The organism is Pseudomonas sp. 10-1B (assembly GCF_000935045.1).
GTDB lineage: Bacteria > Pseudomonadota > Gammaproteobacteria > Pseudomonadales > Pseudomonadaceae > Aquipseudomonas.
Map to the genome: position 1 here is coordinate 1 of NZ_JYKS01000010.1, position 57,671 is coordinate 57,671.

Sequence of the window (57,671 nt, forward strand, 5' to 3'; positions counted from 1 at the left end):
GGAATAATTGGCCCGAAACAAACGTAGGAGCGAGCGCCAGCTCGCGATGCGCCGCGCGGGCGGCGCTCGGTCTCACAGGCGCTGCATATCTTGTGGCCACCCCTGTCAGCCCTGATGCGATCCCTGTGGGAGCGGGTTTACACCGCGAAGAGGCCGGTACAGGCATAAATGAAATCCGCTAGTCTTGCTTATCCATCGAGGGAGCCAGTGCATGTTCGAATCCGCCGAAATCGGCCACAGCATCGACAAGGAGGCTTACGACGCCGAGGTACCCGCTTTGCGCGAGGCCCTGCTCGAAGCCCAGTACGAACTCAAGCAGCAGGCGCGTTTCCCGGTGATCGTGCTGATCAACGGCATCGAAGGCGCCGGCAAGGGCGAGACGGTCAAGCTGCTCAACGAGTGGATGGACCCGCGCATGATCGATGTGCTTACCTTCGACCAGCAGACCGACGAAGAGCTGGCCCGGCCCCCGGCCTGGCGCTACTGGCGGGCCTTGCCACCGAAAGGGCGGATGGGCGTGTTCTTCGGCAACTGGTACAGCCAGATGCTGCAGGGGCGGGTACACGGGCTGTTCAAGGATGCCGTGCTCGACCAGGCGATCACCGGCGCCGAGCGCCTGGAGCAGATGCTGTGCGATGAAGGCGCGCTGATCATCAAGTTCTGGTTCCATCTGTCCAAGAAGCAGATGAAGGCCCGCCTCAAGGCGCTCAAGGACGACCCGCTGCACAGCTGGCGCATCAGCCCGCTGGACTGGCAGCAATCGCAAACCTATGACCGCTTCGTGCGCTTCGGCGAGCGTGTGCTGCGCCGTACCAGCCGCGACTATGCGCCGTGGCACATCGTCGAAGGCGTCGACCCGAACTACCGCAGCCTGGCGGTAGGGCGCATCCTGCTGGAAAGCCTGCAGGCGGCACTGGCCCACAACCCCAAAGGCAAGCACCAAGGCAACGTCGCCCCGCTGGGCCGCGCCATCGACCAGCGCAGCCTGCTCGGCGCCCTGGACATGACCCTGCGCCTGGACAAGCAGGACTACCAGGAGCAACTGGTCACCGAGCAGGCCCGCCTGGCCGGGCTGTTGCGTGACAAGCGCATGCGCCGGCATGCGCTGGTGGCGGTGTTCGAAGGCAACGACGCCGCTGGCAAGGGCGGTGCCATCCGCCGCGTGGCGGCGGCGCTGGACCCGCGCCAGTACCGCATCGTGCCGATTGCCGCGCCCACCGAAGACGAGCGCGCGCAGCCATACCTGTGGCGCTTCTGGCGGCACATTCCGGCACGTGGCAAGTTCACCATCTTCGACCGCTCCTGGTATGGCCGGGTGCTGGTGGAGCGGGTGGAAGGCTTCTGCAGCCCGGCCGACTGGATGCGCGCCTACAGCGAGATCAACGATTTCGAAGAGCAACTGGTGAATGCCGGTGTGGTGGTGGTCAAGTTCTGGCTGGCGATCGACCAGCAGACCCAGCTGGAGCGCTTCGAAGAGCGCGAGCAGATCCCGTTCAAGCGCTACAAGATCACCGAGGATGACTGGCGCAACCGCGACAAGTGGGACGACTATGCCCAGGCGGTGGGCGACATGGTCGACCGCACCAGCAGCGAGATCGCGCCGTGGACACTGGTGGAGGCCAATGACAAGCGCTGGGCGCGGGTGAAGGTGCTGCGTACCCTCAACCAGGCGCTTGAGGCGGCGTTTGCCAAGGACAAGAAATAGCCGAGGTTGAGGTTGCCTGTACCGGCCTCTTCGCGGGTAAACCCGCTCCTACAGGGACCCCACAGTATTTGAGCCTGTGGTAATCCTGTAGGAGCGGGTTTACCCGCGAAGAGGCCAGATCAGGCAATACAGCACCTAAGCCATGCCCCAGAAGAATGACTTGATGAATTCTTTTCTCGGCACTCGCCATCGCCCGCGCCCTCCAAGCCCGTAGAATTCCACCACCCCCACCACGGGCTTGATCGAGGACTTTATGCACACTACTTCCGGCCGCTGGGGCTATGGCCTGTTCCTGGCACTTCTGACCGCACTGCTCTGGGGCATCTTGCCGATCAAGCTCAAGCAGGTGCTGCAAGTGGTAGACCCGGTCACTGTCACCTGGTACCGCCTGCTGGTCTCCGGTGGCCTGCTGTTCGCCTGGCTGGGGGCCAAGCGGCGCTTGCCATCCTTTGGCAAACTGGCGCCCAAGGGCAAGGGCCTGGTAGTGGTGGCCGTGTTCGGCCTGATGGGCAACTATGTGTTGTACCTGATCGGCCTCAACCTGCTCAGCCCGGGCACCGCGCAACTGGTGGTGCAGATTGGCCCCGTGCTGTTGCTGGTGGCCAGTGTGTTCGTGTTCCGCGAGCGCTTCAGCCTGGGGCAGGGCCTGGGCCTGTTGATTCTGCTGGGTGGGTTTGGCCTGTTCTTCAACCAGCGCCTGGCAGAGCTGTTGACCTCGCTGGGTACCTACACCACCGGCGTGCTGACCATCCTGCTGGCCACCAGCATCTGGGTGTTCTACGCCTTGAGCCAGAAGCAGCTGCTGACCGTGTGGCATTCGCAGCAAGTGATGATGGTGATCTACCTCAGTTGTGCTGCGCTGCTCACGCCCTGGGTGCACCCGCTGGAGGCGTTGCAGCTGACCCCGGTGCAGGGCTGGCTGTTGCTGGCTTGCTGCCTGAACACCCTGGTGGCCTATGGCGCGTTTGCCGAGGCTCTGGCGCACTGGGAGGCGTCGCGGGTGAGTGCCACGCTGGCGTTGACCCCGCTGGTGACCTTCGTGGCGGTGGCGCTGGCGGCCTGGGTATGGCCTGAGTATGTGCATGCCGAGGACATCAATGCCCTGGGCTATGTGGGGGCGGTGACGGTGGTGCTGGGCTCGGCGCTGGTGGCGCTGGGGCCGTCGCTGGTGGCCGGCTGGCGCGCCCGCAGGGCGCGGTTGGCCCAGGTTCATTAGGCCTGCGCATTCTTTGTGGGAGCGGCCTTGTGTCGCGAAAGGGCCGCAAAGCGGCCCCAGGATCTCAGCCTTGATGCAAAAATTGCTGGGGCTGCTTTGCAGCCCTTTCGCGACACAAGGCCGCTCCCACAGGGATCGCGCCAGTCTTTAAAAAGTTGAGCAAGGCAGTTGCTTCCACAATGACCTGATACCTGGCTTAGCCCTTGCCCCCCGGCGCCAGCATGTTCTCCGGCCTTACCCACTGGTCGAACTGCTCGTTGGTCAGGTACTTCAACTCCAGCGCCGCTTCGCGCAGGGTCTTGCCCTCGCTGTAAGCCTTCTTGGCAATTTCCGCCGCCTTGTCATAGCCAATATGCGGGTTGAGCGCCGTCACCAGCATCAACCCGCGCTCCAGGTGCGCGGCCATCTGCGCGGCATCCGGCTCGATACCCGCCACGCAATGCTGCTGGAAGTTACGGCAACCATCGGCCAGCAATTCGATCGACTGCAGCAGGTTGTGGATGATCACCGGCTTGAACACGTTCAACTGCAAATGCCCCTGGCTGGCGGCAAAGCCAATCGCCGCGTCATTGCCCAGCACCTGGCAGGCCAGCATCGACAACGCCTCGCACTGGGTCGGGTTGACCTTGCCCGGCATGATCGAGCTGCCCGGCTCGTTGGCCGGCAAGCGCACTTCGGCCAGCCCGGCACGTGGGCCCGAGCCCAGCAAACGCAGGTCGTTGGCGATTTTCATCAGGGCCACGGCCAGGGTCTTCAGCGCGCCCGCCAGGCTGGTCAGCGGTTCGTGGCCGGCGAGGGCGGCGAACTTGTTAGGCGCGGTGACGAACGGCAGGCCGGACAGTGCCGCCAGCTCGGCGGCGATGGCTTCGGCAAAACCGTGCGGGGCGTTGAGCCCGGTGCCCACGGCAGTGCCGCCCTGGGCCAGTTCACACACCGCCGGCAAGGTGGCGCGGATGGCGCGCTGGGCGTAGTCGAGCTGGGCGACGAAGGCGGACACCTCCTGGCCGAAGGTGATCGGCGTGGCGTCCATCATGTGCGTGCGGCCGGTTTTCACCAGCTTGTGGTGGCGCGCCGACAGCTCGGCCAGCCCCGAGGACAGCTCGGCGATCGCCGGCAGCAGTTGGTCGTGCACCGCCTGGGCCGCGGCAATGTGCATGGCGGTGGGGAAGCAGTCGTTGGAGCTCTGCGAGCGGTTGACGTGGTCGTTGGGGTGCACCGGCGCCTTGCCGCCACGGCCCTTGCCGGCCAGTTCGTTGGCACGCCCGGCGATCACTTCGTTGACGTTCATGTTGCTTTGCGTGCCGCTGCCGGTTTGCCAGACGACCAACGGGAACTGGTCGTCGTGCTCGCCATCCAGCACTTCGTCGGCGGCCTGTTCGATCAGCCGGGCGATGTCGGCCGGCAGGTCGCCATTGCGGTCGTTGACGCGTGCCGCGGCTTTCTTGATCAGCGCCAGGGCGTGCAGTACCGCGAGGGGCATGCGTTCCTTGCCAATGGCGAAGTTGATCAACGAACGCTGGGTCTGCGCACCCCAGTAGGCGTCCTCAGGAACTTCGACGGGGCCCAGGCTGTCTGTCTCGATACGGCTCATTCTGTGCTCACTCCTGTGTAGTTCGAAATCGCAGTTTAGGCCCTCATTCGACAGAGCGGTTCCGTCGCTCGTCGTGCCACTTGAGCACATCGCCACCACGGCGCAGAATGCTCTACTCTGAGGTACTCGCCTCCGTCTCTTTGAAGGAAATGCAATGACCCGTCTCCGTGTCCTTTGTGCCGCCGTTGCCCTGGCTTGCGCCAGCGGCCAGGTATTCGCTGCCACCGCCAGCCATAACGCTGCTGCCGAGAAATTCCTGACCCTGGCCAACGCCGACAAGCTGGGCACCCCGGTGTACATGCAGGTCCAGCAGATGTTCGCCCAGCGTTTCGCCCAGACCAAGGCGCCGGCCGCCAAGCAGCCGGTGCTGGAAAGCTACCAGGCCAAGGCCAACACCGCGCTGGACAACGCCATCGGCTGGAGCAAGCTGAAGCCGAAGATGGTCGACCTGTACACCCAGACCTTCAGCGAGCAGGAGCTCAAGGACCTGGTCAAGTTCTACGAATCGCCGCTGGGCCGGAAAGTGCTGCGGGAAATGCCCAAGGTCACCCAGCAGTCGGCCCAGCTGACCCAGCAGAGCCTGGAGCCAGCGGTACCGGTGGTGAACAAGCTGCTGGAAGACATGACCAAGGAACTGGACCCGAACGCCGGCAAGGCCGCCGCCCCGGCGAAGAAGTGAGCACGCCGCGATGACCATGCAACAGCGTATCGAACAGCAGTTGGCCGCCCTGGCGCCGCAATACCTGCAAGTGCTCAATGAAAGCCACATGCACAGTCGTGGTCAGGAGACCCACTACAAGGCAGTGATCGTCAGCGAGCAGTTTGCCGGGTTGAACAGCGTCAAGCGCCACCAGAAGGTATACGCCACCATGGGGGAACTGATGGGCGAGATCCATGCCCTGGCGATCCATACCTACACCGCCGAAGAGTGGGCCAAGGTCGGCGCTGCACCAGCCTCGCCGGTGTGCGCGGGCGGCGGGCACTGAAACCTTTCTGTTGTTCTGGTAGAATCTGCAACATCCCAAAGGGGGCCGCTGCGCGGCCCATCGCCGGCAAGCCAGCTCCCACAGGTACCGCGCTCTTCTTGAAGCTGGCGCTGTACCTGTAGGAGCTGGCTTGCCTGCGATGGGGCGCGCAGCGGCCCCTTGTTTATTGTGTAACCCGGTCCGCCCCTTACGAGGGCAACCACCTGGAGATTTTGTTACATGTCCCAACCCATCGTCGTCGCGGCGCTGTACAAGTTCGTCACCCTGCAAGACTACGTCGAACTGCGCGAGCCGCTGCTCAAGGCCATGCTCGACAACAACGTCAAAGGCACCCTGCTGCTGGCCCACGAGGGCATCAACGGCACCGTTTCGGCCACCCGCGAAGGCATCGACGGCCTGCTGGCCTGGCTGCGCAACGACCCACGCCTGGTCGATGTCGACCACAAGGAGTCGTACTGCGACGAACAGCCGTTCTACCGCACCAAGGTCAAGCTCAAGAAAGAGATCGTTACCCTTGGCGTGCCAGGCGTGGACCCGAACCAGGCGGTTGGCACCTATGTCGAGCCCAAGGACTGGAACGCCCTGATCAGCGACCCGGAAGTGCTGTTGATCGACACTCGCAACGACTACGAAGTGGCCATCGGCACCTTCAAGGGCGCCATCGACCCGAAGACCGAGACCTTCCGCGAGTTCCCCGACTACATCAAGGCCAACTTCGACCCCAGCAAGCACAAGAAGGTGGCCATGTTCTGCACCGGCGGCATCCGTTGCGAAAAAGCCTCCAGCTACATGCTCGGTGAAGGCTTCGAGGCGGTCTATCATCTTAAAGGCGGCATCCTGAAATACTTCGAGGAAGTGCCTCAGGAACAAAGCCTGTGGGACGGCGACTGCTTCGTCTTCGACAACCGCGTCACGGTGCGCCATGACCTGAGCGAAGGCGAGTATGATCAGTGCCACGCCTGCCGCCACCCGATCAATGCAGAGGAACGCGCGTCCGAGCACTATTCGCCAGGTGTCAGCTGCCCGCATTGCTGGGACACCCTGAGCGAGAAGACCCGGCGCAGTGCCATCGACCGGCAGAAGCAGATCGAGCTGGCCAAGGCCCGCAACCTGCCGCACCCGATCGGTTACAACTACAAAGCCGAGGCTTGATGCATGTCTGCACGCCTGATCTATGTGATGGACCCGATGTGCTCCTGGTGCTGGGGTTTCGCGCCGGTGGCCGCGGCCCTGATCGCCCAGGCGCATGAGGCGGGCATACCCACCCGCCTGGTGCCCGGTGGGCTGCGTACTGGCGGCAGTGCCCTGGACAGCTCGACCCGCAAGTACATCCTCGAGCATTGGCAGGCGGTGGCCGAAGCCACTGGCCAGCCGTTCCGCTTCGAGGGGGCCATGCCCGACGGTTTCGTCTACGACACCGAGCCGGCCTGCCGCGCCCTGGTCACCGCCCGCGAGCTGGACGCCGAGCGCGTCTGGCCACTGCTGGCGCTGATCCAGCGTTCGTTCTACGAGCAGGGTGTGGATGTGACCACTGCGCCGCAGTTGGTCGACCTGGCTGTGCAGGCGGGCTTCGACCGTGCGGTGTTTGCCGCCGCCTTCGCCGCTGCCGATACCCGCGCTGCCACCGCGGCCGATTTCGGCTGGGCCCAGGACCTGGGCATCGCCGGCTTCCCGACCCTGCTGGCCGAACGCAATGGTCAACTGGCCCTGCTGACCAACGGCTACCAGCCGCTGGAGCGCCTGCAACCCTTGCTCGGCCGCTGGCTGCAGCAGGCCGCCTGTGCTTGACCTGCCTGGGTCGCCCGACCCTGTGCCAGGGAAGCCTGCCAGTGTGGCCGATCGACTGAGCTGGGCGGAAATCCGCCGCCTGGCCCTGCATCACAAGAAAAACCTCTGGTCCGCCAACCTCATCGCCGTGCTGGCCGCCTGCTGCAGCGTGCCCATCCCGTTGCTGCTGCCGCTGCTGGTGGACGAAGTGCTGCTCGGCCATGGCGATGCCGCGCTGAAGTGGATGAACCACCTGCTGCCGTCCAGCTGGCAGGTGGCCGCCGGCTACATTGGCCTGATGCTGGCGCTGACCCTGTGCCTGCGCCTGGCGGCCCTGGCGTTCAACGTGATCCAGGCCAAGCTGTTCGCCGGCCTGGCCAAGGACATCGTCTACCGTTTGCGCATCCGCCTGATCGAGCGGCTCAAGCGCATTTCGCTGAAGGAATACGAAAACCTCGGCAGCGGTACGGTGACCACGCACCTGGTCACCGACCTGGATACCCTCGATAAATTCGTTGGCGAAACCCTCAGTCGCTTCCTGGTGGCCATGCTGACCCTGACCGGCACGGCGGCCATCCTGATCTGGATGCACTGGCAGCTGGCCTTGCTGATCCTGTTGTTCAACCCGCTGGTGATCTACTTCACCGTGCAGTTGGGCAAGCGCGTCAAACACCTGAAAAAGCTGGAAAACGACAGCACCGCGCGCTTTACCCAGGCGCTGGCGGAAACCCTCGATGCCATTCAGGAGATTCGCGCCGGTAACCGCCAGGGCTACTTCCTCGGCCGTTTGGGCCTGCGTGCCCGCGAAGTGCGCGACTACGCCGTGGACTCGCAATGGAAGAGCGATGCCAGCGGCCGCGCCAGTGGCTTGCTGTTCCAGTTCGGCATCGATATTTTCCGCGCGGCGGCGATGCTTACCGTGCTGTTCTCCGACCTGTCGATTGGCCAGATGCTGGCGGTGTTCAGCTACCTGTGGTTCATGATCGGCCCGGTGGAACAGCTGCTCAACCTGCAATATGCCTACTACGCCGCCGGCGGTGCGCTGAGCCGCCTCAACGAGCTGCTGGCGCGTGCCGACGAGCCGCAGTACCCGGCCGCCAGCAACCCGTTCGCCGGCCGCGAGACGGTGGGCATCGAAGTGCGCGACCTGCGTTTTGCCTATGCCGACGAGCCGGTGCTCGAGCACCTGGACCTGTCCATCGCCCCGGGCGAGAAGGTGGCGATTGTCGGTGCCAGCGGCGGCGGCAAGAGCACCCTGGTGCAACTGTTGCTGGGCCTGTACAGCGCCCAGGCCGGAACCATCCGTTTTGGCGGTGCCAGCTTGCAGGAAATAGGCCTGGAAACCCTGCGCGAAAACGTTGCAGTGGTGTTGCAGCACCCATCGCTGTTCAACGACAGCGTGCGCGCCAACCTGACCATGGGCCGCGACTGCAGCGATGATGCCTGCTGGCAGGCGCTGCGTATCGCCCAGCTGGACGCCACCATCGCCGCCTTGCCGCAGGGCCTGGACAGTGTGGTGGGGCGCTCTGGCGTGCGTTTGTCCGGTGGCCAGCGCCAGCGCCTGGCCATTGCCCGCATGGTGCTGGCCGAGCCCAAGGTGGTGATTCTCGACGAGGCCACATCAGCCCTGGATGCCGCCACCGAATACAACCTGCACCAGGCCCTGGCACGCTTCCTCAACGGCCGCACCACACTGATCATCGCCCACCGCCTGTCGGCGGTGAAACAGGCCGACCGGGTGCTGGTGTTCGATGGCGGGCATGTGGCCGAGGATGGCGACCACCAGCAGCTGATTGCCGAGGGTGGGTTGTATGCCAAGCTGTATGGGCATCTGCAGCAGAGCTGATTCCCTGGCTGCCTGTACTGGCCTCTTCGCGGGTAAACCCGCTCCTACAGGTACTGCGCAGGCCTCTGGGCATAACGAGCCCCTTGTAGGAGCGGGTTTACCCGCGAAGAGGCCGGCACAGGTTGTACAAATCCCTCGATTCCCTGTCATAAAAATCCCCGTCACGACGATGGCAAATGGCCTACGCTGTGCTTGTCTGGGTTGATTTGCGCCTTATCTGCTCTGTGACAGGGATTCCATGAAGGGACATCGCACTCTAGAAGCGCCAAAGTTGCTCGGTATCACCTGGCCCTTCATCGCCGTTGTGGTCTTCCAGGTGGCACTGGGCAGCCTCAGCCTTTATACCCTCTCGGCCGTGCGTGCCTATGTCGCGGGCGAAAGCCTGTGGTCCAAGGCGCAGAAAGACGCCATCTACTACCTCAACCTGTACGCCGAAACCAGGGACCACAGCACCTACCAGCGCTATCGCCAGGCCATAACCGTGCCCCAGGGCGACCACCAACTGCGCGAGGCGCTCGACCAGCCCAACCCCGACCTGAACGCCGCGCGCCAGGGCGTGCTGCAAGGCGGCAACCACCCCGACGATGTCGAGCGGATCATCTGGTTCTATCGCAACTTCCGCAGCGTCAGCTACATGCAGACGGCCATTGACTACTGGGACATCGGCGACGACTACCTGGCCAAGCTGGATGTGCTGGCCGGCGAAATGCGTAACAGCTTCGCCAGCGGCCCGGTCGATGCCCGCACGGTTAGTGACTGGAAGGCCCGCATCGTCACCATCAACGAGGGGGTCACCCCGGCCGCCAAGGCATTCAGCGATGCCCTGGGCGAAGGCTCGCGCATGCTGTTGCGGGTGCTGCTGGTGACCAACCTGCTGACCGCGATGTTCCTCATCAGTATCGCCTGGCGCCGCTCCAGCAAGCTGCTGGCCCAGCGCCAAGCCTTTGCCAGCGCCCTGCAGGAGGAAAAGGAACGCGCGCAGATTACCCTGCAGGCCATCGGTGACGCGGTGATCACCACCGATGTGGATGGCTGCATCGGCTACATGAACCCGGCCGCCGAGCAACTGACCCACTGGCAGGCCGGGGAGGCCCAGGGCCTGCCGCTGTCGGCGCTGTTCAGCCTGGTGGACGAGCAGGCCGAGAAAGACGGCCGCAGCCTGGTCGAACAGGTGCTCAGCGGCAACCTCAAGGGGGGCTCCGAGCAAGCCCGGTTGATCCAGCGCCTGGACGGCAGCACCGTGTCGATCAACCTGGTGGGCTCGGCCATCGTCAATGACGGCCAGGTCAGCGGCATCGTGCTGGTGCTGCACGACATGACCCAGGAGCGCCAGTACATCGCCAACCTGTCCTGGCAGGCTACCCACGACGCCCTGACGGGCCTGGCCAACCGCCGCGAATTCGAATACCGCCTGGAGCAGGCGCTCAATGGCCTGACGCGCCAGGCTGGGCGGCATTCGCTGATGTTTCTCGACCTGGACCAGTTCAAGCTGGTCAACGACACCTGCGGGCATGCCGCTGGCGACGAGTTGTTGCGGCACATCTGCGCCGTGTTGCAATCCGGCCTGCGCGAAGGCGACACCCTGGCGCGGCTGGGCGGCGACGAATTTGGCGTGTTGCTGGAAAACTGCCCGCCCGAGCAGGCCGAGCGCATTGCCGAGCAACTGCGCCAGATGGTGCAGAGCCTGCACTTCGTGTGGAAGGGGCGGCCGTTCGTCACCACCGTCAGCGTGGGCCTGGTGCACATGGCCCAGTCCCCCGGCACCCTCGAGACCTCGCTGCGCGCGGCCGACATGGCCTGCTACATGGCCAAGGAAAAGGGCCGCAACCGGGTACAGGTGTACCACGCCGACGACAGCGAGCTGTCCATGCGCTTTGGTGAAATGGCCTGGATCCAGCGTTTGCACGTGGCTCTGGAAGAAAATCGCTTCTGCCTGTACGCCCAGGAAATCGCCCCGCTGAAAACCTTCGAAGGCCCGGGCCATATCGAGATTCTGCTGCGCCTGCACGACGAAAGTGGCCGCACCATCCTGCCCAGCAGCTTCATTCCGGCAGCCGAGCGCTACGGCCTGATGACCGCGCTGGACCGTTGGGTGGTGCGCAATGTGTTCCAGGTCATCCGCCAGTGCCTGGACGAAGGGCGTGAAGGGCCGCTGTCGATCTGTGCGATCAACCTGTCGGGGTCGAGCATTGGCGACGACAAGTTCCTCGAATACCTGCAGCGGCTGTTCGTCGAGTACGCCATCCCGCCGCGGATGATCTGTTTCGAAATCACCGAAACCAGCGCCATCGCCAACCTGGGCAGCGCCATCCGCTTCATCAACGAACTGAAGGGGCTGGGCTGCCGCTTCTCGCTCGATGACTTCTGCGCCGGCATGTCATCGTTCGCCTACCTCAAGCATTTGCCCGTGGATTTCTTGAAGATCGACGGCAGTTTCGTCAAGGACATGCTCGACGACCCGGTCAACCGGGCCATGGTCGAGGTCATCAACCACATCGGCCATGTGATGGGTAAACGCACCATCGCCGAGTTCGTCGAAACACCCTTGATCGAGCAGGCCCTGCAGGAGATAGGCGTGGATTACGCCCAGGGCTACCTGATCGAACGCCCCCAGGTGTTCACCTGTGACAGTCTGCAGCGCCAACGGATCGCCGCCCGGCCTCTGTTGCAGCGGGCACCTGGCACGTTTCGCTAGCTAGCAAATCACAAGGATCAAGGAGCTGAAAGTGATTGATGCATTCGTTCGTATCGGGCCTTTGATGGACCCCGCCAGTTACCCCCAATGGGCCCAGCAACTGATTGAAGACTGCCGCGAAAGCAAGCGCCGGGTGGTGGAGCATGAGTTCTACGCGCGCCTGCGCGACGGCCAGTTGAAGCAGTCGACCATCCGCCAGTACCTGATCGGTGGCTGGCCGGTGGTGGAGCAATTCTCGCTGTACATGGCCCACAACCTGACAAAGACCCGCTATGGCCGGCATCAGGGCGAAGACATGGCGCGGCGCTGGCTGATGCGCAATATCCGCGTCGAACTCAACCACGCCGACTACTGGGTGAACTGGTGCCAGGCGCACGGTGTGCACCTGCACGAGTTGCAGGCCCAGGACGTACCGCCCGAACTGAACGGCCTGAACGACTGGTGCTGGCGCGTGTGCGCCACCGAGAACCTGGCGATTTCCATGGCGGCGACCAACTACGCCATCGAAGGCGCGACCGGGGAGTGGTCGGCGGTGGTGTGCTCGACTGATACCTATGCGCTGGGCTTCCCGGAGGAGCAGCGCAAGCGGGCGATGAAGTGGCTGAAGATGCATGCCCAGTATGACGACGCGCACCCGTGGGAGGCGCTGGAGATCATCTGTACCCTGGCCGGCGAGAACCCGACCCTGGGCTTGCGTACCGAGCTGCGCAGGGCGATTTGCAAGAGTTACGACTGCATGTACCTGTTCCTGGAGCGGTGCATGCAGATGGAAGGGCGCCAGCAGGGGCGGATGCGGCCGGCGTTGGCTGCTGGCTGACCGCTTTCCTGTACCGGCCCTATCGCCGGCAAGCCAGCTCCCACCTTGACCGCATAGGCCTCAAGCCCTGTGCAGCACCTGTGGGAGCTGGCTTGCCGGCGATAGGGCCGGTACAGGTTCACTGGGCGTTGAACGCCTGCCCATTCACCCCTTGGCTATCCGGCCCCATCAGGTACAGGTACACCGGCATGATCTCTTCAGGCAGCGGGTTGTTCTGCGGGTTCTCGCTGGGGTAGGCCTGGGCGCGCATCGCCGTGCGCGTGGCGCCTGGGTTGATGCTGTTGGAACGCACCGGCGCCACGCCTTCCAGCTCGTCGGCCAGGGTCTGCATCAGCCCCTCGGTGGCGAACTTCGACACGCCATAAGCCCCCCAGTAGGCCCGGCCCTTGCGCCCGACGCTGCTGCTGGTGAACACCACCGAGGCGTCTTCCGACAGTTTCAGCAGCGGCAGCAGGGTGCTGGTGAGCATGAAGGTGGCATCGACGTTGATATGCATCACACGCATGAAGTTGTCGCCCGACAGTTGCTCCAGCGGCGTGCGCGGGCCGATGATCGAGGCGTTGTTGAGCAGGCCATCGAGGCGGCCGAACTGGTCTTCGATCATCACCGCCAGCTCGTCGTACTGGTGGGGCAGGGCGGTTTCCAGGTTGAACGGGATCACCACCGGTTGCGGGTGCCCGGCGGCTTCGATCTGGTCGTAGACCTCGTTGAGGTTGGCCTCGGTCTTGCCCAGCAGCAGCACGGTGGCACCCAGCGCGGCGTAGGCCTTGGCGGCAGCGGCGCCGATGCCGCGGCCGGCGCCGGTTACAAGGATGACCCGGCCTTGTAGCAGGTCGGGGCGGGCGGTGTAGTCGAACATTGTGTATTCCCTATTCATGGCGCGACGTAGGCCCCTGTGGGAGCGGGCATGCCCGCGAACACCGGCAAAGCCGGTGCCATCCACCGCAGTGCCTGCTTCGCGGGCATGCCCGCTCCCACAGAGGTAGTCGTCAGCCGTAGCAACTCAACAGCCGCACAGCGCGCTGTCGATCACTTTGCGCAGTTCCAGCGGGTGGTCCACCACCACATCGGCGCCCCAGTTGTTGGGGTTGTCCTCTGGATGAATATAGCCGTAGCGCACCGCGGCCGTGCGGGTGCCGGCGTCGCGGCCAGACTCGATGTCGCGCAGGTCGTCGCCGACGAACAGCACGCTGGCCGGGTCCAGGTTCAGGGTCTTGCAGGCCAGGATCAGCGGCTCGGGGTCGGGCTTGCTGTTTTTCACGTGGTCCGGGCAGATCAGCAGCGCCGAGCGCTCGGCCAGGCCCAGCTGCTGCATGATCGGCTCGGCGAAGCGCACCGGCTTGTTGGTGACCACGCCCCACAGCAGGTTGCCTTTCTCGATGTCGGCCAGCAGCTCGGCCATGCCGTCGAACAGCTTGCTGTGTACCGCGCAGTCACGCTGGTAGCGTTCGAGGAACTCCAGGCGCAGGGCCTCGAAACCTTCGGCCTCCGGGTCCATGGCGAAAGTGGTGGCGACCATGGCGCGGGCGCCACCCGAGATCACGCCACGAATCAGGTTGTCGTCAACCGCCGGCAGGCCGCGCTCGGCGAGCATGGCCTGGCAGATGGCGATGAAGTCCGGCGCCGTGTCGAGCAAGGTGCCGTCCATGTCGAAGAGTACTGCTCGCAAACGCATGCTCATTCCTCGCGCAGGGTCTGGATCATGTAGTTGACGTCGACGTCGCTGTTAAGCTTGTAGTGCTTGGTCAGCGGGTTGTAGGTCAGGCCGATGATGTCCTTCACTTCCAGGCCGGCGGCACGGCTCCAGGCCCCCAGCTCGGACGGGCGGATGAACTTCTTGAAGTCGTGGGTACCGCGCGGCAGCATCTTCAGGATGTACTCGGCGCCGACGATGGCCAGCAGGTAGGCTTTGGGGTTGCGGTTGATGGTGGAGAAGAACACCTGGCCGCCGGGCTTGACCATGCGGTAGCAGGCTTGGATGACCGACGACGGGTCGGGCACGTGTTCGAGCATCTCCAGGCAGGTGACCACGTCGAACTGTTCGGGCATTTCCTCGGCCAGGGCCTCGGCGGTGATCTGCCGGTATTCCACCTGCACGCCGGACTCCAGCTGGTGCAACTGGGCCACGGCCAGTGGCGCCTCGCCCATGTCGATACCGGTGACCGTGGCACCGCGCAGGGCCATGGCTTCGCTGAGGATGCCGCCGCCGCAACCCACGTCCAGCACCTTCTTGCCGGCCAGGCTGGCCCGCTCGTCGATCCAGTTGACGCGCAGCGGGTTGATTTCGTGCAGCGGCTTGAACTCGCTTTCGCGGTCCCACCAGCGGTGGGCCAGCGCTTCGAACTTGGCGATTTCGGCGCGGTCGACGTTGCTCATTGAACAGTCCTCTGAAACGTGGGGCCGAGCTGCAAGCTACAAGTTGCAAGCTGCAAGAAAAAGCGGGCCGAATCGCCGTTCGCCGTTTCTTGCAGCTTGCAGCTTGTAGCTTGCGCTCCAAAACGCCGGAGTATACCCGAGCGCTCGGCCCCGAGGGTCGCTATAATCGCCGGCTTTTGATATCCGAACGACGGGGAGAGGCAATGCGCGAGCGACTTTTGGCGGCGGAGAAGGTGACCGGGATCCGCTGGCAGGGCGGCGTCTTGCACCTGCTCGACCAGCGCCTGCTGCCGTCGGAAGAGCGCTGGCTGGCCTGCGACAATGTCGCGCAGGTGGCAGCGGCGATCCGCGACATGGCCGTGCGCGGCGCCTCGGCCATCGGCATTGCCGCGGCTTATGGCCTGGTGCTGGCCTTGGAAGAGCGGCTGGCCGAGGGTGGCGACTGGGAGCTGGACCTGGAAGAAGACTTCCTCAGCCTGGCCGAGGCACGCCCTACCGCCGCCAACCTGTTCTGGGCGCTGAACCGCATGCGCGAGCGCCTGCAGCGCCTGCGCCCGGACGAAGACGTGCTGGCAGCGCTGGAGGCCGAAGCGGTGGCCATCCATGAAAGCGACCGCGAAGCCAACCTGACCATGGCCCAGTACGGCATCGAGCTGATCCGTCGCCACCAGGGCAATGCCCAGGCGCTGCTCACCTACGGCAACGCCGGCGCCCTGGCCAGTGGCGGCTTCGGCACCGCGCTGGGGGTGATCCGTGCTGGCTACCTGGATGGCATGGTCGAGCGGGTGTATGCCGGCGAGACCCGCCCCTGGCTGCAAGGCTCGCGGCTGACCGCCTGGGAACTGGCCAACGAAGGCATCCCGGTGACCCTGTGCGCCGACTCGGCGCTGGCCCATTTGATGAAGAGCAAGGGCATCACCTGGGTGGTGGTGGGGGCGGACTGCATTGCGGCGAATGGTGACGTGGCCAGCAAGATCGGCACTTACCAGCTGGCGGTCAGCGCCATGCACCATGGCGTGCGTTTCATGGTGGTGGCACCGAGCACCAGCATCGACCTGAACCTGGCCACCGGCGAGGATATCCCGCTGGAAGTGCGCGAGGCCGATGAGCTGCTGGATTACGCCGGCACGCGGGTGGCGCCGGCTGTCGAGGTGTTCAACCCGGTGTTCGACGTGACCCCGGCCGACCTGATCGACGTGATCGTGACCGAGCGCGGCATCGTCGAACGCCCGGATACTGCCAAATTGGCGCAACTGATGTGCCGCAAGCGCCTGCACTGATATTTTCGGCGCTTTTACCGGCCTCTTCGCGGGCTCGCCCGCTCCCACAGGAATATCGCAAGGCCTGAGGGCGATGATGTACCTGTGGGAGCGGGCATGCCCGCGAAGAAGCCAGTGAAAATCCCGGGTTGGAAAGCGGAGTGAGGCCACCTGCCACATCTCCCCACCGCCCCCGCCTTTGTGATAACATCCGGCAGTTTCCAAGACCGCCCATCACGGCGGCCTTCATTGCGCAGATCCATGGCACAACTCATTGATTTGTCGTAAGTCGTCGCACCCTTATGCGCTGCGGCGGCGAGCTTCGTTCGGCCCTTGATGGAGCTGCGAAGTTTCACCAGAAAAAGGAATCAGGCTTCTCATGGGCGAACTGGCCAAAGAAATCCTCCCGGTCAATATCGAAGACGAACTGAGACAGTCTTACCTCGACTACGCGATGAGCGTGATTGTCGGGCGAGCGCTGCCCGATGCACGTGACGGCTTGAAGCCCGTGCATCGTCGCGTTCTCTATGCGATGAGCGAACTGGGCAACGACTGGAACAAGCCGTACAAGAAATCCGCCCGTGTGGTCGGTGACGTGATTGGTAAGTACCACCCGCACGGCGACACCGCGGTCTACGACACCATCGTGCGTATGGCCCAGCCGTTCTCGCTGCGCTACCTGCTGGTCGACGGCCAGGGCAACTTCGGTTCGGTGGACGGCGACAACGCCGCGGCCATGCGATACACCGAAGTGCGCATGGCCAAGCTGGCCCACGAGCTGCTGGCCGACCTGCACAAAGAGACTGTCGACTGGGTGCCCAACTACGACGGCACCGAGCAGATCCCGGCAGTCATGCCGACCCGTATCCCCAACCTGCTGGTCAACGGTTCCAGCGGTATCGCCGTGGGCATGGCGACCAACATCCCGCCGCACAACCTCGGCGAGGTCATCGATGGCTGCCTGGCGCTGATCGACAACCCCGAAGTCACCATCGATGAGCTGATGCAGTTCATCCCCGGCCCTGACTTCCCGACTGCCGGTATCATCAACGGCCGCCAGGGCATCATCGAGGCGTACCGCACCGGCCGTGGCCGCATCTACATGCGCGCGCGCTCCGAGATCGAAGACATCGACAAGGTCGGTGGTCGCCAGCAGATCATCGTTACCGAGCTGCCGTACCAGCTGAACAAGGCGCGCTTGATCGAGAAGATCGCCGAGCTGGTCAAAGAGAAGAAGATCGAAGGCATCACCGAGCTGCGCGACGAGTCCGACAAGGACGGCATGCGTATCGTCATCGAGCTGCGTCGCGGCGAGGTGCCAGAGGTAGTGCTCAACAACCTCTACCAGCAGACCCAGCTGCAGAGCGTGTTCGGCATCAACATCGTGGCCCTGATCGACGGTCGCCCGCGCCTGCTCAACCTCAAGGACCTGCTCGAAGCATTCGTCCGTCACCGCCGTGAAGTGGTGACCCGGCGTACCGTGTTCGAGCTGCGCAAGGCCCGCGAACGCGGCCACATCCTCGAGGGGCAGGCAGTTGCGCTGTCCAACATCGACCCGGTCATCGCCCTGATCAAGGCTTCGCCGACCCCGTCGGAAGCCAAGGAAGCGTTGATTTCCACTGCCTGGGAATCCAGCGCCGTGCAGGTCATGGTCGAGCGCGCCGGCGCCGATTCCTGCCGCCCCGAGGACCTGCCGGAGCAGTACGGCCTGCGTGAAGGCAAGTATTACCTGTCGCCGGAACAGGCCCAGGCGATCCTCGACCTGCGCCTGCACCGCCTGACCGGCCTGGAGCACGAGAAGCTGCTGGCCGAGTACCAGGAAATCCTCGAGCAGATCGGCGAGCTGATCCGCATCCTCAGCAGCGCCGAGCGCCTGATGGAAGTGATCCGCGAGGAACTGGAAGCGATCCGCGCCGAATACGGCGATGTCCGCCGCACCGAGATTCTCGATGCGCGCCACGACCTCAACTACGGCGACATGATCCCGGAAGAAGAGCGCGTGGTGACCATTTCCCACGGTGGCTACGCCAAGACCCAGCCGCTGTCCGCCTACCAGGCCCAGCGCCGTGGCGGCAAAGGCAAGTCGGCCACCGGGGTGAAGGACGAGGACTACATCGAACACCTGCTGGTCGCCAACAGCCACGCCACCCTGTTGCTGTTCTCCAGCAAGGGCAAGGTGTACTGGCTGAAAACCTACGACATCCCAGAAGCGTCCCGCGCTGCCCGCGGTCGCCCGTTGGTCAACCTGCTGCCGCTGGAAGAGGGTGAGCGCATCACCGCCATGCTGCAGATCGACCTCGAGGCCCTGCAGCAGAGCGCCGACCCGGACGAAGAGCTGGAGGACGGCGACGACGGCGTGATCGACGGCGAAGTGGTAGAAGCCGAAGAAATCGACGAAGAGGACGGCGACACCCCGGAATGGGTTGCCGAGCCGACCGGCGCCTATATCTTCATGGCCACTGCCTCCGGTACCGTCAAGAAGACCCCGCTGGTGCAGTTCGCCCGTCCGCGCTCCAACGGCCTTATCGCCCTGAAGCTGAAGGAAGGCGACACCCTGATCGCTGCCGCCATCACCGACGGTGCCAAGGAAGTCATGATGTTCTCCGACGCGGGCAAGGTGATCCGCTTCGCCGAGAGCGTGGTGCGCGAAATGGGCCGTACCGCCCGTGGCGTGCGGGGCATGAAACTGGGCAAGGGCCAGCAGATCATCTCGATGCTGATCCCCGAGTCCGGCGCGCAGATCCTCACTGCCTCCGAGCGTGGCTTCGGCAAGCGTACCCCGCTGTCCAAGTTCCCGCGTCGCGGCCGTGGTGGCCAGGGCGTGATCGCCATGGGCACCAAGGGGCGCAATGGCCTGCTGATCGGCGCCATCCAGGTGCAGGAAGGCGAAGAGATCATGCTGATCTCCGACCAGGGCACATTGGTGCGTACACGCGTTGGCGAGGTGTCCAGCCTGGGCCGTAACACCCAGGGCGTGACCCTGATCAAGCTGGCCACTGACGAGACACTGGTGGGCCTGGAGCGTATCCAGGAGCCGTCCGAGGACGAACTCGACGATGTGATCGAGACGGACGAGGAAGGCGTCGAGGCTGAAGCGCCAGACAATGACGAAGCTGCTGGCGCCGAAGAGGCCCAGCAGGAGTAAGCAAGCGTAAAACCCGAACGGGGCGACCAAGGTCGCCCCGTTTGACTGATTACAGCAGGCAAAGCCTGACCGCTTGTTGTGGGATCTGGCTTTTGTGGGAGCGGCCTTGTGTCGCGAAAGGGGCGCGCAGCGGCCCCAGGGTTTTAGCTTTAACGCACAAATCGCTGGGGCTGCTTCGCAGCCCTTTCGCGACACAAGGCCGCTCCCACAGGGGGCGGTGTGGCATGCAACAACGAATTCGTACCATTTGGCAGAGCGAGAGTGGATGTGAGCAAACGAGCCTTTAACTTCTGCGCAGGCCCTGCCGCGCTTCCTGACGCTGTTTTGCAGCGCGCCCAGGCCGAGATGCTGGACTGGCGTGGCAAGGGCTTGTCAGTGATGGAAATGAGCCATCGCAGCGACGATTACGTGGCCATCGCCGAAAAGGCCGAGCAGGACCTGCGTGACCTGTTGTCCGTCCCCTCCAACTACAAGGTCTTGTTCCTGCAGGGCGGCGCCAGCCAGCAGTTCGCCGAGATCCCGCTGAACCTGCTGCCGGAAACCGGCACCGCCGACTACATCGAGACCGGCATCTGGTCGAAAAAGGCCATCGACGAAGCGCGCCGCTTCGGCAACGTCAACGTCGCCGCCAGCGCCAAGCCCTACGACTACCTGGCCATCCCTGGCCAGAACGAGTGGAACCTGACCAAGAACGCGGCCTACGTTCACTATGCGTCCAACGAGACCATCGGTGGCCTGCAGTTCGACTGGGTGCCCGAGACCGGTGATGTGCCGCTGGTAGTCGACATGTCGTCCGACATCCTCTCGCGCCCGATCGATGTGTCGCAGTACGGCCTGATCTACGCCGGCGCGCAGAAGAACATCGGCCCCAGCGGCCTGGTGGTGGTGATCGTCCGTGAAGACCTGCTGGGCCACGCCCGCAGCAGCTGCCCGACCATGCTCGACTACAAGGTCTCGGCCGACAACGGCTCGATGTACAACACCCCGGCCACCTACTCCTGGTACCTCTCGGGCCTGGTCTTCGAGTGGCTGAAAGAGCAGGGTGGCGTCGACGCCATGGAGCAGCGCAACCGCGCCAAGAAAGACCGCCTGTACGGCTTCATCGACAGCAGCGAGTTCTACAGCAACCCGATCAGCCACAACGCCCGTTCGTGGATGAACGTGCCGTTCCGCCTGGCTGACGAGCGCCTGGACAAGGCCTTCCTCGCCGGCGCCGACGCCCGCGGCCTGCTCAACCTCAAGGGCCACCGCTCGGTGGGCGGCATGCGCGCTTCCATCTACAACGCCCTGGGCCTTGACGCAGTCGAAGCCCTGGTGGCCTACATGGCCGAATTCGAGAAGGAGCACGGCTGATGTCCGAGCACGAGCTCAAGGCGCTGCGCGTTCGCATCGACAGCCTCGACGAGAAGATCCTCGAGCTGATCAGCGAGCGCGCCCGTTGCGCCCAGGAAGTGGCCAAGGTCAAGACTGCCTCGCTGGCCGAAGGCGAAAAACCGGTGTTCTACCGCCCCGAGCGTGAAGCCGCCGTGCTCAAGCGCGTGATGGAGCGCAACAAGGGCCCGCTGGACAACGAAGAGATGGCGCGGCTGTTCCGCGAAATCATGTCGTCGTGCCTGGCCTTGGAAGAGCCGCTGAAAATCGCCTACCTCGGCCCTGAGGGTACCTTCACCCAGGCCGCGGCCATGAAGCACTTCGGCCACGCGGTGATCAGCCGGCCGATGGCGGCCATCGACGAAGTGTTCCGCGAAGTGGCGGCCGGTGCCGTCAACTTCGGCGTGGTGCCGGTGGAAAACTCCACCGAAGGTGCGGTCAGTCACACCCTGGACAGCTTCCTCGAGCACGACATGGTGATTTGCGGCGAAGTCGAGCTGCGCATTCACCACCACCTGCTGGTGGGCGAGAACACCAAGACCGACAGCATCACCCGCATCTACTCCCACGCCCAGTCCCTGGCCCAGTGCCGCAAGTGGCTGGACGCGCACTACCCGAACGTGGAGCGCGTGGCCGTTTCGAGCAATGCCGAGGCAGCCAAACGGGTCAAGGGCGAGTGGAATTCGGCGGCGATCGCCGGTGATATGGCGGCCAACCTGTACGGTTTGACCCGCCTGGCCGAGAAGATCGAAGACCGCCCGGACAACTCCACGCGCTTCCTGATGATCGGCAACCAGGAAGTGCCGCCGACCGGCGACGACAAGACCTCGATCATCGTCTCGATGAGCAACAAGCCGGGTGCCTTGCACGAGCTGCTGGTGCCGTTCCACCAGAACGGCATCGACCTGACCCGCATCGAAACCCGGCCGTCGCGCAGTGGTAAGTGGACCTACGTGTTCTTCATCGACTTCGTCGGCCACCACCGCGACCCGCTGATCAAGGCGGTGCTCGAGCAGATCAGCCAAGAGGCTGTGGCGCTGAAGGTGTTGGGTTCTTATCCGAAGGCGGTGCTTTGATTCAAGGCCTTGGGGCTGCTGTGCAGCCCTTCGCGGGCAAGCCCGCTCCTACAAATATCGGCATCATGCGTTCAATGTAGGAGCGGGCTTGCCCGCGAAGGGCCGCGCCGCGGCCCTAATGGCCCTAACAGGCTGTCTAGATTTCTGAACAGGGTTCGCACCAGTGGTAAATGCAGCAACAACCAAACCCGCACCAATCATCGACCGCCTGGTCGTGGTCGGCCTCGGCCTGATCGGTGGCTCGTTCGCCAAGGGCCTGCGTGAAAGCGGCCTGTGCCGCGAAGTGGTCGGTGTCGACCTGGACGCCCCCTCGCGCAAGCAGGCCGTGGCCCTGGGCGTGGTCGACCGCTGCGAAGAAGACCTCGCCGCCGCCTGTGTCGGCGCCGACGTCATTCAGCTGGCCGTACCGATCCTGGCCATGGAAAAACTGCTGGCCCGCCTGGCCCAGCTCGACCTTGGCGATGCTGTCATCACCGACGTCGGCAGCGCCAAGGGCAATGTGGTACGCGCCGCGCGGCAAGTGTTTGGCGGGCGCCTGGCGCGCTTCGTGCCCGGCCACCCCATCGCCGGCTCCGAGCAGAGCGGGGTAGAGGCCTCCAACGCCACCCTGTTCCGCCGGCACAAGGTCATCCTCACGCCGTTGGCCGAAACCGACCCGGCCGCCCTGGCCCTGGTCGACCGCCTGTGGCGTGCGCTGGATGCCGATGTGGAGCACATGCCGGTCGAGCGCCACGACGAAGTACTGGCCGCCACCAGCCACCTGCCGCACCTGCTGGCCTTCGGCCTGGTCGATTCGCTGGCCAAGCGCAATGAAAACCTCGAGATCTTCCGGTACGCTGCGGGAGGCTTCCGCGATTTCACGAGAATCGCCGGCAGCGACCCGACCATGTGGCACGACATCTTCCTCGCCAACCGCGACGCTGTCCTGCGCACGCTTGATACATATCGCAGCGATCTCGACGCCTTGCGCGACGCGATCGATGCAGGGGACGGGCACCAGCTGCTGGGTGTATTCACCCGCGCTCGGGTGGCCCGCGAGCATTTCAGTAAAATCCTGGCCCGCCGGGCCTATGTGGACGCTATGAACGCCAACGATCTGATTTTCCTGGCCCAACCGGGTGGCCGCCTGAACGGGCGAATCCGTGTACCGGGCGACAAGTCGATTTCTCACCGCTCGATCATGCTCGGCTCGCTGGCCGAAGGCACCACCGAGGTCGAAGGCTTCCTCGAAGGTGAGGACGCGCTGGCGACCCTGCAGGCATTCCGTGACATGGGGGTGGTCATCGAAGGCCCCAACCACGGTCGCGTGACCATTCACGGTGTTGGCCTGCATGGCCTCAAACCGCCACCCGGGCCGCTGTACGTGGGCAACTCCGGTACCTCGATGCGCCTGCTGTCGGGCCTGCTGGCTGGCCAGTCGTTCGACGTGACCATGACCGGCGACGCCTCGCTGTCCAAGCGCCCGATGAACCGTGTGGCCAACCCGCTGCGCGAAATGGGTGCCGTGGTCGAGACCGGCCCTGAAGGCCGCCCGCCGCTGACCATCCGCGGTGGCCACAAGCTCAAGGCCCTGACCTACACGCTGCCGATGGCCAGTGCCCAGGTCAAATCCTGCCTGCTGCTGGCCGGCCTGTACGCCGAAGGCAAGACCACCGTCACCGAGCCGGCACCGACCCGTGACCACACCGAGCGCATGCTGCGCGGCTTCGGCTACGCGGTCGAGTCGAATGGCCCGGTGGCCTCGCTGCAGTCCGGTGGCAAGCTGACCGCCACCCGCATCGAAGTGCCGGCCGACATTTCCTCGGCAGCGTTCTTCCTGGTGGCGGCGTCCATTGCCGAAGGCTCGGAGCTGGTGCTCGAGCACGTTGGCATCAACCCGACCCGTACCGGCGTAATCGACATCCTGCGCCTGATGGGCGGCGACATCACCCTGGAAAACCAGCGTGAAGTCGGCGGCGAGCCAGTGGCCGACCTGCGCGTGCGTGGCGCCAAACTCAAGGGTATCGACATTCCCGAAGAGCTGGTGCCGCTGGCCATCGACGAATTCCCGGTGCTGTTCGTCGCCGCTGCCTGCGCCGAAGGGCGTACCGTGCTGCGTGGCGCCGAAGAACTGCGGGTGAAGGAATCCGACCGCATCCAGGTGATGGCCGACGGCCTGATCACCCTGGGCATCAAGTGCGAGCCGACCCCGGACGGCATCATCATCGACGGCGGCCAGTTGGGCGGCGGCGAAGTGCATGGCCACGGTGACCACCGTATCGCCATGGCCTTCAGCGTGGCCTCGCTGCGCGCCAGCGCGCCGATCCGCATCCACGACTGCGCCAACGTCGCGACCTCGTTCCCCAACTTCCTGGCGCTGTGCGCCGAAGTCGGCATCCGCGTAGCGGAAGAGGGCAAGTCGTGAGTTCGCTGGCACCGGTCATCACCATCGACGGGCCAAGCGGCTCGGGTAAGGGCACGGTAGCAGGCCTGTTGGCCCGCGAGCTGGGCTGGAAGCTGCTGGATTCCGGCGCGCTTTACCGTTTGCTGGCATTCAACGCCAGCAACCATGGTGTCGACCTGACCAACGAAGAGCTGCTGACCAAGCTTGCCGCCCATCTGGATGTGCAGTTCATCGCCGCCGAGCCCGGTAAGCTGCAACAGATCATCCTTGAGGGCGAGGACGTCAGCAACGTCATCCGCACCGAAACCGTCGGCGCGGGTGCGTCGATGGTGGCTTCGCTGCCAGCAGTGCGGGATGCCCTGCTGGTGCGCCAGCGCGAATTCCGCGAGGCGCCGGGCCTGATCGCCGACGGCCGCGACATGGGCACCGTGGTGTTCCCGGACGCGCCGTTGAAGGTCTTCCTCACCGCCAGCGCGGAGGAGCGCGCACGTCGCCGCTACCTGCAGTTGAAGGGCAAGGGTGAAGATGTTAGTCTGTCGAGTCTGCTGGATGAGATTCGTGCGCGTGATGAGCGCGACACCCAACGTGCAGTGGCCCCGCTGAAGCCAGCGGCCGATGCCATTCAGTTGGACTCTACCGAGTTGTCCATCGAGCAGGTGTTGCAACGTATCAGGAGTGAGATCGCCCTGCGCGACCTTCTCTGATAGCCAGGAAAGCAGGCAGGGGCACCAGTCAACGTCCTGCCCGCTTTCCTTTACTTAAAACGAACCCACATTGTCTGGAATGTGGTTATGGGCGTCTGTTTCGCCCGAATCTACAGGAATTAAAATGAGCGAAAGCTTTGCAGAACTCTTTGAAGAAAGCCTGAAAACCCTCAATCTTCAGCCGGGTGCCATCATCACCGGTATCGTTGTCGACATCGACGGCGACTGGGTTACCGTACACGCTGGCCTGAAGTCCGAGGGCGTCATCCCGCTCGAGCAGTTCTACAACGAAGCTGGCGAGCTGACCATCAAGGTCGGTGACGAAGTTCACGTTGCGCTGGACGCGGTCGAAGACGGCTTTGGCGAAACCAAACTGTCCCGTGAAAAAGCCAAGCGCGCCGAGTGCTGGATTGTTCTGGAAGCAGCTTTCGCCGCCGAAGAAGTGGTCAAGGGCGTTATCAACGGTAAGGTTAAGGGCGGCTTCACTGTCGACGTTAACGGCATCCGTGCGTTCCTGCCGGGCTCCCTGGTTGATGTCCGCCCAGTGCGCGACACCACCCACCTGGAAGGCAAAGAGCTGGAATTCAAGGTCATCAAGCTGGACCAGAAGCGCAACAACGTTGTCGTTTCCCGTCGCAGCGTGCTGGAAGCCGAGAACAGCGCCGAGCGCGAAGCCCTGCTGGAAACCCTGCAGGAAGGCCAGCAAGTCAAAGGTATCGTCAAGAACCTCACCGACTACGGCGCATTCGTGGACCTGGGCGGTATCGACGGCCTGCTGCACATCACCGACATGGCCTGGAAGCGCATCAAGCACCCATCGGAAATCGTTAACGTTGGCGACGAAGTCGACGTTCGCGTTCTGAAGTTCGACCGTGAGCGCAACCGCGTTTCGCTGGGTCTGAAGCAGATGGGCGAAGATCCGTGGGTAGCTATCACTGCCCGTTACCCAGAAGGTACTCGCGTACAAGCTCGCGTTACCAACCTGACCGACTACGGCTGCTTCGCTGAGCTGGAAGAAGGCGTTGAAGGTCTGGTACACGTTTCCGAAATGGACTGGACCAACAAGAACATCCACCCGTCGAAAGTCGTTCAGGTTGGCGACGAAGTGGAAGTCATGGTTCTGGACATCGACGAAGAGCGTCGTCGTATCTCCCTGGGCATCAAGCAGTGCAAGTCCAACCCATGGGAAGACTTCTCCGGCCAGTTCAACAAGGGTGACAAGATCACCGGTACCATCAAGTCGATCACCGACTTCGGTATCTTCATCGGCCTGGACGGCGGCATCGACGGTCTGGTTCACCTGTCCGACATCTCCTGGAACGAAACCGGCGAAGAAGCCGTACGTCGTTTCAAGAAGGGCGACGAGCTGGAAACCGTCATCCTGTCGGTCGACCCAGAGCGCGAGCGCATCTCCCTGGGCATCAAGCAGCTGGAAGACGATCCGTTCTCCAACTTCGTTGCTGTCAATGACAAGGGCGCTATCGTCAAGGGCATCGTGAAAGAAGTTGACGCCAAAGGCGCCATCGTCACCCTGGCCGACGACATCGAAGCTACTCTGAAAGCTTCCGAAATCAGCCGTGACCGCGTTGAAGATGCGCGTAACGTCCTGAAGGAAGGCGAAGAGATCGAAGCCAAGATCATCAGCGTTGACCGCAAGTCCCGCGTTATCAGCCTGTCGATCAAATCGAAAGACGACGCTGAAGAGCGCGAAGCCATCCAGAGCCTGAAAAACGCTCCGGAAGCGGCTGCCGACACCACCATGGCTGCGCTGCTGCGCGAAGCAATGGCCAAGCAGAACTGAGTTCTGTTTGATCGGTAAAAAGGGCGACCCTCGGGTCGCCCTTTTTTATTCCCGCGATAAATCAATCCTGTAGGAGCGGCTTCAGCCGCGAACACCGGCACAGCCGGTGCCATCCACCGCTTCGCATTCTTCGCGGGTAAATCGGATCGCCGCACCGTTGCTCCCACCGGTGGGAGCAACTGTCTTCCTCAAAATCTAAACAGCTTGCGCGGTCCATGTAGGAGCGGGCTTGCCCGCGAATTAGGCAGTGCGGTGTATGGCACGGCTGCGCCGGTGTTTGCTGCCAGCTCCCACAGGTACTGCGCAGGGTTTGAGGCCAGTGCGGTCGAGGTGGGGCAACTGTCTTCCTCAAAATCTAAACAGCTTGCGCGTTCCATGTAGGAGCGGGCTTGCCCGCGAATTAGGCAGTGCGGTGTATAACACGGCTGCGCCGGTGTTCGCTGCCAACTCCCACAGGTACTGCGCAGGGCTTGAGCCCAGTGCGGTCGAGGTGGGGCAACTGTCTTCCTCAAAATCTAAACAGCTTGCGCGGTCCATGTAGGAGCGGGCTTGCCCGCGAATTAGGCAGTGCGGTGTATGGCACGGCTGCGCCGGTGTTCGCGGGTGAGCCCTAATGCCAGTTAAGCAATTTGGGCCGCTTTGCGGCCCATCGCCGGCAAGCCACACAGGTACTGCACAGGGCTTGAGGCCCATGCGGTCGAGGTGGGAGCAACTGTCTTGTATTGCCTGGACTGGCCTCATCGCCGGCAAGCCACACACAGACACTGCACAGGCCTTGAGGCTGATGCGGTCCATGTGGGAGCGGCCTTGTGTCGCGAAAGGGCTGCGGAGCAGCCCCAGGGTTTCAGCGCAGGTGCACAGATTGCTGGGGCCGCTTTGCGGCCCTTTCGCGACACAAGGCCGCTCCCACAATGACAGCACTAGCCGCAAGCCATGTGCAACCCCTGTGGGAGCTGGCTTGCCGGCGATGGGCTGCCACGCAGCCCCAATGTGCCTTATCAGCCTTACCTGACTGGCATCCGGGCGAGTCCGCTCCCGCGCAGTCGCTGTTGGCCTGAATGCAGGGTCTGGCAACCCCTCTGACTAGACCATTCCTGTAAAACTTCAATCTTGAATTTTTTTATTAAGTCAAGAACCACCCTGTTCAAATCTTTCCCGGCGTGCTACAACCTGCTTAAGCAATGATCTAGCTGCTTGATAACGAAGGGAAAAATATGACGAAGTCGGAGCTGATCGAACGTATTGTCACCCATCAGGGGCTGCTCTCGTCCAAGGACGTGGAACTGGCCATCAAGACCATGCTTGAGCAGATGTCACAGTGCCTGGCCACCGGTGATCGCATCGAGATTCGCGGTTTTGGCAGCTTCTCGCTGCACTATCGTGCCCCTCGCGTGGGCCGTAACCCAAAGACCGGCCAGTCGGTCAGCCTTGAAGGCAAGTTCGTGCCGCATTTCAAGCCCGGTAAAGAGTTGCGCGACCGGGTCAATGAAGACGAACATGACGAGGTTCACACCTGATTCCACAAGGAGCAATCTGATGCGTAACCTCAAGCGCGCCCTGGCGGCGGTATTCCTGCTGCTGTTGGCTGCTGTGGTGCTGTTCTTCGTGCTGGAGAACCAGCAAACCGTGTCGTTGGTCCTGTTCGGCTGGGCCGCCCCGGCCATGCCGATTGCCGTGCTGGTACTGGCCGCTCTGGTCATTGGCCTGGCAGTCGGGCCGTTGCTGGGTGCCTACGGCGTGCAGCGTAGCAAGCGCAAGATCAAGGCTTCTGCCCGTCAGGAGGCGTTGAGCGGTAATTAAGGAAATTTCCTACAACTGCTTAGGAAAGCTTCACCTTTGCTAGCAGCGGTCGTCATGGAGTAATAGCGCACTTCATTTTCGGCTCAGGCGAGTGAGTGCAGCATGGAATATCCCGGTCTTTCCCATCACGGTGGTACCCGCGGCGTCACCGGTTCCTGCCACCAGTTGCATCTCGACCCGTCCACCAGTCTGTTGGTCGACTGCGGCCTGGAGCAGGGCGCCGAGGCAGCGCCAGGCGCGGAGTCCGCGCCGCTCGGCTTCGACGTGCAGGGCATCCAGGCCCTGGTCGTCACCCATGTGCATCTCGACCACGTTGGCCGCATCCCGGCCCTGCTGGCCGCCGGCTATCGCGGCCCCATCCTGTGCAGCGAACCGTCTGCCCGGTTGCTGCCGCTGGTACTGGAAGACGCCTACAAGCTAGGCATCAGCCGCGAACCTGCCCATGTGTCGAGATACCTCGATTTCATCCGCGACCTTATCGTGCCCCTGCCTTTCGAGCAGTGGCACTCGCTGGTCGAGCGCCCCGGTCTTACCTGCCGCATTCGCCTGCAGCGCGCCGGCCATCTGCTGGGTTCGGCCTATGTGGAATGCAATGTCGACCTGGCAGGGCAAAACCAGCGCATCGTCTTCTCCGGTGACCTTGGTCACGAAGGGAATCCTCTGTTGCGCCCCGTACAGCCGCCTGAGCCGGCAGATGTGTTGGTGCTGGAAAGCACTTATGGTGACCGCCTGCATCCGGATCGCAGCGATCGCCAGAAACAGCTGGAGCAGGTTATCGACCGCGCCCTGCAGGATCGTGGCACCATTCTGATTCCCGCTTTCAGTCTGGGTCGCACCCAGGAGTTGTTGTTCGAGCTCGAAGGCATTCTGCACCGCAAGGCATTGCTGGGAGATCCCTCCATGGTTCCCGGTGATGATACGTTTGCCTGGTCACAGTTGCCGATCATTCTCGACTCGCCATTGGCCCAGCGTTTAACTGCCGTCTACCGGCAGTTGCATGGCTATTGGAATGACGGAGCCAGGACGCGGATGCAGCAGGGGCGCGACCCGCTCGGGTTCAATCAACTGGTGTGCGTCGATACCCATGCCCGCCACCAGCAGGTGGTCAACTACCTCAAAAGCACCGGCCGACCGGCGATTGTCATTGCCGGCAATGGCATGTGCTCCGGTGGGCGGATCGTCGGTTATCTCAAGGCTATGTTGGGGGATCCTCGGCATGAGGTGATGTTCGTGGGGTACCAGGCCAAGGGCACGCCGGGGGCGGTGATACAGGCCAGTGAAGGGGCGGAAGGGTTTGTGCAGATTGATCTGGATGGGGAGATGTATGAGATCCGCGCCAAGGTGGTGACGTTGGGTGGGTATTCGGGGCATGCAGACCAGGCGGGGTTGGTGAGGTTTGCGCTGGGTTGCAATGCGCGGCGGATAGTATTGGTGCATGGAGAGGGGCGGGCGAAGCAGATGCTGGCTCAAGTACTGCGGAAAGCGTTTGTGCATGAGGGAAATGAAGTGAGCGTCACAATTGCGGAGTGACCATTGGGCGGGAAGCGTGATGTCTGTCGAAAAGTGAGGAACTTCTGTGGCTGGGTTCCCTCTATTTCTGATTAATGCGAAGTAAGTGAGGCCGGGGGCTGCAGATTGGCGGATTGGCAAATTGCCGCTATGCTGGCTTGAGTTGAGGGGCCTAGAGCAGCAGCTATTCACGAGGTCGGAAGCGAGCCTCCAAGATGACTCAATCAGATGGACCCAAGGAAAAAAAGACTAAATGCGCAATGAACGCGAGCTCCTGAGTGGTGGTGACGAGATTGACTTGATTGAGCTTGTGCAGGGGGTTTGGCGGCAAAAGCTTTGGGTAGGGCTGGTTGCGTTGCCGGTGATCGCCTTGGGGTTCGCTTATGTGATGTTGGCGTCGCCGGTGTATGAGGCAAAGCTCTACATTCAGCCGCCTTCTCAGAATGAGATTGCGCAGCTTAACTATGGGCGTGGCGCTGGGACTGGCTTGACGCTGCTAAGTCCCAAGGATGTGTACACCATCTACTTGAGGGCGCTTCAGTCTGAAGCTGTGCGAGATCAGTTTTTCCGCAATGCTTTCCTCCCAACGCTGACGGAGGAGAGGCGGGGCGGTTCGCGTGATGCCCTGTATGCCCAGTTCAACAGTATGCTCAAGGTGGCTCAGGCTTCGAAAGACATGCCAGAGCGTTATGTTCTTACGGCGAACGTTGAAGATCCGGGCCTCGCGGCGGCTTGGGTATCAAACTATGCCGAAATGGCTTCGGATCGAGCGAAGAGCGAACTGCTGAGCGGGACTCGCAGCGATATATCGATCATGGCGGATAATCTGGAGCAACTGATCAGGGCGTCGCGGGCCAGTGCTGGCAACCAACGTGCGGACCAGATCGCCCAGCTCAAGGAAGCGTTGCGCATTGCTCGATCAGTTGGCTTGGAAAAGCCACCTATCATCTCCGAAACACTGTCCAGCGAAGTGTCTGCCGGGATGAATGGGTCACTTACTTACATGCGCGGAACCAAAGCATTGGAAGCGGAAATCGCCAACTTGGAGTCGCGGTCATCGGATGATCCATTCATACCGAATCTACGTGAGCAACAAGAGAAACTGAATTTTTTACGTAATCTGAAGATAGACCCCTCAGTGGTTGCAATGTATCAGCAGGACGGCGCTGTTTCTCAACCGGATAAGCCGATCAAGCCGCGAAAAGCTATAATCATGCTGTTGTCAGCCTTGGTAGGCGTGGGGCTTGGTGTGTTGGTAGCGCTAGGCCGAGACCTGTGGTGGAAGCGTAAGGTGATGAACCTAGGGACGCCTACCTGACGAGAAGTGTGTCGCCAAGACATTGTTGTCGGTTTCGGAAGGTGTAAAGAATGCCCTTTCGTCACCGGTGAGGTGGACAGCTGGAAGAGCGAGCACGATGCGCTTCTTTTTCTCTGCATGTCTTGGCTAACCCGTCGTTAGCATGTAGACAAGTAATATGGCCAGTGTTGTACGCGTCCTATCCATAGTTGTCTCAGGTAAAATCGACCTTGTTAATCTATCGCGCTATCTGGCGTAGGTGTGTGCTCATCATTGCTATCGTGGATGTTTGTGCGGTTGCCACCTAAGCGTTACACCTTTATATGAACTGTCCGTCATTTTAAGACCTGTTGCGCTGAATCAGCTGGATACATTAAATCGCTCGAGGATTTATTCGCTGCCACCGGCAGAGGTAGGGTTGGTGCAATCCTGGACTCCTATGACGCTCGTTTGGACTTTTCCGTTTCAGGCTAAACCTGATGCTTTCAGGATAAAGGTGTCGAAGAAGCTTGATCGCATGGATCGGCCGGCTGGTGCTCGGAATAGTAATTGCCCTTTTAGGTAATGTCTTTGAGAATCATTTGCGAATAGCGGGCTATCGAGATCGAAGGTATTGGGTGGCGCGTTCTGCCTGTTGAAGTGCCGCCCCAGAACAGCTCGTGTCTAGCGGATGCCCAAGCTTGAGCCTCATTTAGGCGATGTTGTTTTGATGGCATTTCGGAGTTGCATGTCCCCTGAAAACTCCGATGGATCGCCGAAGCCTAAGGGCCTATGATTGCAACGCCATGTCATAAATGGCAGCCACCGGGTCGCCCCTTCACCGGAGAGGGCGAACGCTTTTTCTCGGTAGCGTGGCAAATGCGCTGCCGCCGAATGGATTCACTCGACTGACGAATGAATCGACGAAGGTTCAATAACCCGTTATGCAGTCGTGGAAACGGGCAGGTAAATTCAAGGTGAGTTGGAAAGCATGACAGATATGAATGCGGTGGTAGAGAAGTTCAAAAAACGGCAGGCCTTGATTGGTATCGTCGGTCTCGGTTACGTCGGTTTGCCGCTGATGCTGCGTTATAACGCCATTGGTTTCAATGTGCTGGGCATCGATATCGACCAATTGAAGGTCGATAAACTCAATGCCGGTCAGAGCTACATCGAGCACATCCCTGCTACCCATATCAGCAAGGCACGTGAAACCGGCTTTGAGGCTACCGTCGACTTCAAGCGTGCCAGCGAGTGCGACGCACTGATCCTGTGCGTGCCTACTCCGCTAAATAAGTATCGCGAGCCAGACATGAGCTTCGTGATCAACACCACCGACGCTCTTAAGCCTTATCTGCGTGCAGGCCAGGTGGTTTCGCTGGAAAGCACCACTTACCCAGGCACCACCGAAGAAGAATTGCTGCCACGTGTGCAGGAAGGCGGCCTGGTGGTAGGTGAGAACATCTACCTGGTCTACTCGCCCGAGCGTGAAGACCCGGGCAACCCGAACTTCGAAACCCGCACCATTCCCAAGGTCATTGGCGGCCACACCCCAAAATGCCTGGAAGTGGGTATCGCCCTGTATGAACAGGCCATCGATCAGGTCGTACCGGTCAGCTCCACCAAGGCCGCTGAAATGACCAAGCTGCTGGAGAACATTCACCGTGCGGTGAATATCGGCCTGGTCAACGAAATGAAGATCGTCGCCGACCGCATGGGTATCGACATCTTCGAAGTGGTCGATGCCGCGGCTACCAAGCCTTTCGGCTTCACCCCTTACTACCCGGGCCCGGGCCTGGGCGGCCACTGCATTCCAATCGACCCCTTCTACCTGACCTGGAAGGCGCGCGAATACGGCCTGCACACCCGCTTCATCGAGCTTTCCGGTGAAGTCAACCAGGCCATGCCTGAGTACGTGCTGGGCAAGCTGATGGATGGCCTGAACGAAGCAGGCAAGGCACTCAAGGGCAGCCGCGTGCTGGTCCTGGGTATCGCCTACAAGAAGAACGTTGACGACATGCGTGAGTCGCCATCCGTCGAAATCATGGAGCTGATCGAAGCCAAAGGCGGCGTGGTTGCCTACAGCGACCCGCACGTGCCAGTGTTCCCGAAAATGCGTGAGCACCACTTCGAGCTGAGCAGCGAGCCGCTGACCGCCGAGAACCTGGCAAGCTTTGACGCCGTGGTCCTGGCCACTGATCACGACAAGTTCGACTACGCCCTGATCGAAGCCAAAGCCAAGCTGATCATAGACAGTCGCGGCAAATACCGCACGCCGACCGCGCACATCATCAAGGCCTGATTGGCGTCGCCAGCAAATTGATCCGCCTGGCCCTTGAGGGCGGGCGGATTCATCCGTCTTCAAAGGAAGCTTCATGAAAAACTTTGCTCTCATCGGTGCTGCAGGCTACATCGCCCCTCGCCACATGCGCGCCATCAAAGACACCGGCAACCGCCTGGTCTCTGCGTACGACATCAATGACTCGGTAGGCATCATCGACAGCATCTCGCCGCAGAGCGAGTTCTTCACCGAGTTCGAGTTCTTTCTCGACCACGCCCATGGCCTGAAGCGCAACCCGGCTACCGCTCTGGATTACGTCGCGATCTGCTCGCCCAACTATCTGCATCACCCGCACATTGCCGCAGGCCTGCGGCTGGGCTGTGACGTGATCTGCGAAAAGCCGCTGGTCCCGACCCCGCAGCAATTGGACGAGCTGGCCCTGGTCGAGCAGGAAACCGGCAAGCGCCTGTACAACATCCTGCAGTTGCGTCATCACCAGGCAATCATTGCCCTGAAGGACAAGGTTGCTCGTGAGAACAACCCGCACAAGTATGAGGTCGACCTGACCTACATCACTTCGCGCGGCAAGTGGTACCTGCAAAGCTGGAAAGGTGACCCGCGCAAGTCGTTCGGTGTAGCCACCAACATCGGTGTGCACTTCTACGACATGCTGCATTTCATTTTCGGCAAGCTGCAGCGCAACGTTGTGCACTTCACCTCCGAGCACAAGGCAGCAGGTTACCTTGAGTATGAACAAGCACGCGTACGCTGGTTCCTGTCGGTTGATGCCAACGACCTGCCTGAGTCGGTGAAGGGCAAGAAGCCAACCTACCGTTCGATCACCGTCAATGGTGAGGAAATGGAGTTCTCCGAGGGCTTCACTGATTTGCACACTACCAGTTATGAAGAGATCCTGGCGGGCCGTGGTTACGGTATCGAGGATGCGCGTCACTGCGTAGAGACCGTCAACACCATTCGGAGCGCCCCGGTTGTTGCGGCGGCGGACAACGAAGGGCATCCGTTTGTCCAGGCGCTTTCGCGTTAGAAGCAGATAGCAATATGGGTGGCATGCCGTCACCCATTTTTATTTTTCAGCAGGGTCGCCAGTCAGCGTGTCGAACGATAATTCCAATAAGCCGAACGATGCAGGTGCAAAACGCGTTGAGCGTAGCATCCGCCTGGATGTTCAAGGCTTGCGCGCGGTCGCAGTGCTGGCGGTTTTGCTCTATCACGCCAATGGCAGCTGGTTGAAAGCCGGCTACGTAGGCGTCGATGTTTTTTTTGTCATTTCAGGCTTCATTATCACCGCACTGCTGACCGAGCGAAGTAGTAAGGTTGATCTTGCTGCTTTTTACGCGAGCCGAATCAAACGCATCGTTCCTGCGTATTTCTCGATGCTGGCTATAATCGCGGCGCTGTCAGCGGTACTTTTTGTGCCGGACGATTTCGCCTTCTTTTTCGATAGTCTGAAATCTTCCGCATGGTTCACCAGCAACCACTATTTTGCCCATTTTGGTAGTTACTTCGCGCCGCGAGCCGATGAGTTACCGCTTCTGCATACCTGGTCGCTGGCCATCGAAATGCAGTTCTACCTGTTCTTCCCGATCATGGTCATCTGCCTCCCCGGGCGTTGGCGGCTCCCTGCCTTTGCGTTGCTGGCCACTGTGGCGTTTGCCTGGGTTGGCTACCGAACGCTCGGCGGGCAACGAGACGAAATGTATTTTTCGCTGTTGGCACGCGCGCCAGAGTTCATGGTCGGCGCTGTTGTTGCGTTGCTGATGCGGCAGCGAGAGTTGCCCCAGGCATTCGCCAGTGCGTTAGGCATAGCCGGTGCGCTGCTGCTGGGAGGGGCGCTATTGGCAATTGAAAAGCAGCAGTTTCCGGGTTTCTGGGCGATCATCCCTTGCGTTGGCGCGGGGATGATTATCGCTGCTCGCCGCGGCCCTGTGAGTACATTGCTCGCTGCGTCGCCAATGGTCTGGCTTGGTGGAATTTCCTACTCGCTTTATCTCTGGCATTGGCCAGTGTTGGCGCTGATCCGGTATTACACCGGGCAGTATGAGTTGACGGTCGCTTGGTTGCTGGTTTTTGCGGGTATCTCCCTGGCATTGGCATGGCTATCCTTCCGGTTCGTAGAAACACCGGCCAGAAGAGCAACCGGCCTGGCACGCCAAGCTCCGAAGTGGGCAATGGCAGCGGTGGTGGTTGTGCTGGTAGTGGGGAGCGCGGTGCGTATCAATGCATCGCTAGTTGATCCTCTGCCTATAGAACTGACCCGCTACGCCGCGCCAGAAACAATTTGCCACGGTACCCAGGTAGGTGCCTGTAAACGAGGCAAGGCAGACGCTGAAGTGGTCGCCCTGGTTATAGGCGATAGTCATGCTGCCCAGCTGAATCACTTTTTCGATCAGGTGGGCAATGAACGGGGCGTTGCATACCGGGTGCTCACTGCCAGCAGCTGTGTACCTATCCCCGGTTTTGATGCCGAACGCCTGCCCACCTGGGCGCAGAAGCCTTGCCATGACCAGATTGCAGCGGTAGCAAAGGCGCTGCCGGAGGTAGACCGAGTAATCGTTGCTGGTATGTGGCAGTACCAGATGCAGAGTCAGGCATTCACCAAGGCGCTGGCCGATTTTCTGACCGCAACGGCCGGGACCCACAAAAATGTTGTCGTGCTTGCCCAGGTGCCGATGTTCGAGACAGACGTCCAGCGGGTAAGGCGGTTCACCGAATTGGGGCTACCGGCGCCACTTACGTTCAATAGTGAATGGCAGGCAGCCAACCAGCAGGTCAAGGCTATTTCCGACCGCACCCCGGGAGTGCGGTTTCTAGACTTTTCCAGCAGTAGCTTCTTTGCTGCTGCGCCTTATGAACAAGGGTCGCTGATCTATCGTGATAGCCACCACCTCAACGAAGTGGGTGCCAGCCGTTATGGCCACTATGCGGCGCAGCAATTGCAGCGAGCCTTCGATCAACCTCAGTCCAACGTGAGCCTGAAGCCATGAATTACTATCAGCATCCAAGTGCCATCGTCGATGAAGGAGCGCAGATCGGGGAAAACTCCCGGGTCTGGCACTTTGTCCATGTATGTGGGGGGGCTCGGATCGGTGCCGGCGTTTCGCTTGGTCAGAACGTGTTCGTGGGCAATAAGGTCGTTATCGGCGATCAGTGCAAGGTGCAGAACAATGTGTCGGTCTACGACAACGTGACGCTGGAAGAGGGCGTTTTCTGTGGGCCTAGCATGGTGTTCACCAATGTCTATAACCCACGCTCCCTGATCGAGCGCAAGGACCAGTATCGCGACACTCTGGTCAAGAAAGGTGCAACGCTCGGGGCCAACTGCACTATCGTTTGCGGCGTCACCATTGGCGAATACGCTTTCGTTGGCGCTGGCGCGGTCATCAACAAGGACGTGCCCGCCTACGCACTCATGGTCGGTGTGCCGGCTCGGCAGATCGGTTGGATGAGTGAGTTTGGCGAGCAGCTGCAATTGAACGAGCAAGGTGAAGCCACTTGCTCGCACACCGGGGCGCGCTACGTCCTGAACGGCAAACAACTGAACAAGATGGATGTTTGAGCATGATTGAATTCATTGACCTGAAAAGCCAGCAAGCACGTATCAAGGACAAGATCGATGCCGGCATCCAGCGTGTTCTGAGTCACGGCCAGTACATTCTCGGTCCTGAAGTGGCTGAGCTGGAGGAGCGCCTGGCTGCTTTCGTCGGTGCCAAGTATTGCATCACTTGTGCCAATGGGACTGATGCTTTGCAAATCGCGCAGATGGCACTGGGTATTGGTCCAGGGGATGAAGTCATAACTCCCGGTTTCACATACATTGCGACAGCCGAGACGGTCGCGCTGCTGGGTGCCAAGCCCGTCTATGTTGACATTGACCCGCGCACTTACAATCTGGATCCTAAATTACTGGAAGCTGCGATCACGCCCCGCACCAAGGCAATCATCCCGGTGTCGCTGTATGGCCAGTGCGCGGATTTTGATGCAATCAATGCTATCGCTGCAAAACACGGTATCCCAGTTATCGAGGATGCTGCGCAGAGCTTCGGTGCCTCCTACAAGGGCAAGCGCTCTTGCAACCTCTCTACCATTTCTTGCACTAGCTTCTTTCCAAGCAAGCCGCTGGGTTGCTATGGCGACGGTGGAGCTATCTTTACCAATGACGACGAGTTGGCGGTTGTTTTGCGGCAGATTGCCCGTCACGGGCAGGATCGACGTTATCACCACATTCGAGTAGGGGTGAATAGCCGCCTTGATACGCTTCAAGCGGCAATTTTGCTACCGAAACTGGAGATTTTTGAAGAGGAGATCTCGCTGCGCCAGCAGGTTGCGAAGTGGTATGACGGAGCATTGGCAGTCGTTGGTATCGAAACTACGCCATATATCGCTGAGCACAATATCAGTGCCTATGCACAGTACACGGTACGGGTACAGGATAGAGATGCTGTACAGGCGAAGCTGAAAGCCGCGGGTATTCCGACAGCTGTGCATTATCCGATTCCTCTGAACAAGCAGCCAGCCGTTGCGGATGCGGCGGTGTTTTTGCCCGTTGGTGATGAGGTTGCGACACAGGTGATGAGCCTGCCGATGCATCCTTACCTCGCAGACGCGTCGATCAGAGAGATTTCTGCAGTTATTGCAGGGTAACGTCATGTATTTATCAGCCCGACTCGATAAAACGGTACTTTTAAACGCCTTACTGTTCTTTATCTACTTCATGATATTGGTGTGGGTAAACAATAGCTATGTATATGTGTTGCATGAATACATGGGGGCAGCTGTTAAACCTATCAGCATCGGGCTGATCGTTTACCTCGCGGTTCTGGCTCCTGCTTGTGCGTTTTTATGTGGGGCCAGAGTCGAGAGGCCTGGTGATCTGGTTGTCACGTTGTTATTCCTAGTGGTGGCACCCCATGCCTTGGTGTTGGAGGCTGCAAACCAGTTTACGCCTGATGCGGTGCCGTGGGGGGGCGTCTCGCTAGGAGTGCTAGTGGGCATGCTGATCATTTCCTCGGCGAACAAACTCAGGTTCTATGAGAGTCAAAACCGGCAAAGCGATTCGCTCAGCAGGAACTGTTTGGCTATGCTCGCGTTGTTCAATGTCATGGTCCTTTTATTTATTTTTTTGAAAAGCGCTAGTTACTTTTCTTTTGACTTCTCTGAGCAATATGTGCGAAGGGCGCTGGCACGAGATGTCTTCCAGGCAGGCTCCGGAGCTGGCTATCTGGCATCCATCGGAACTCAAGCTTTTTTTCCCGTTTTGTTCGCATGGGGCGTATATCGAAAGTCTCGTGCATATGTGCTGTTGGGAGTGGTTAATGCTTTTGTTTTGTGGGGGGCATTCGGTCAGAAATATCCGTTCATGGTGTTGCTGCTGATCTATCTTCTCATGCAATACTTTCGCCGCTATGGCGGCGTTAAATTGTCCTGGCTCCTTGCAGGAGGCATTACATTTTTGCTGTTGGGGGCGGTAGAACATGAGGTTTTTGGTTATTCTTACCTAAATGACTACTTTGTGCGGCGAGCATTTATAGTGCCTTCGACACTTCTAGGTGCGGTGGATAATTTTGTTTCGTTGTTTGGCTTTAACTCATATAGCGACACGCTGCTCAGTTCGGTAATGGGGGTGGCTAAGTCAGAGCCTCTGACGTTTCGTATAGGTCAGGAGATTTTCAGTAATCCCCAGCTAAATGCAAACGTTAATTTTTTTGCAATAGCATATCTGCAGTCGGGTTACTCTGCAGTAGTGGTTGAGGCTGCATTTGTAGGCTCGGTTGTGATGTTGTTGAATTATCTATATATGCGTTATGGGGCCTTCATAACCATACCTGTTGGGCTGTTGTTCGCGACTAAGATTCTTGAACAGTCTCTTTTGACCGTGTTGATGGGGTCTGGTGTTTTTCTGATGTTGGCTTTCCTTGTGCTGGTATCTGTGCCGTTCACCTTTGGAAAGAAAGCCTATGAGCGCTAGTTTCTTCAGTCGGATAATTCGAGTTTTGATCGGGACGATTGGTGCTCAGCTCATTACCATGGGCGTGATGCTTCTGCTGGTTCGGCTATATACTCCAATCGATCTCGGTGAGTTTAGTGTCTGGCTTTCGTTCGCCACGATTGCGGCCGTTGCTGTTACTGGGCGCTATGAGATGGCGATTTTTAACTGCGGTGATCAGCGCGCGATTCAGGCACTATTGAAGCTGATCTTTGTGATTGCAATATCGTCGTCGGTGTTGATAGTCGGCGCAGCTTTGTTGTGGAACACCTTGGCGAAGGGCCTGCCAGCAGTAATTTCCTTGTTTTGGGTGTCGCTGGTTGTAGTTATATTTGGTATGGGTGTGAATAAAGTTGTTCTATCCCTGCTGACATATCAACAGGCATTCAATAAACTTGGTGTTTCTAGAGTCAGCTTGGCAGCTTGTATAGCAGTGGCTCAAGTGTCTGCTGCATTTTTTTTCAAGGATGTTTCTGGATTGATCTATGGACAAGTGTTTGGAGTCATCGCGGCGACTGGGCTTTCGTTGCTGTGGATCAATAGTGCTTGGCTCAAAGGCAGTATGAGTAGCGGTTGGCAATCTGCAAGGGACTTGGCTTCGCAACACAAGAATTTTCCGAAGTTTTCACTGCCAGCAGACTTGTTGAATACAGCGGCAAGTCAGCTTCCGGTCATATTCATAGCATCGCGTTTCGGCAGCGAGGCAGCTGGATGGTTTGCACTGACGCTGAAGATGATGGGCGCACCAATTTCTCTTTTAGCAGCGTCTGTGCTTGATGTGTTTAAAGAACAAGCAGCACGTGATTATCGGACCGACGGGAACTGTCAGCGTGTTTTTTTGAAGACATTTTATTTGTTGGCGGCACTTGCCATAATTCCGTTTGTCGTTTTCGCCTTCTTGGCTGAATGGGCCTTTGGTCTTGTGTTTGGCTCCGAGTGGGCTGAGTCAGGGCGATATGCGGTGTTGCTGATTCCTCTTTTCTTCATGCGCTTTGTCGTCAGTCCACTGAGCTATACTATTTATATCGCACAGAAGCAAAAGTTGGATTTGCTATGGCAGATAGTGTTACTTTTGCTTACGTGCGCCTGTTTTATGTTGTTCCAGGAGATTGATACAGCTCTCTGGTCGTATTCAGTGGGGTATGCGCTAATGTATATAATATATTTCTGGATGTCCTATCGTGCAGCGAAAGGAGATTCGCAATGATCGTTGTAGTTGACTATGGTGTCGGAAACATCGCTTCCGTACTGAATATGCTCAAGAAAGTTGGCGCGAAAGCTAAAGCCTCCAATTTGCCGGCCGACCTTGAACAGGCAGATAAACTCATTCTTCCAGGTGTAGGTGCGTTCGACGCGGGTATGCGAACCTTGCGTGCGAGTGGCCTGATAGACGTACTGAATGAACAAGTCTTGAGTGTGGGTAAGCCAGTCATGGGTATTTGCCTCGGATCACAAATGTTGGGTTGCCGGTCTGAAGAGGGGGAGGAGGCCGGTCTCGGTTGGATCGATATGGATATTGTTCGTTTTGAGAAACGTGACGGGCGAAAGGTTCCACATATGGGGTGGAACTACGTTAGCCCTTGTGTCGAACATCCTATCTTGGCAGGCTTGAATCAAGAAAGTCGCTACTATTTTGTTCATAGCTACTATATGTTGCCGCAATCAATTGACGATACATTGTTGGTGGCAAACTACGGCCAAGAGTTTGCGGCGGGTGTGATGAAAGGTAATATTTTTGGTTTTCAGTTTCATCCAGAAAAGAGTCATAAGTTTGGAATGCAACTTTTCAAGAATTTTGTGAGCCTCTAAATGATCAGGAAACGAGTCATCCCTTGTTTGCTGTTGAAAGATCGCGGCCTAGTAAAAACCGTTAAATTCAAAGATCCAAAATATGTTGGTGATCCCGTTAATGCGATAAGAATTTTCAACGAGAAGGAAGTTGACGAACTGGTTCTTCTCGATATTAGTGCGACGGCTGGGAGGCGAGAGCCTGACTTTGAGCTTTTAGCTGAGATAGCCAGCGAATGCTTCATGCCGATTTGTTATGGTGGAGGTATTACTAAATTAGAGCATGCGCAGAAGCTATTTGCTCTCGGTGTGGAGAAGGTTTCTATAAATTCCGCTTCGGCTGACAGCCTAAATTTGATTACGGCTATTGCGGAAGTGTATGGCTCACAGAGTGTGGTGGCTTCAATTGATTGCAAAAAGGGACTCTTCGGAGGATATTCTGTTTTTACCCATAACGGTTCGCGAGACATAAAGAAAACTCCTGTGGAGTTTGCGAAAGCGCTAGAGCAAGCAGGGGCGGGAGAGATTTTTCTTAATTCTATCGACCGCGACGGAACCCAAAAGGGGTACGATCTTTCACTGATTGCCAATGTTGTGAATAGCGTTCATGTACCTGTAGTCGCGTGTGGTGGGGCAGGATCTGTCGCGGATTTGAACTCTGTATTCGAATATTGCCAGGTATCTGCTGTATCGGCAGGCAGCCTTTTTGTATTTCATGGCAAACATAGGGCGGTTTTGATCAGCTATCCGGATATTCAATAAGGGTGTCGAGTGAAATACGTTCCGTTGTTTTTAATGTTTTTTTTTAGTGGTGCTTTTGGCAAGGAGGTCGGAGTTCACGCTTTTACCGCCTTCGATACTTCCGAAAACTTCTCGAGTGCTAACGGCTATGGAGTTGGGAAGGATGGTGTTCTTTTCTTTTCATATGGCCATCGATATGGGGGGTTAGGTGATTTTCGTAATCCTACATTTGTCGCAAATTTTGCAAATATTCTTTATCGTGAGATCTTAGCTGGAGATTCTTCAAAGAAAATTCTGTTCTTTAAGCAGGTAGACTACTTGCTGAAAAGTGCTGTTAAGGATAAGGCTGGCTATTATTGGGCGTTTCCGTTCGAAAACACCTACTATAGCGCGCCTCATGGGTGGTGGTCCGCTATGACAAGCGGTCGGGTGCTGGGAGTTTTAGCTAGAGCACATAATTTAAGCGGCGACATAAAGTATTTAAAATTTGCAGAACTTGTTCTTAATAAACTCGCTACCCCAGTCGAAGAGGGGGGGATGTCTACCTATGTTGGCGATGGTGGTGTGTGGTTGGAAGAGGTTGCCTACCATAATAGTCCGTCGTATAAGGTTCTGAATGGTCATATTTTTGCTCTAGCAGGCATATATGATTATGCTCTTTATACAGGTAATGAAAAAGCTCAAAAGTTGTTAAAGGGTGGCGTGAAAGCAGTCCGGCAAAGCCTCCAGGACTATGATGCTGGATTTATTTCTTATTACAGTTCGGCCAATGATAAGGGGCATCGTGGTTTTGCTGGTCGCAGCGACTACAATGGTATTCACGTGATGCAGATGCTTTGGTTGTATGAAGTTTCTGGTGATGGTTCATTTTTGGAAGAGGCTATTAAGTTTCAATCTTACGAATTAGATTACGGGGTGGTTACAGCGAGTTTTTCGACCAATGCTCAGACGCATGGGCCAGATAAGATGGATCTGAAATTTGGGAATAACTATTGGTCGTCTTCGACTTTTCCAGTTTCGGTCACAATCGACTTGCAGAAAGTAGAGGCTGTCAAAGGGGTGGGTCTCTTAGGGCACTCCGTTAATGGAAGTCCGAAGGATTTTTCAGTGTCAGTTTCCACTGATATGGAAAATTGGCAAAAAGTTGCAAAAGTAATTGGTAATAAAAAAGAGCGACACAGCATTCCGTTTACTTATTTGGTAAATACTCGCTATATAAAGTTTGATATTCTTTCAGATAATGGGAATAAAAACGTTGCTTTGGATGGTGTCGCTGTGTTTAAGGCGAGACCGGAAAAGTATGTTGTTGATAGGTGTAATTATTCCGTTTCGCTTAAGAAGCTATCAGATGGCGATCATTCGACAGGGATTCCAGTGCGATGTCCCGGTTGGCTGTTAATACCGAGTGTTGAAGTGAGTAGAGCTGATTTAGCCATCGACGTCAGAAAAGCAAATGCAAAAAAAGATGCTAAGTTGCAGCTTGAGTATTCAAATGATCTTGTATCTTGGAAGGTTTATTCTTCCTTGCCTGTCATTGAGCGAACTGTGATATTTGAGAAAATTCCCAAGGCGTCGTATTATAGGGTGAAGTTCGATCAAGCTGTTTCCGTGATTAACGAATTTTATTGAGGTGTATAGTGACTCAAGTATGTACACGATGCGTGATGGATACCTCGGATTCACAGATTGTCTTCGATGAAAATGGTGTATGTAATCACTGCTGCAAGTTTGACCAGGTTCAGAGTCAGCAGTTATTCGCTGATGGCTCAGGTTCTCAGCGGCTTGAGAATATAGTGGCGCAAATTAAAAAAGATGGTGCTGGCAAGGAATATGACTGCATCATCGGATTGAGTGGTGGGGTGGATAGCTCCTACTTGGCTTTGAAGGTTAAAGATTACGGCCTGCGCCCCCTTGTTGTACATGTTGATGCGGGCTGGAATAGTGAGCTTGCAGTTAGTAATATTGAGAAAATAATAAAGTTTTGTGGTTATGATTTGCATACTCATGTGATGAACTGGGAGGAGGTTCGAGATTTGCAGTTGGCCTATATGCGTGCAGCTGTGGCGAATCAGGACGTTCCGCAAGATCATGCTTTTTTCTCAAGTATGTATCATTTTGCTGTTAAGAATAATATAAAATACATCCTGAGTGGAGGGAATCTCGCTACCGAGGCGGTATTCCCTGAGTCTTGGCACGGCAGTGCGATGGATGCTATTAACCTCCGGGCTATTCACAAAGCGTATGGTGAGAGCCCACTCAAGGACTACAAGACTATAAGCTTTTTCGAATACTATTTTTGGTATCCTTTTGTTAAGGGTATGCGCACCGTGCGTCCGCTCAACTATATGAATTACAATAAGGCTGAGGCTGAGATGTATCTGCAGGAAACTGTCGGTTATCGGTCGTATGCGCGTAAACACGGCGAGTCGATTTTTACCAAATTGTTTCAGAACTACTATCTTCCGGTGAGATTCGGATATGACAAGCGCAAACTCCATTATTCCAGCATGATCCTTTCCGGGCAGTTGACCCGGGAGAGCGCGCTGGTCAAACTTGCAGAGCCTTTGTATGATCCCGAAGAGCTTGAAGCTGATATTGAATATTTTTGCAAAAAAATTAGGATATCTCGATCACAATTCGATGAGCTCATGAACACCCCTATTCATGACTATTCTGATTTTAAGAATTGGGACGGCTTGCAGCGTATGGCCAAACGCGCTCAAGGACTGGTGCAAAAGCTCATGGGTAGAAAAGTTCGGATCTATTCCTGAGCTCATAGGTAGGTCATATAATGAAAATTGTTCACCTGACGTCTGTTCACTCTCGATACGACATCCGCATTTTTCAAAAACAGTGTCGGACGCTTTCAGGGGCTGGTTATGACGTCACGTTGATCGTTGCCGATGGCAAGGGTGATGAACGCATCAATGGCGTGCAAATTTTAGATGTTGGCAAGCCAACTGGCAGGCTACAGCGAATCTTCAAGGCTACGCAGCATGTTTATAAGCGTGCACTGTCGCTGGATGGTGACATATATCAATTCCATGATCCTGAATTGCTTCCGATCGGTGTAAGGCTTAAGAAAGCAGGCAAGGTTGTCATTTTCGATTCGCATGAAGATGTGCCAAAACAGTTGCTGAGTAAGCCATACTTGCCTCCAATGATTATGCGCTTGATCTCTGTGGTCTTCTCGATTTACGAGCGCTTCGCCTGTAAAAAGCTTGATTATATATTTGCAGCTACTCCGTTTATTCGCGATAAGTTCTTGAAAATAAACTCGGCGAGCCAGGATATTAATAATTTTCCGATGATTGGCGAGCTGGATGCTGCGTTGCCATGGGATAAGAAAAATAACGAAGTTTGTTACGTTGGGGGCATAGCTTCCATACGAGGTATTGCAGAGGTTGTAGAGGCTTTTGCGCATACCACCGAGAGAGTGAGGCTCAATCTTGTTGGGCGCTTCAGTGAAAGTGATGTAGAGCAGCAGGTAAAAAAGCTTTCAGGTTGGGGTTCAGTCAATCAACTTGGTCAGTTGGAGCGCACTGGTGTCAAAGAGGTGCTTTCCAAATCACTCGCGGGGCTAGTAACATTTCATCCATTGCCTAATCATGTTGATGCTCAACCGAATAAGATGTTTGAGTATATGTCGGCAGGTATTCCTGTTATTGCCTCTGACTTTCCTCTTTGGCGTCAGATTATAGATGGCAGTAATTGTGGTGTTTTGGTTGATCCAATGAATCCTCAATCGATTGCGATGGCTATAGATTCCCTTGCAAGAGACCCCGGGCGAGCGAAAGCTCTCGGTGAGAATGGTCGAGCCGCAGTGAAGGCTAAGTACAATTGGGATATTGAGTCAAAGAAATTGCTGGCTTGTTATGCACAACTCTCCAATAAGGTAAAAAAATGAAGATTCTGACAGTCTTAGGTGCTCGACCTCAGTTTATTAAGGCGAGCGTTGTGTCCCACTTCATTTCGACGCTTCCGGGAGTTGAGGAGGTCGTTGTTCACACCGGTCAACATTTCGACTCGAATATGTCTGACGTCTTCTTCCAGGAACTGGGCATGAACACGCCAGCTTATCAGCTTGACATCCACGGCGGCGGCCACGGTGACATGACTGGTAGAATGCTCATTGAGGTCGAAAAGGTATTGCTTCAAGAGCGTCCCGATGCAGTCCTTGTCTATGGGGATACCAACTCTACGCTCGCTGGCGCATTGGCTGCCATCAAGCTGCATATCCCTGTCGCTCATGTCGAGGCTGGCCTGCGTTCGTTCAACATGGCCATGCCTGAAGAAGTGAATCGGATTCTCACTGACCGCGTATCGCGCTGGATGTTCACCCCAACCGCTACTGCTGCGGATCACTTGAAAGCCGAGGGTGTCAATGTAGCCAGCATTATCCCGGTGGGTGATGTGATGTACGACGTTGCCAAGTTCCACGGTAAACGTGTCGATGCCAGCGGGAGGGTCATGGCCAAGCTTGGTCTGAAGGAGGCCAGCTTCGTGTTGGCAACTGTCCACCGCGCTGAAAACACTGACGATCCTGCACGTCTTACAGCGATCGTTGAAGCATTTCGCGATTTGTCTACTGACTTGCCGATCATTTGGCCAGTGCACCCCCGGACCAAGGCAGTGCTTCAAAAGCGCGGGCAACTGGATGATATGCCAGCGAACCTGCAACTCATCGAGCCAGTCGGTTACCTGGACATGGTTCAGCTTGAAAAGCATGCTGCACTTATTGCCACAGACTCGGGCGGTGTCCAGAAAGAGGCCTTCTTCTACGGCGTCCCATGTGTCACCTTACGTGATGAAACCGAATGGGTCGAGTTGGTCGAGTCGGGCTGGAATCGGCTGGTATCGCCGAAGTCAGCACAGGAAGTGGCATCTGCCGTTCGTCAGGCGCTGGGTAGCAAAGGCGAGGCAGTACAGCCTTACGGTGAGGGTAATGCAGCAGAGCTGATCATCCGACGCCTTGTCGAGGACCTTGCTGTATGAAGAACGTCTGGATTCTTAACCATTACGCCCAGGAGCCAGGAGGGGCCGGCGGTACCCGGCATTACCAACTGGCGAAAAACCTGCCGGCACATGGTTGGGAGGCGTCAATTGTTGCCGCCAGCGTGGAGCACCAGTCTGGCAAGCAGCGGCTTGCGGATTCCGAAACTACCAGGCTCGATCAATACAGTGGTGTTCCATTCCTCTGGCTTAAAACCTCGGAATACAAAGGCAACGGCACGGCGCGTATGCGTAACATGCTGGAATACACTTGGCAGGTAATCAAACCCGGCAAGCTTTCGCCTTTGAAAAAGCCCGATGTCATCATCGGTTCGAGTGTCCACCCGTTCGCGGCGGCTGCCGGTGCAGTACTTGCGTGGCGCCATAAGGTTCCCTTCGTTTTCGAAGTGCGGGATCTCTGGCCGGAAACGCTGATCGACATGGGACGGTTGGAGCGTAACAGCTTCATTGCCCGCTCGCTTCGGGTACTAGAGAAGTGGCTATACAAACGCGCTAAACGAATTGTCGTACTGCTGCCCAAGGCGCACGAGTACATAGTACCCATGGGCATCGATCCGAAAAAAATTGCCTGGATCCCGAACGGGGTCGATCTTCAGGACTTCCCGTGCCCAGGGGATAAAGTGTCAGAGGATGAGTTCACGCTGATGTACTTTGGTGCGCATGGTCCAGCCAATGGGTTGGATAATGTGCTGCGTGCACAGCAAATCATCGAGCAAAGACCTGGAATGTCCAATGTTCACCTTCGGATTATTGGTAACGGCCCATGCAAAGCCGAGCTGATCACCATGGCTGAGAAGTTTGGCCTCAAGCGTGTCAGCTTCGAAGACCCCGTACCTAAACGGGAAATTCCCGCACTTGCTGCACAAGCGGATGCATTCGTCTTCAATCTGATCAATGCCCCGGTGTTCAAGTACGGCATTAGCTCGAACAAGTTATTCGATTTCATGGCCGGGCAGCGACCAGTCCTGTTCTGCTGTGATGCGGGCAACAACCCCATCGAGGACTCCGGGGCAGGATATACCGTTCAACCGGGCAACCCGGAGGCTTTGGCTGATTCGGTAGCCAGGTTAACTCGGTTATCAAATGACGAGAGGGCTGCAATGGGACGTGCTGGCCGGCGCTATGTCGAAGTCGAACATGGCTTCGATAAGCTTGCAGGTAGCTTAGCGCGTTGCCTCAACGAGGCTTGTGGGTCCAGCAGATGAAAAGATTTATTGATTTCGCCGGGGCATTGATCGGTTTGATCCTGTTGTCTCCGGTCATTCTGGTTGTTGCGGTGCTGATCAAGCGCAAATTGGGGGGGCCGGTATTGTTTCGGCAGGTCCGCCCGGGGTTGGGCGGCAAACCATTCGAGATGGTCAAATTCCGCACCATGCGCGACGCCTATGACAGTAACGGTGTTCCATTGCCCGATTTACAGCGCATGACGCCATTCGGCAGCTTCTTGCGCTCCAGCAGTCTGGATGAATTGCCCGAGTTATGGAACGTGCTCAAAGGTGAGATGAGCCTTGTAGGGCCCAGGCCATTGTTGATGGAATATCTGCCGCTCTATAACGAGCGCCAGTACCTGCGGCATCAGGTGCGACCGGGTGTAACCGGCTGGGCTCAGATCAATGGGCGAAACGCGTTGGGTTGGCCGGAAAAATTCGAGCTGGATGTTTGGTATGTAGAAAATCGCTCGCTTTGGCTAGACATCAAGATTATCGCGCTGACCGTCAAGAAAGTTGTGAAGAAAGATGGTATCAGCGCCAGCGGCGAGGCCACCATGTCTAAATTCACGGGCAACAAGTGATGAAAAGGCTTGCCATCCTTGGTGCTAGTGGGCATGGGAAAGTAGTTGCGGATACCGCGGAGGCCTGCGGCTGGACAGAGATCATATTCTTTGACGACACATGGCCCTCTCGTACCTCCAATGGTGTCTGGGGTGTAGTTGGTACGGGCAAGGACTTTTTTGAGAAAGCCCACGAGTTTGATGGGGTTGTCGTTGCCATCGGCAACAACGCTATACGCCAGTCGAAGCTCGCAACTCTGGTTCAAAAGGGTGCTACGCTGGCTTCGCTTATCCATCCAGCCGCTTACGTCAGTCGATATGCCACTGTTGGCGCCGGAACTGTGGTTTTCGCCGGTGCGGTCCTTAATGCTGGCGCCACCGTGGGGGTAGGGGTGATTTTGAACACAGGTTGCAGCGTTGACCATGACTGCATCCTTGGTGATTCTGTCCATATCAGCCCAGGCGCCCGGCTTGCCGGTGGTGTGTCGGTAGGTCAGTGCTCATGGGTAGGAATCGGTGCTTGCGTAAAGCAGATGATCAACATCGGTGCAAATGTGGTGGTGGGCGCTGGAGCCGCAGTCGTATCCGATGTGGACGAGGGGATGACTGTGGTTGGTGTGCCCGCCCGAGCCCTGGAATAATTGCAATAATTTAGTGATGCGGCTGTAGACTGTGTAGTACAGCCGTTTGCATGCTTGCCAGCTTAATGAATCAGGATTAATTCAATGCTGAATACCCCCTTTTCTCCATGGCCATCGTTCTCCGAAGAGGAAGCAAACTGCGCGCGCGATATCATTTTGTCCAACAAGGTCAATTACTGGACCGGACAGGAATGCCGTCAGTTCGAGCGTGAGTTTGCCGCTTGGGCTGAGACTGATTTTGCAGTCGCTGTTGCCAATGGTACGGTGGCGCTGGACTTGGCTCTGCTGGCCCTAGGGATCGGGACAGGGGACGAGGTTATCGTGACCTCTCGAACCTTCCTGGCCTCGGTATCCAGCATTATCAATGCCGGTGCTGTTCCGGTTTTTGCCGACGTAAACGCCGACTCTCAGAATATCGATGTATTCACTATCAGCGCAGCACTGTCCTCCCGCACCAAGGCTATCATCTGCGTTCATCTGGCGGGATGGCCATGTGACATGGACCCAATCATGGCCCTCGCGGCTGAGCGTGGTATTCGTGTAATAGAAGATTGCGCGCAGGCGCACGGCGCACGTTACAAAGGCCGAGCCGTCGGGTCCATTGGCGATATCGGCGCTTGGTCGTTTTGCCAGGACAAGATCATGACCACTGGCGGTGAAGGCGGCATGGTAACCACGAACGATCGTGAGCTATGGTCGAAAATGTGGTCGTTCAAGGATCACGGCAAGAGCTGGGAGGCTGTCTATGAGCGTGAGCATGCCCCTGGCTTCCGGTGGCTACACGAGAGCTTCGGTACCAATTGGCGGATGCTTGAGGTACAAGGCGGCATCGGCAGAATTCAGCTGAAGCGTATGCCTCAATGGCATCAGTCGCGACTGGACAATGCTCGCCGCATTTGGGATTGCGCCAAGAGCCTACCTGGGTTGCGAGTTCCTGAAATCCCATTCGACTGCGTGCATGCTGCCTATAAGTGCTATGTGTTTGTGGAGCCCAATCAGCTTGCCGAGGGCTGGGGCCGTGATCGCATTTTGAACGAAATCAGCTCGTCCGGGGTGCCCTGCTTCTCAGGCTCGTGCTCTGAGGTCTATCTCGAAAAAGCATTCGACGGGACTGGCTGGCGGCCGGAGCAAAGCTTGTCTGTGGCCCAACAATTGGGGGAAACCAGCCTGATGTTCCTGGTCCATCCCACCTTGACGGATGCTGAGATGGCAAAGACTTGCGATGTGTTGACCAAGGTCATGCACGAGGCTGCTGGTCGATGAAATTCTGGTCGTTCACTTGGCGGATGTACGCTGAGTGAGTGGGCCCCTGATTTTGATTTCTTGTTTTCGGTCGGATCACCGCCGGGGCCAGGAAGCTTGAATGAAAATGGAATAGGAAGGGATCTGGTTTGGTTCGGAATCAGGAGAGTAAGCGGATGACAGATAAGCTGCGTACGGGGATGTTGCTGTTGCCCCGGCGCTACAAACGCGCCCTCCAGGTTGGAACCGACGTGCTATTGGTTTGGTTCGCCTTGTGGCTGGCGTTTTTGGTTCGGCTTGGAATAGATGAGATCTATCACCCGCTGCGTTTGCACTACTGGTTGTTTTTGGCTGCGCCGATCATCGCTATACCTATTTTCATCCGTTTCGGTATGTATCGTGCGGTGATGCGCTATTTTGGCAATGATGCGTTGATTACCATTGGCAAGGCAGTATCACTATCGTCATTGATCCTAGCCTTGGTCGTTTATTGGCACAGTAACCATACGGCAGTCGTTCCCCGCTCCATTGTGTTCAATTACTGGTGGCTGAGTCTGGTATTGATCGGTGGGCTTCGCCTGATCATGCGTCAGTATTTCCTAGGTGATTGGTTCGCCGCCAGGCAGCATGTGCCTTTTACCAACCGTGATAATGGTTTGCCGAAAGTTGCGATCTATGGTGCTGGAGCCGCGGGGAATCAGTTAGTCGCTGCCCTGCGGATTGGTCGCATGATGCGTCCAGTCGCTTTCATTGACGATGACGAGAGTGTCGCGGATCGAATTATTTCTGGACTTCAGGTATTTCGTGGCAATGACATTCAGAAAATGATTGACGCGACGGGGGCCGAAGAAATCCTCTTGGCCATCCCGTCCGCAAGTCGTGTCCGTCGCCGCGAAATATTGGGGTTGCTTGAAAATTTCCCATTGCATGTACGCAGTGTTCCTGGGTTCATGGACTTAGCCAGTGGCCGAGTTAAAGTCGATGATATCCAGGAAGTCGATATCGCTGACTTATTGGGTCGCGACGCCGTTCCGGCCCAAGAGGATCTACTTGCCCGCTGTGTTACAGGTCAAGTGGTCATGGTGACCGGGGCTGGTGGGTCAATCGGCTCTGAACTGTGCCGTCAGATTCTCATGCTTGAGCCCAAAGCGTTGCTTTTGTTTGAGCACAGCGAGTTCAACCTCTACAGCATTCACGGCGAATTGGAGCAGCGCATCCGCCGAGAGTCGCTACCTGTACGTTTGGTACCATTTCTGGGCTCAATCCGTAATCAGAAACATCTCATCGACACCATGTCAATGTGGGGCGTCAATACCGTCTATCATGCTGCCGCTTATAAGCACGTCCCTATGGTGGAGCACAACATTGCTGAGGGTGTCCTGAATAATGTCATTGGTACGTTGAATACTGCGCAGGCAGCACTTCAGGCTAATGTAGCGAACTTTGTACTGATTTCGACCGATAAAGCAGTGCGTCCAACCAATGTGATGGGTAGTACCAAGCGCTTGGCTGAGCTTGTTTTGCAGGCTTTGAGTAAGGAGGTCGCACCGGTATTGTTCGGGGATTCCAATAATGTTGCCAGAGTGAATAAAACTCGCTTCACGATGGTGCGTTTCGGCAATGTGCTCGGGTCGTCGGGATCGGTGATTCCATTGTTCCATAAGCAGATCAAGGCCGGTGGACCGTTGACTGTCACTCACCCAAAAATTACCCGTTACTTTATGACTATTCCTGAAGCCGCCCAACTGGTCATCCAGGCTGGATCAATGGGGCTGGGGGGGGATGTATTCGTGTTGGATATGGGCGAGCCTGTAAGAATCGCGGCGTTAGCTGAAAAAATGATCCACCTATCCGGCTTGAGTGTCAGGTCCGAAAAGAATCCTCATGGTGATATTGCTATTGAATTCACAGGGTTGCGACCAGGGGAAAAACTATACGAGGAGCTGTTGATTGGTGACAATGTGTCTCCTACTCAGCACCCAATGATCCTGACAGCAAGTGAAGATCTTTTGACTTGGGATGTACTCAGGGATCGTCTGGCACTTTTGCTCAAAGCAGTCGAAGCTGACGATTTTACAGTTGTTCGTCAGTTGCTCAGAGAACTGGTAAGCGGTTACACACCCGAGGGGGAGATTGTGGACTGGGTATATCAGCAGCGCTTGAAAGATATCTAGTGTCGTGAGCGGTTAGTTTATTTTCTAACGTGCAACGATATACTGTGCATCCCGCGCCCCGAGATGGTTCCTGGCATGCCTCGTCCAATTGCCCCCTTTGCACTGCAACCCGCCGACGTTCTTACGCTTCAAGGTTGGCTGCGCGGGCGCGGATACTGCTTTTGCTCAATGAAGAGGTGACGCCCATCGCCATCTGTGGGCAGTTACAGATCGTATCGATCCATGAACCCCACCACTCATGCGCTGAAACTGCCATGGCGAACACCTACCAGCCCCAAATCGCTTAACTGCCTGGCTGTTAGGATAAACCCGCTCCTCCACGTCCATGCAGCCGTCGCTGTGGCACCCCGAAGCCCCACCCCAGCCGCAATGCACCCCTCCCCACACCCCAGGGTTTTCCCACCCCCCCAACCCGCGTATCATCCGCACACACAAATCTGAATATTCCCACGCCAGCCCCAGACCAAAAGTCTTGCGTCCCCCGCGTGCTTAGCAGCTTCAGATACCCAGACAATCATCAGTGACGTACAACGACCGGCCAGATACGTGGCCAGGCCAGGCATGCCGGCTGTCCGACGGATGGGACGGTGCCCGATGAGATTTGAAGGAATAGGTTTTGATCAAGCGTAGAAAGGTTGCAATCGTTGGTTGTGCGTACCGTTTCCCTGGCTCTTCCAATGCCGGCTTCTGGCAAAACCTGATGGAAGGGCGTGACTTGGTCACCCAGGTCGACCCGTCGCGTTGGGACAAGAACGAGTTCCTGCACCCGGACAAGGCCAGCCCTGCGACCAGCTACACCTTCGCCTCAGGCACCCTGGGCGATATCAGTGCCTTTGACGCGGGCTTTTTCAGCATCTCGCCGCGTGAAGCCGCAATGATGGACCCGCAACAGCGCATGCTCCTGGAAATGTGCTGGGAAACCTTCGAAAACGCCGGGATCAAGCCGTCCAGCCTGCGTGGCAGCAACTGCGGCGTGTACCTGGGCATTGCAGGTGTCGAGCAGTCCTACCGCCTGGTCGAGGACCTGTCGTCCATCGATGGCGCCACCGCCACCGGCAACACCATGAGCATCGCGGCCAACCGGCTGTCGTTCTTCTACGACCTGCGCGGGCCGAGCATGGCGATCGACACGGCATGTTCGTCGTCGTTGGTGGCCTTCCACCAGGCCTGCCAGGCCATTCTCAGCGGTGATGTCGACCAGGCCGTGACCGGCGGCATCAGCCTGCACATGCACCCGTTCGGCTTCATGATCTTCGCCAAGGCGACCATGCTGTCGCGCACCGGGCGTTGCCAGTCGTTCGACGAAAACGGCGACGGCTATGCCCGCTCCGAAGGCGGCGGGCTGTTCCTGCTCAAGGACTACGACCAGGCGGTGGCCGATGGCAACACTATTCTGGCTGTGGTTGCGGCCAGCGCGGTAAACACTGATGGGCGCAAGTCCAGCCTGACCCTGCCCAATGCCGAGGCCCAGGCGGCGTTGCTCAAGCGTGCCTACGAACAGGCCGGCATCGCTCCCGAGCAGTTGGACTATCTCGAAGCCCACGGCACCGGTACCGCCGTGGGTGACCCGATCGAAACCCGTGCCATCGGTGAAGCCCTGGGCCAGGCGCGCGGTGGCGGCAACCCGCTGCCGATTGGCTCGGTAAAGAGCAACATCGGGCACCTTGAGGCGGCCTCCGGGGCGGCCGGCCTGATGAAGGCACTGAACTGCCTGACCGAGCGCACCGTGCCCGCCACCATTGGCGTGCAGGCGCTGAACCCGAATATCGCCTTTGCCGACCTCAACCTGCAGGTAGTCACCGAGCCCTTGCCGCTGAAAGCCGAAGGCCAGCTGACCGTGGGTGTGAACTCGTTCGGCTTTGGCGGGGCCAACGCCCACGTCATCCTGCAAAGCCCTGAACCGCAGGCACCTGCTGTGGCAGCGGCCGGTGGCCAGCGGGTGCCGTTGCTGCTCAGTGCCAAGAGCGAAGAAGGCCTGCGCGCAACTGCAGAACGTTTTGCCGCCTACCTGGCTGGGCAGCCACAGGCCGACTACTACGATGTCGCCTACCAGGCCATGTACCGCCGCGATGCACACAGCCACCGCCTGCTGCTGGTCAGCGACAATGCTGCCGAAGCCGCCCAGGCGCTGGATGACTACGCCCAGGACCCGACCCTCAGCGAACTGAGCGCGGTACTGGAGGCTGGCCAGGCGCTGGATGGCGCCTCGGCGCCGGTATTCGTGTATTCCGGCAACGGTTCGCAGTGGCAGGGCATGGGCCGGGCGATGCTGGATCAACCGCTGTTTGCCGCGGCAGTGGATGAAGTGGATGCGCTGTTCCAGCCCCTGGCGGGCTACTCGCTGCGTGCCGAGTTGCTGGGCGACAATGGCGAAGGCCGTTATGCCCGCACCGAAATCGCCCAACCGGCGCTGTTCGCCCTGCAAGTGGCGGTCACCCGGGTACTGGCTGCCGAAGGCGTTCAGCCGGTTGCGGTCATCGGCCATAGTGTTGGCGAAGTGGCCGCGGCCTGGGCCAGCGGGGCGCTGAGCCTGGAGGATGCCACCCAGGTAATCTACCACCGCAGCCGCCTGCAAGGCTTGACCCGTGGCACCGGGCAGATGACCGCGGTGGGCCTTGCGGGTGAGGCCACGGCGCAGCTGATTGCCGAACTGAAGCTGGACGACCGCCTGGTCGTCGCCGGCGAGAACAGCGCCCGTGGCGCTACCGTGGCCGGTGAAGTAGACGCCCTGGCGTTGCTCGAAGAGGCCCTGGGCGAGCGCCAGGTATTCGCCCGCCGCCTGGACCTGGACTACGCCTTCCACTCGCCGGCGATGAACCCCATCGAACAGGCAGTGATCGCCGACCTTGCCCACATTCGTCCGCGTGCCACAGATATTCCGTTCTATTCCACCGTTGTTGGCGGGCAGCTCGCCGGCGAGCGCCTGGACAGCCACTACTGGTGGCAGAACATTCGCTTCCCGGTGCTGTTCCAGGGGGCGCTGGATGCCGTGGTGCGCAGCGGCCTGAACCTGTTCGTCGAAGTGGGGCCGCATGCGATCTTGCGCAGCTACGTCACCGATGTGCTGGCCGAGTGCGAACAACCCGGGCAGGTGATTGCTACCCTCAAGCGCAACGACCACAGCCCGTCGCTGCTGGAGCGCACGGTGGCGCGCCTGCTGATTGCCGGTGTCGAGCCACAGTGGCAGGCCCGCTTCCCGGTGACCGGGCGCCAGGTGCGCCTGCCGAACTATGCCTGGCAGCGTGACCACTTCAGCTTGCCGGTCAGCGCCGAGTCTGGCAGCCCGCTGGGCCGCGAGCGTGTGCACCCGTTGCTCGGCTACCCGGTAGCCGACCTGGCATTGACTTGGGAAAACCGCCTGGACACACATCAGTACCCGACGCTGGCCGACCACAAGGTCGGTGAGTCGGTGCTGTTCCCGGGGGCAGGCTTTACCGAACTGGCCCTGGCCGTGGCGCAATTGCACCAGCCGGGTGAGTTCGTCGACATCGAAGAACTGGAAATTCACAACCCGCTGCTGCTGAGCAGCGAGGGCAGCAAGAAAGTACGCGTGCAGGTCGAAGAAGCCGACGGCACCCTGCGCATCAGTTCACGCACGCTGATGCAGCGCGAAGACTGGGTACAGCATGTGGTCGCCCGCTTGCCGGGCGAAGCCCGCGGCGTGCTACTGGACACTCGCGCACCGGCGCTGCCAGCACGCCCGGCCGACTTTACCGGCGAGCAGCACCTGGCATTGACCTGCGCGGTTGGCCTTAACTACGGCCCGGCCTACCAGACCGTGGCTGCGGCCTGGGTGGAGGCGGAGCGGGTCGTAGCCCAGCTGGCCGTGCCGCCCGCCATCGAGCACGAACTGGCAGATTTGCACCTGCACCCGGCGCTGCTGGATGGCGCCTTCCAGCTGATTACCGAACTGCTGGCCAGCCGCCCTGGCCGTAACGACGGCCTGGCATTCATCCCGGTCAAGCTGGGGCGCATTGCGTTCACCAATGCGGGTGGTGTGCCGGTGCTGGCCGAGGTGCGTCAGCGCAAGCGCACCGCGCATTCGCTGTTGGTCGACCTCACCCTGTTCGATGCCAGCGGCGCTGCGGTGCTGGCGATCAAGGACGCGCGCATGCGCGCCGTCCGTCTGCAGTACGACCGCACTGGCGATATCAAGCGCATGGGCCATGTGGGCCTGGCTGCCCCGGGCACGGTCGTGCCGTTGCAGCGTAATGCCGTGGCCCGCACGCCGTTGGCCGATGCCCTGCAGTGCCTGGCCGACGAACCGGCGCAGGTGCGTTACCTGAATGAAGTGGAGCCGCTGCTGGACGTGCTGTGCAGCAGCTTTGTGCTCGATGCCGTCGAGCAGGCCGGTGGCCGCCTGAGCGCCGAGCAGGTGGCACTGTGGTCGCAGGCCCAGGGCGACTTCCTGGCGGCCCTGCTGCGCCACGCCGAGCAGGACGGCAGCCTGCTGCGCAGCGCCGACGGCGGCTGGCAGCTGGCCGACCTGGGCGAGCGCCCAGCGTCGGAGGCCATCTGGCAAGAGCTGTTCCAGAGCTACCCCGAGTACTTCCAGATTATCCATACGGTGGGCCGTATCGGCCGTCACCTGCCGGCCTTGCTCGATGGCAGCGTGGTGTTCGACACCCTGCAGCCACGGGAAACCAGCGCTGCCAGCCTGGCACGCCTGGTGCTGGGTTCGGCGGGGCAGCAG

Annotated in this window: 43 protein-coding genes (1 of these 43 running past the window's edge); 39 read left to right on the top strand and 4 right to left on the bottom strand. The window is 58.8% G+C overall.

From position 1 onward, the window contains the following. Positions 1-211: 211 nt before the first annotated feature. Together pap and TZ03_RS07565 are read left to right on the top strand one after the other, a co-directional pair. Entirely contained in the window at positions 212-1,705 is a 1,494-nt protein-coding gene (pap, locus tag TZ03_RS07560) for a polyphosphate:AMP phosphotransferase (RefSeq protein ID WP_051096723.1), read from the top strand. Positions 1,706-1,958: 253 nt separating this feature from the next. After that, positions 1,959-2,921 carry a DMT family transporter gene (locus TZ03_RS07565; protein WP_051096724.1) on the top strand — a complete coding sequence of 321 codons (963 nt, stop codon included), beginning with the start codon at positions 1,959-1,961 and terminating at the stop codon, positions 2,919-2,921. A gap of 196 nt (positions 2,922-3,117) precedes the next feature. Here TZ03_RS07565 and TZ03_RS07570 read toward each other — a convergent pair whose 3' ends face one another. Continuing rightward, positions 3,118-4,512: a class II fumarate hydratase gene (locus TZ03_RS07570; protein ID WP_051096725.1), complete on the bottom strand. Its 1,395-nt coding sequence runs from the start codon at positions 4,510-4,512 to the stop codon at positions 3,118-3,120. Positions 4,513-4,666: 154 nt separating this feature from the next. On the opposite strand from TZ03_RS07570, the gene TZ03_RS07575 reads away from it, so the two are divergent. From TZ03_RS07575 to TZ03_RS07605, 7 genes are all read left to right on the top strand, one after another. Beyond that, positions 4,667-5,191, top strand: coding sequence for a DUF2059 domain-containing protein (locus TZ03_RS07575; protein ID WP_051096726.1), 525 nt, complete (start codon positions 4,667-4,669; stop codon positions 5,189-5,191). A gap of 10 nt (positions 5,192-5,201) precedes the next feature. After that, positions 5,202-5,498, top strand: a complete 297-nt coding sequence (locus TZ03_RS07580; RefSeq protein ID WP_051096727.1) for a BolA family protein — start codon at positions 5,202-5,204, stop codon at positions 5,496-5,498. A gap of 219 nt (positions 5,499-5,717) precedes the next feature. Continuing rightward, entirely contained in the window at positions 5,718-6,650 is a 933-nt protein-coding gene (locus TZ03_RS07585; protein WP_051096728.1) for a rhodanese-related sulfurtransferase, read from the top strand. 3 nt (positions 6,651-6,653) lie between these two features. Beyond that, positions 6,654-7,286 (top strand): DsbA family protein, encoded by a 633-nt coding sequence (locus TZ03_RS07590; protein ID WP_051096729.1) that lies wholly within the window; start codon positions 6,654-6,656, stop codon positions 7,284-7,286. Next, complete coding sequence (locus TZ03_RS07595) at positions 7,279-9,111, top strand: ABC transporter ATP-binding protein (protein ID WP_051096730.1); 1,833 nt, start codon at positions 7,279-7,281, stop codon at positions 9,109-9,111. The genes TZ03_RS07590 and TZ03_RS07595 overlap by 8 nt, the downstream gene beginning before the upstream one ends. Before the next feature lie 238 nt (positions 9,112-9,349). Then, positions 9,350-11,806 carry an EAL domain-containing protein gene (locus TZ03_RS07600; RefSeq protein WP_051096731.1) on the top strand — a complete coding sequence of 819 codons (2,457 nt, stop codon included), beginning with the start codon at positions 9,350-9,352 and terminating at the stop codon, positions 11,804-11,806. A 31-nt stretch (positions 11,807-11,837) separates the two neighbouring features. Continuing rightward, positions 11,838-12,623 carry a TenA family transcriptional regulator gene (locus tag TZ03_RS07605; protein WP_051096732.1) on the top strand — a complete coding sequence of 262 codons (786 nt, stop codon included), beginning with the start codon at positions 11,838-11,840 and terminating at the stop codon, positions 12,621-12,623. A gap of 118 nt (positions 12,624-12,741) precedes the next feature. Here TZ03_RS07605 and TZ03_RS07610 read toward each other — a convergent pair whose 3' ends face one another. The 3 genes from TZ03_RS07610 to ubiG form a co-directional block, all read right to left on the bottom strand. Further along, positions 12,742-13,482: a YciK family oxidoreductase gene (locus TZ03_RS07610; RefSeq protein ID WP_051096733.1), complete on the bottom strand. Its 741-nt coding sequence runs from the start codon at positions 13,480-13,482 to the stop codon at positions 12,742-12,744. Between the two features lie 144 nt (positions 13,483-13,626). Further along, positions 13,627-14,298, bottom strand: a complete 672-nt coding sequence (gene mupP / locus TZ03_RS07615; RefSeq protein ID WP_051096734.1) for an N-acetylmuramic acid 6-phosphate phosphatase MupP — start codon at positions 14,296-14,298, stop codon at positions 13,627-13,629. 2 nt (positions 14,299-14,300) lie between these two features. After that, positions 14,301-14,999 carry a bifunctional 2-polyprenyl-6-hydroxyphenol methylase/3-demethylubiquinol 3-O-methyltransferase UbiG gene (ubiG, locus tag TZ03_RS07620; protein WP_051096735.1) on the bottom strand — a complete coding sequence of 233 codons (699 nt, stop codon included), beginning with the start codon at positions 14,997-14,999 and terminating at the stop codon, positions 14,301-14,303. Positions 15,000-15,202: 203 nt separating this feature from the next. Between ubiG and mtnA the strand changes: the two genes are divergently transcribed. The 30 genes from mtnA to TZ03_RS07765 all read left to right on the top strand — a co-directional run. Further along, positions 15,203-16,279 carry an S-methyl-5-thioribose-1-phosphate isomerase gene (gene mtnA, locus TZ03_RS07625; protein WP_051096736.1) on the top strand — a complete coding sequence of 359 codons (1,077 nt, stop codon included), beginning with the start codon at positions 15,203-15,205 and terminating at the stop codon, positions 16,277-16,279. A gap of 358 nt (positions 16,280-16,637) precedes the next feature. Beyond that, positions 16,638-19,403: a DNA gyrase subunit A gene (gene gyrA / locus TZ03_RS07630; RefSeq protein WP_051096737.1), complete on the top strand. Its 2,766-nt coding sequence runs from the start codon at positions 16,638-16,640 to the stop codon at positions 19,401-19,403. Between the two features lie 267 nt (positions 19,404-19,670). Next, entirely contained in the window at positions 19,671-20,756 is a 1,086-nt protein-coding gene (gene serC, locus TZ03_RS07635) for a 3-phosphoserine/phosphohydroxythreonine transaminase (protein WP_051096738.1), read from the top strand. After that, positions 20,756-21,850, top strand: coding sequence for a prephenate dehydratase (pheA, locus tag TZ03_RS07640; RefSeq protein WP_013971453.1), 1,095 nt, complete (start codon positions 20,756-20,758; stop codon positions 21,848-21,850). The genes serC and pheA overlap by 1 nt, the downstream gene beginning before the upstream one ends. A 163-nt stretch (positions 21,851-22,013) precedes the next feature. Next, the gene (locus tag TZ03_RS07645; protein WP_051096739.1) at positions 22,014-24,254 is read left to right on the top strand and encodes a bifunctional prephenate dehydrogenase/3-phosphoshikimate 1-carboxyvinyltransferase; all 2,241 of its coding nucleotides are present in this window, start codon (positions 22,014-22,016) and stop codon (positions 24,252-24,254) included. After that, a complete protein-coding gene (cmk, locus tag TZ03_RS07650; RefSeq protein WP_051096740.1) occupies positions 24,251-24,937 on the top strand; it encodes a (d)CMP kinase in 687 nt (228 codons plus the stop codon). Before TZ03_RS07645 ends, cmk begins: the two co-directional genes overlap by 4 nt. Before the next feature lie 124 nt (positions 24,938-25,061). After that, positions 25,062-26,738 (top strand): 30S ribosomal protein S1, encoded by a 1,677-nt coding sequence (gene rpsA / locus TZ03_RS07655; protein ID WP_003252673.1) that lies wholly within the window; start codon positions 25,062-25,064, stop codon positions 26,736-26,738. 1,214 nt (positions 26,739-27,952) lie between these two features. Beyond that, positions 27,953-28,255 carry an integration host factor subunit beta gene (gene ihfB / locus TZ03_RS07660; protein WP_016715025.1) on the top strand — a complete coding sequence of 101 codons (303 nt, stop codon included), beginning with the start codon at positions 27,953-27,955 and terminating at the stop codon, positions 28,253-28,255. A 19-nt stretch (positions 28,256-28,274) separates the two neighbouring features. After that, on the top strand, positions 28,275-28,538 hold the full coding sequence (locus TZ03_RS07665; protein WP_051096741.1) for a LapA family protein: 264 nt from the start codon (positions 28,275-28,277) through the stop codon (positions 28,536-28,538). Positions 28,539-28,640: 102 nt separating this feature from the next. Then, positions 28,641-30,068: an MBL fold metallo-hydrolase RNA specificity domain-containing protein gene (locus TZ03_RS07670; protein ID WP_051096742.1), complete on the top strand. Its 1,428-nt coding sequence runs from the start codon at positions 28,641-28,643 to the stop codon at positions 30,066-30,068. Between the two features lie 232 nt (positions 30,069-30,300). Next, on the top strand, positions 30,301-31,365 hold the full coding sequence (locus TZ03_RS07675) for an LPS O-antigen chain length determinant protein WzzB (RefSeq protein ID WP_051096743.1): 1,065 nt from the start codon (positions 30,301-30,303) through the stop codon (positions 31,363-31,365). Positions 31,366-32,314: 949 nt separating this feature from the next. Next, positions 32,315-33,625: a UDP-N-acetyl-D-glucosamine 6-dehydrogenase gene (gene wbpA / locus TZ03_RS07680; protein ID WP_051096744.1), complete on the top strand. Its 1,311-nt coding sequence runs from the start codon at positions 32,315-32,317 to the stop codon at positions 33,623-33,625. 73 nt (positions 33,626-33,698) lie between these two features. Next, positions 33,699-34,649, top strand: coding sequence for a UDP-N-acetyl-2-amino-2-deoxy-D-glucuronate oxidase (gene wbpB / locus TZ03_RS07685; RefSeq protein ID WP_051096745.1), 951 nt, complete (start codon positions 33,699-33,701; stop codon positions 34,647-34,649). Between the two features lie 67 nt (positions 34,650-34,716). Further along, positions 34,717-36,609 (top strand): acyltransferase family protein, encoded by a 1,893-nt coding sequence (locus TZ03_RS07690; RefSeq protein WP_236692785.1) that lies wholly within the window; start codon positions 34,717-34,719, stop codon positions 36,607-36,609. Continuing rightward, positions 36,606-37,181: a UDP-2-acetamido-3-amino-2,3-dideoxy-D-glucuronate N-acetyltransferase gene (gene wbpD, locus TZ03_RS07695; RefSeq protein ID WP_051096746.1), complete on the top strand. Its 576-nt coding sequence runs from the start codon at positions 36,606-36,608 to the stop codon at positions 37,179-37,181. The genes TZ03_RS07690 and wbpD overlap by 4 nt, the downstream gene beginning before the upstream one ends. Before the next feature lie 2 nt (positions 37,182-37,183). Further along, on the top strand, positions 37,184-38,266 hold the full coding sequence (locus TZ03_RS07700) for a DegT/DnrJ/EryC1/StrS family aminotransferase (RefSeq protein ID WP_051096747.1): 1,083 nt from the start codon (positions 37,184-37,186) through the stop codon (positions 38,264-38,266). 4 nt (positions 38,267-38,270) lie between these two features. Continuing rightward, complete coding sequence (locus TZ03_RS07705; protein WP_177328444.1) at positions 38,271-39,590, top strand: hypothetical protein; 1,320 nt, start codon at positions 38,271-38,273, stop codon at positions 39,588-39,590. Continuing rightward, positions 39,580-40,815, top strand: a complete 1,236-nt coding sequence (locus TZ03_RS07710; protein WP_051096748.1) for an oligosaccharide flippase family protein — start codon at positions 39,580-39,582, stop codon at positions 40,813-40,815. Before TZ03_RS07705 ends, TZ03_RS07710 begins: the two co-directional genes overlap by 11 nt. Next, the gene (gene hisH, locus TZ03_RS07715; RefSeq protein WP_051096749.1) at positions 40,812-41,417 is read left to right on the top strand and encodes an imidazole glycerol phosphate synthase subunit HisH; all 606 of its coding nucleotides are present in this window, start codon (positions 40,812-40,814) and stop codon (positions 41,415-41,417) included. Before TZ03_RS07710 ends, hisH begins: the two co-directional genes overlap by 4 nt. Beyond that, positions 41,418-42,158 (top strand): AglZ/HisF2 family acetamidino modification protein, encoded by a 741-nt coding sequence (locus tag TZ03_RS07720; RefSeq protein WP_051096750.1) that lies wholly within the window; start codon positions 41,418-41,420, stop codon positions 42,156-42,158. It abuts the gene before it with no gap. A 9-nt stretch (positions 42,159-42,167) separates the two neighbouring features. Then, positions 42,168-43,766 (top strand): D-glucuronyl C5-epimerase family protein, encoded by a 1,599-nt coding sequence (locus tag TZ03_RS28475; protein WP_082056566.1) that lies wholly within the window; start codon positions 42,168-42,170, stop codon positions 43,764-43,766. 8 nt (positions 43,767-43,774) lie between these two features. Next, positions 43,775-44,908: an N-acetyl sugar amidotransferase gene (locus TZ03_RS07725; RefSeq protein WP_082056567.1), complete on the top strand. Its 1,134-nt coding sequence runs from the start codon at positions 43,775-43,777 to the stop codon at positions 44,906-44,908. Positions 44,909-44,928: 20 nt separating this feature from the next. Further along, a complete protein-coding gene (locus tag TZ03_RS07730; protein ID WP_051096752.1) occupies positions 44,929-46,044 on the top strand; it encodes a glycosyltransferase family 4 protein in 1,116 nt (371 codons plus the stop codon). Beyond that, positions 46,041-47,132: a non-hydrolyzing UDP-N-acetylglucosamine 2-epimerase gene (gene wecB, locus TZ03_RS07735; RefSeq protein WP_051096753.1), complete on the top strand. Its 1,092-nt coding sequence runs from the start codon at positions 46,041-46,043 to the stop codon at positions 47,130-47,132. Before TZ03_RS07730 ends, wecB begins: the two co-directional genes overlap by 4 nt. Then, positions 47,129-48,355 (top strand): glycosyltransferase family 4 protein, encoded by a 1,227-nt coding sequence (locus TZ03_RS07740; protein WP_051096754.1) that lies wholly within the window; start codon positions 47,129-47,131, stop codon positions 48,353-48,355. Before wecB ends, TZ03_RS07740 begins: the two co-directional genes overlap by 4 nt. After that, positions 48,352-48,942: a sugar transferase gene (locus tag TZ03_RS07745; RefSeq protein ID WP_051096755.1), complete on the top strand. Its 591-nt coding sequence runs from the start codon at positions 48,352-48,354 to the stop codon at positions 48,940-48,942. The genes TZ03_RS07740 and TZ03_RS07745 overlap by 4 nt, the downstream gene beginning before the upstream one ends. Then, positions 48,942-49,562 carry an acetyltransferase gene (locus tag TZ03_RS07750; RefSeq protein WP_051096756.1) on the top strand — a complete coding sequence of 207 codons (621 nt, stop codon included), beginning with the start codon at positions 48,942-48,944 and terminating at the stop codon, positions 49,560-49,562. The genes TZ03_RS07745 and TZ03_RS07750 overlap by 1 nt, the downstream gene beginning before the upstream one ends. 84 nt (positions 49,563-49,646) lie before the next feature. Next, the gene (locus TZ03_RS07755) at positions 49,647-50,825 is read left to right on the top strand and encodes a DegT/DnrJ/EryC1/StrS family aminotransferase (protein WP_051096757.1); all 1,179 of its coding nucleotides are present in this window, start codon (positions 49,647-49,649) and stop codon (positions 50,823-50,825) included. 155 nt (positions 50,826-50,980) lie between these two features. Further along, positions 50,981-52,978 (top strand): polysaccharide biosynthesis protein, encoded by a 1,998-nt coding sequence (locus TZ03_RS07760; RefSeq protein WP_051096758.1) that lies wholly within the window; start codon positions 50,981-50,983, stop codon positions 52,976-52,978. A gap of 616 nt (positions 52,979-53,594) precedes the next feature. Next, positions 53,595-57,671, top strand: the 5' portion of a protein-coding gene (locus tag TZ03_RS07765; protein ID WP_051096759.1) for a type I polyketide synthase. Its footprint extends 3,423 nt past the window's final position; the window shows 4,077 of its 7,500 coding nt (coding positions 1-4,077); the start codon lies at positions 53,595-53,597; its stop codon lies off the right edge, out of view.

Bases quoted from the DNA above. Each gene is read 5' to 3' on its own strand.
- pap (WP_051096723.1), top strand. From the start codon at position 212: ATGTTCGAATCCGCCGAAATCGGCCACAGCATCGACAAGGAGGCTTAC.
- TZ03_RS07565 (WP_051096724.1), top strand. From the start codon at position 1,959: ATGCACACTACTTCCGGCCGCTGGGGCTATGGCCTGTTCCTGGCACTT.
- TZ03_RS07570 (WP_051096725.1), bottom strand. From the start codon at position 4,512: ATGAGCCGTATCGAGACAGACAGCCTGGGCCCCGTCGAAGTTCCTGAG.
- TZ03_RS07575 (WP_051096726.1), top strand. From the start codon at position 4,667: ATGACCCGTCTCCGTGTCCTTTGTGCCGCCGTTGCCCTGGCTTGCGCC.
- TZ03_RS07580 (WP_051096727.1), top strand. From the start codon at position 5,202: ATGACCATGCAACAGCGTATCGAACAGCAGTTGGCCGCCCTGGCGCCG.
- TZ03_RS07585 (WP_051096728.1), top strand. From the start codon at position 5,718: ATGTCCCAACCCATCGTCGTCGCGGCGCTGTACAAGTTCGTCACCCTG.
- TZ03_RS07590 (WP_051096729.1), top strand. From the start codon at position 6,654: ATGTCTGCACGCCTGATCTATGTGATGGACCCGATGTGCTCCTGGTGC.
- TZ03_RS07600 (WP_051096731.1), top strand. From the start codon at position 9,350: ATGAAGGGACATCGCACTCTAGAAGCGCCAAAGTTGCTCGGTATCACC.
- TZ03_RS07610 (WP_051096733.1), bottom strand. From the start codon at position 13,482: ATGTTCGACTACACCGCCCGCCCCGACCTGCTACAAGGCCGGGTCATC.
- mupP (WP_051096734.1), bottom strand. From the start codon at position 14,298: ATGCGTTTGCGAGCAGTACTCTTCGACATGGACGGCACCTTGCTCGAC.
- ubiG (WP_051096735.1), bottom strand. From the start codon at position 14,999: ATGAGCAACGTCGACCGCGCCGAAATCGCCAAGTTCGAAGCGCTGGCC.
- mtnA (WP_051096736.1), top strand. From the start codon at position 15,203: ATGCGCGAGCGACTTTTGGCGGCGGAGAAGGTGACCGGGATCCGCTGG.
- gyrA (WP_051096737.1), top strand. From the start codon at position 16,638: ATGGGCGAACTGGCCAAAGAAATCCTCCCGGTCAATATCGAAGACGAA.
- pheA (WP_013971453.1), top strand. From the start codon at position 20,756: ATGTCCGAGCACGAGCTCAAGGCGCTGCGCGTTCGCATCGACAGCCTC.
- rpsA (WP_003252673.1), top strand. From the start codon at position 25,062: ATGAGCGAAAGCTTTGCAGAACTCTTTGAAGAAAGCCTGAAAACCCTC.
- ihfB (WP_016715025.1), top strand. From the start codon at position 27,953: ATGACGAAGTCGGAGCTGATCGAACGTATTGTCACCCATCAGGGGCTG.
- TZ03_RS07665 (WP_051096741.1), top strand. From the start codon at position 28,275: ATGCGTAACCTCAAGCGCGCCCTGGCGGCGGTATTCCTGCTGCTGTTG.
- TZ03_RS07670 (WP_051096742.1), top strand. From the start codon at position 28,641: ATGGAATATCCCGGTCTTTCCCATCACGGTGGTACCCGCGGCGTCACC.
- TZ03_RS07675 (WP_051096743.1), top strand. From the start codon at position 30,301: ATGCGCAATGAACGCGAGCTCCTGAGTGGTGGTGACGAGATTGACTTG.
- wbpA (WP_051096744.1), top strand. From the start codon at position 32,315: ATGACAGATATGAATGCGGTGGTAGAGAAGTTCAAAAAACGGCAGGCC.
- wbpB (WP_051096745.1), top strand. From the start codon at position 33,699: ATGAAAAACTTTGCTCTCATCGGTGCTGCAGGCTACATCGCCCCTCGC.
- wbpD (WP_051096746.1), top strand. From the start codon at position 36,606: ATGAATTACTATCAGCATCCAAGTGCCATCGTCGATGAAGGAGCGCAG.
- TZ03_RS07700 (WP_051096747.1), top strand. From the start codon at position 37,184: ATGATTGAATTCATTGACCTGAAAAGCCAGCAAGCACGTATCAAGGAC.
- TZ03_RS07705 (WP_177328444.1), top strand. From the start codon at position 38,271: ATGTATTTATCAGCCCGACTCGATAAAACGGTACTTTTAAACGCCTTA.
- TZ03_RS07710 (WP_051096748.1), top strand. From the start codon at position 39,580: ATGAGCGCTAGTTTCTTCAGTCGGATAATTCGAGTTTTGATCGGGACG.
- hisH (WP_051096749.1), top strand. From the start codon at position 40,812: ATGATCGTTGTAGTTGACTATGGTGTCGGAAACATCGCTTCCGTACTG.
- TZ03_RS07720 (WP_051096750.1), top strand. From the start codon at position 41,418: ATGATCAGGAAACGAGTCATCCCTTGTTTGCTGTTGAAAGATCGCGGC.
- TZ03_RS07730 (WP_051096752.1), top strand. From the start codon at position 44,929: ATGAAAATTGTTCACCTGACGTCTGTTCACTCTCGATACGACATCCGC.
- wecB (WP_051096753.1), top strand. From the start codon at position 46,041: ATGAAGATTCTGACAGTCTTAGGTGCTCGACCTCAGTTTATTAAGGCG.
- TZ03_RS07740 (WP_051096754.1), top strand. From the start codon at position 47,129: ATGAAGAACGTCTGGATTCTTAACCATTACGCCCAGGAGCCAGGAGGG.
- TZ03_RS07745 (WP_051096755.1), top strand. From the start codon at position 48,352: ATGAAAAGATTTATTGATTTCGCCGGGGCATTGATCGGTTTGATCCTG.
- TZ03_RS07750 (WP_051096756.1), top strand. From the start codon at position 48,942: ATGAAAAGGCTTGCCATCCTTGGTGCTAGTGGGCATGGGAAAGTAGTT.
- TZ03_RS07755 (WP_051096757.1), top strand. From the start codon at position 49,647: ATGCTGAATACCCCCTTTTCTCCATGGCCATCGTTCTCCGAAGAGGAA.
- TZ03_RS07760 (WP_051096758.1), top strand. From the start codon at position 50,981: ATGACAGATAAGCTGCGTACGGGGATGTTGCTGTTGCCCCGGCGCTAC.